Annotated in this window: 57 protein-coding genes, 1 pseudogene and 2 riboswitches (1 of these 60 cut by a window edge); of the genes and pseudogenes, 45 read left to right on the top strand and 13 right to left on the bottom strand. The window is 41.2% G+C overall.

Annotated elements, in window-relative coordinates; translation table 11 throughout:
* Positions 1-215 precede the first annotated feature (215 nt).
* Positions 216-1,766 carry a rhomboid family intramembrane serine protease gene (locus V3595_RS14795; protein WP_485907957.1) on the top strand — a complete coding sequence of 517 codons (1,551 nt, stop codon included), beginning with the start codon at positions 216-218 and terminating at the stop codon, positions 1,764-1,766.
* Here V3595_RS14795 and V3595_RS14790 read toward each other — a convergent pair.
* Positions 1,761-2,618 carry a hypothetical protein gene (locus tag V3595_RS14790; RefSeq protein WP_485907955.1) on the bottom strand — a complete coding sequence of 286 codons (858 nt, stop codon included), beginning with the start codon at positions 2,616-2,618 and terminating at the stop codon, positions 1,761-1,763. The two genes, V3595_RS14795 and V3595_RS14790, sit on opposite strands and share 6 nt — an antisense overlap.
* 214 nt (positions 2,619-2,832) lie before the next feature.
* Here V3595_RS14790 and V3595_RS14785 point away from each other — a divergent pair, with 214 nt between their 5' ends.
* The 3 genes from V3595_RS14785 to V3595_RS14775 all read left to right on the top strand — a co-directional run bounded on the left by V3595_RS14785 (position 2,833) and on the right by V3595_RS14775 (position 6,062).
* A complete protein-coding gene (locus V3595_RS14785) occupies positions 2,833-3,042 on the top strand; it encodes a YqgQ family protein (RefSeq protein ID WP_101222565.1) in 210 nt (69 codons plus the stop codon).
* A gap of 14 nt (positions 3,043-3,056) precedes the next feature.
* The gene (locus V3595_RS14780) at positions 3,057-4,028 is read left to right on the top strand and encodes an ROK family glucokinase (protein ID WP_485907974.1); all 972 of its coding nucleotides are present in this window, start codon (positions 3,057-3,059) and stop codon (positions 4,026-4,028) included.
* A 180-nt stretch (positions 4,029-4,208) separates the two neighbouring features.
* On the top strand, positions 4,209-6,062 hold the full coding sequence (locus V3595_RS14775; protein ID WP_485907954.1) for an LTA synthase family protein: 1,854 nt from the start codon (positions 4,209-4,211) through the stop codon (positions 6,060-6,062).
* A 540-nt stretch (positions 6,063-6,602) separates the two neighbouring features.
* Here the strand turns inward: V3595_RS14775 and V3595_RS14770 are convergent.
* On the bottom strand, positions 6,603-6,854 hold the full coding sequence (locus V3595_RS14770; RefSeq protein WP_485907952.1) for a hypothetical protein: 252 nt from the start codon (positions 6,852-6,854) through the stop codon (positions 6,603-6,605).
* Between the two features lie 86 nt (positions 6,855-6,940).
* On the opposite strand from V3595_RS14770, the gene V3595_RS14765 reads away from it, so the two are divergent.
* Together V3595_RS14765 and V3595_RS14760 are read left to right on the top strand one after the other, a co-directional pair.
* Positions 6,941-8,107 (top strand): M14 family metallopeptidase, encoded by a 1,167-nt coding sequence (locus V3595_RS14765; protein WP_485907950.1) that lies wholly within the window; start codon positions 6,941-6,943, stop codon positions 8,105-8,107.
* A 173-nt stretch (positions 8,108-8,280) separates the two neighbouring features.
* The gene (locus V3595_RS14760) at positions 8,281-9,453 is read left to right on the top strand and encodes a YqgU-like beta propeller domain-containing protein (RefSeq protein ID WP_485907948.1); all 1,173 of its coding nucleotides are present in this window, start codon (positions 8,281-8,283) and stop codon (positions 9,451-9,453) included.
* Between the two features lie 41 nt (positions 9,454-9,494).
* Here the strand turns inward: V3595_RS14760 and V3595_RS14755 are convergent, their stop codons facing one another.
* The gene (locus V3595_RS14755) at positions 9,495-9,668 is read right to left on the bottom strand and encodes a DUF2759 domain-containing protein (RefSeq protein WP_101222560.1); all 174 of its coding nucleotides are present in this window, start codon (positions 9,666-9,668) and stop codon (positions 9,495-9,497) included.
* 233 nt (positions 9,669-9,901) lie between these two features.
* On the opposite strand from V3595_RS14755, the gene V3595_RS14750 reads away from it, so the two are divergent.
* Together V3595_RS14750 and V3595_RS14745 are read left to right on the top strand one after the other, a co-directional pair.
* Positions 9,902-10,528 carry an MBL fold metallo-hydrolase gene (locus V3595_RS14750; RefSeq protein ID WP_214743838.1) on the top strand — a complete coding sequence of 209 codons (627 nt, stop codon included), beginning with the start codon at positions 9,902-9,904 and terminating at the stop codon, positions 10,526-10,528.
* A gap of 338 nt (positions 10,529-10,866) precedes the next feature.
* Positions 10,867-11,967 (top strand): class I SAM-dependent methyltransferase, encoded by a 1,101-nt coding sequence (locus tag V3595_RS14745; RefSeq protein ID WP_485907946.1) that lies wholly within the window; start codon positions 10,867-10,869, stop codon positions 11,965-11,967.
* 52 nt (positions 11,968-12,019) lie between these two features.
* Here the strand turns inward: V3595_RS14745 and V3595_RS14740 are convergent, their stop codons facing one another.
* Both V3595_RS14740 and V3595_RS14735 read right to left on the bottom strand, forming a co-directional pair.
* Positions 12,020-12,262: a DUF2626 domain-containing protein gene (locus tag V3595_RS14740; protein ID WP_076365317.1), complete on the bottom strand. Its 243-nt coding sequence runs from the start codon at positions 12,260-12,262 to the stop codon at positions 12,020-12,022.
* Positions 12,263-12,347: 85 nt separating this feature from the next.
* Positions 12,348-13,049 carry a helix-turn-helix transcriptional regulator gene (locus V3595_RS14735; protein WP_485907944.1) on the bottom strand — a complete coding sequence of 234 codons (702 nt, stop codon included), beginning with the start codon at positions 13,047-13,049 and terminating at the stop codon, positions 12,348-12,350.
* Positions 13,050-13,263: 214 nt separating this feature from the next.
* Here V3595_RS14735 and V3595_RS14730 point away from each other — a divergent pair, with 214 nt between their 5' ends.
* The 9 genes from V3595_RS14730 to V3595_RS14690 all read left to right on the top strand — a co-directional run bounded on the left by V3595_RS14730 (position 13,264) and on the right by V3595_RS14690 (position 18,122).
* Positions 13,264-13,644 (top strand): Spx/MgsR family RNA polymerase-binding regulatory protein, encoded by a 381-nt coding sequence (locus V3595_RS14730; protein WP_485907942.1) that lies wholly within the window; start codon positions 13,264-13,266, stop codon positions 13,642-13,644.
* 96 nt (positions 13,645-13,740) lie between these two features.
* Entirely contained in the window at positions 13,741-14,826 is a 1,086-nt protein-coding gene (comGA, locus tag V3595_RS14725; RefSeq protein ID WP_485907940.1) for a competence type IV pilus ATPase ComGA, read from the top strand.
* Entirely contained in the window at positions 14,792-15,844 is a 1,053-nt protein-coding gene (gene comGB, locus V3595_RS14720; protein ID WP_485907938.1) for a competence type IV pilus assembly protein ComGB, read from the top strand. The genes comGA and comGB overlap by 35 nt, the downstream gene beginning before the upstream one ends.
* Positions 15,845-15,922: 78 nt before the next feature.
* Positions 15,923-16,234 carry a competence type IV pilus major pilin ComGC gene (comGC, locus tag V3595_RS14715; RefSeq protein ID WP_284702791.1) on the top strand — a complete coding sequence of 104 codons (312 nt, stop codon included), beginning with the start codon at positions 15,923-15,925 and terminating at the stop codon, positions 16,232-16,234.
* A gap of 7 nt (positions 16,235-16,241) precedes the next feature.
* On the top strand, positions 16,242-16,685 hold the full coding sequence (gene comGD / locus V3595_RS14710) for a competence type IV pilus minor pilin ComGD (protein WP_402897633.1): 444 nt from the start codon (positions 16,242-16,244) through the stop codon (positions 16,683-16,685).
* Complete coding sequence (locus V3595_RS14705) at positions 16,672-17,010, top strand: hypothetical protein (protein ID WP_485907937.1); 339 nt, start codon at positions 16,672-16,674, stop codon at positions 17,008-17,010. Before comGD ends, V3595_RS14705 begins: the two co-directional genes overlap by 14 nt.
* Entirely contained in the window at positions 16,958-17,440 is a 483-nt protein-coding gene (comGF, locus tag V3595_RS14700; RefSeq protein ID WP_485907935.1) for a competence type IV pilus minor pilin ComGF, read from the top strand. Before V3595_RS14705 ends, comGF begins: the two co-directional genes overlap by 53 nt.
* On the top strand, positions 17,433-17,819 hold the full coding sequence (gene comGG / locus V3595_RS14695) for a competence type IV pilus minor pilin ComGG (RefSeq protein WP_485907933.1): 387 nt from the start codon (positions 17,433-17,435) through the stop codon (positions 17,817-17,819). Before comGF ends, comGG begins: the two co-directional genes overlap by 8 nt.
* 117 nt (positions 17,820-17,936) lie before the next feature.
* Positions 17,937-18,122, top strand: coding sequence for a YqzE family protein (locus tag V3595_RS14690; protein WP_063233067.1), 186 nt, complete (start codon positions 17,937-17,939; stop codon positions 18,120-18,122).
* Positions 18,123-18,169: 47 nt separating this feature from the next.
* On the opposite strand, the gene V3595_RS14685 is transcribed toward V3595_RS14690, so the two are convergent.
* Together V3595_RS14685 and V3595_RS14680 are read right to left on the bottom strand one after the other, a co-directional pair.
* Positions 18,170-18,967 carry a YqhG family protein gene (locus V3595_RS14685; protein ID WP_485890202.1) on the bottom strand — a complete coding sequence of 266 codons (798 nt, stop codon included), beginning with the start codon at positions 18,965-18,967 and terminating at the stop codon, positions 18,170-18,172.
* Positions 18,945-20,633 (bottom strand): DEAD/DEAH box helicase, encoded by a 1,689-nt coding sequence (locus V3595_RS14680; RefSeq protein ID WP_402897623.1) that lies wholly within the window; start codon positions 20,631-20,633, stop codon positions 18,945-18,947. The genes V3595_RS14685 and V3595_RS14680 overlap by 23 nt, the downstream gene beginning before the upstream one ends.
* A gap of 375 nt (positions 20,634-21,008) precedes the next feature.
* A riboswitch (glycine riboswitch) is annotated at positions 21,009-21,096 on the top strand.
* 3 nt (positions 21,097-21,099) lie between these two features.
* A riboswitch (glycine riboswitch) is annotated at positions 21,100-21,183 on the top strand.
* 138 nt (positions 21,184-21,321) lie between these two features.
* Here V3595_RS14680 and gcvT point away from each other — a divergent pair.
* The 3 genes from gcvT to gcvPB are packed head-to-tail and all read left to right on the top strand — an operon-like array spanning position 21,322 to position 25,242.
* On the top strand, positions 21,322-22,428 hold the full coding sequence (gene gcvT / locus V3595_RS14675; RefSeq protein WP_485907930.1) for a glycine cleavage system aminomethyltransferase GcvT: 1,107 nt from the start codon (positions 21,322-21,324) through the stop codon (positions 22,426-22,428).
* 17 nt (positions 22,429-22,445) lie between these two features.
* Entirely contained in the window at positions 22,446-23,792 is a 1,347-nt protein-coding gene (gene gcvPA / locus V3595_RS14670) for an aminomethyl-transferring glycine dehydrogenase subunit GcvPA (protein WP_485907929.1), read from the top strand.
* Entirely contained in the window at positions 23,785-25,242 is a 1,458-nt protein-coding gene (gene gcvPB / locus V3595_RS14665) for an aminomethyl-transferring glycine dehydrogenase subunit GcvPB (RefSeq protein ID WP_402897616.1), read from the top strand. The genes gcvPA and gcvPB overlap by 8 nt, the downstream gene beginning before the upstream one ends.
* Before the next feature lie 140 nt (positions 25,243-25,382).
* On the opposite strand, the gene V3595_RS14660 is transcribed toward gcvPB, so the two are convergent.
* Positions 25,383-25,766 (bottom strand): rhodanese-like domain-containing protein, encoded by a 384-nt coding sequence (locus V3595_RS14660; RefSeq protein ID WP_485907927.1) that lies wholly within the window; start codon positions 25,764-25,766, stop codon positions 25,383-25,385.
* A 203-nt stretch (positions 25,767-25,969) separates the two neighbouring features.
* Here V3595_RS14660 and V3595_RS14655 point away from each other — a divergent pair, with 203 nt between their 5' ends.
* Entirely contained in the window at positions 25,970-26,806 is an 837-nt protein-coding gene (locus V3595_RS14655) for a lipoate--protein ligase family protein (protein WP_402897614.1), read from the top strand.
* Positions 26,807-27,194: 388 nt separating this feature from the next.
* The gene (locus V3595_RS14650; protein ID WP_485907925.1) at positions 27,195-29,765 is read left to right on the top strand and encodes a vitamin B12-dependent ribonucleotide reductase; all 2,571 of its coding nucleotides are present in this window, start codon (positions 27,195-27,197) and stop codon (positions 29,763-29,765) included.
* Positions 29,766-29,908: 143 nt separating this feature from the next.
* On the opposite strand, the gene V3595_RS14645 is transcribed toward V3595_RS14650, so the two are convergent.
* Positions 29,909-30,094 (bottom strand): hypothetical protein, encoded by a 186-nt coding sequence (locus V3595_RS14645; protein ID WP_048688331.1) that lies wholly within the window; start codon positions 30,092-30,094, stop codon positions 29,909-29,911.
* Between the two features lie 138 nt (positions 30,095-30,232).
* Here V3595_RS14645 and splB point away from each other — a divergent pair, with 138 nt between their 5' ends.
* Both splB and V3595_RS14635 read left to right on the top strand, forming a co-directional pair.
* A complete protein-coding gene (gene splB, locus V3595_RS14640; RefSeq protein ID WP_485907972.1) occupies positions 30,233-31,258 on the top strand; it encodes a spore photoproduct lyase in 1,026 nt (341 codons plus the stop codon).
* 85 nt (positions 31,259-31,343) lie between these two features.
* Positions 31,344-32,225 (top strand): patatin-like phospholipase family protein, encoded by an 882-nt coding sequence (locus V3595_RS14635; RefSeq protein ID WP_485907924.1) that lies wholly within the window; start codon positions 31,344-31,346, stop codon positions 32,223-32,225.
* 24 nt (positions 32,226-32,249) lie between these two features.
* Here V3595_RS14635 and V3595_RS14630 read toward each other — a convergent pair whose 3' ends face one another.
* Both V3595_RS14630 and V3595_RS14625 read right to left on the bottom strand, forming a co-directional pair.
* On the bottom strand, positions 32,250-32,624 hold the full coding sequence (locus V3595_RS14630) for an SA1362 family protein (protein WP_048677789.1): 375 nt from the start codon (positions 32,622-32,624) through the stop codon (positions 32,250-32,252).
* A gap of 137 nt (positions 32,625-32,761) precedes the next feature.
* Positions 32,762-33,724 carry a DUF1385 domain-containing protein gene (locus V3595_RS14625; RefSeq protein ID WP_485907922.1) on the bottom strand — a complete coding sequence of 321 codons (963 nt, stop codon included), beginning with the start codon at positions 33,722-33,724 and terminating at the stop codon, positions 32,762-32,764.
* 333 nt (positions 33,725-34,057) lie between these two features.
* Between V3595_RS14625 and V3595_RS14620 the strand changes: the two genes are divergently transcribed.
* From V3595_RS14620 to efp, 4 genes are all read left to right on the top strand, one after another.
* The gene (locus V3595_RS14620; RefSeq protein WP_485907920.1) at positions 34,058-34,570 is read left to right on the top strand and encodes a YqhR family membrane protein; all 513 of its coding nucleotides are present in this window, start codon (positions 34,058-34,060) and stop codon (positions 34,568-34,570) included.
* Positions 34,571-34,664: 94 nt separating this feature from the next.
* Positions 34,665-35,111, top strand: a complete 447-nt coding sequence (gene aroQ / locus V3595_RS14615; protein WP_485907918.1) for a type II 3-dehydroquinate dehydratase — start codon at positions 34,665-34,667, stop codon at positions 35,109-35,111.
* Complete coding sequence (locus tag V3595_RS14610) at positions 35,112-36,173, top strand: M24 family metallopeptidase (RefSeq protein ID WP_485907916.1); 1,062 nt, start codon at positions 35,112-35,114, stop codon at positions 36,171-36,173. It abuts the gene before it with no gap.
* 26 nt (positions 36,174-36,199) lie between these two features.
* The gene (gene efp, locus V3595_RS14605) at positions 36,200-36,757 is read left to right on the top strand and encodes an elongation factor P (RefSeq protein WP_034308328.1); all 558 of its coding nucleotides are present in this window, start codon (positions 36,200-36,202) and stop codon (positions 36,755-36,757) included.
* 726 nt (positions 36,758-37,483) lie between these two features.
* Here the strand turns inward: efp and V3595_RS14600 are convergent.
* Positions 37,484-37,978 carry a DinB family protein gene (locus V3595_RS14600; protein ID WP_485907914.1) on the bottom strand — a complete coding sequence of 165 codons (495 nt, stop codon included), beginning with the start codon at positions 37,976-37,978 and terminating at the stop codon, positions 37,484-37,486.
* A 150-nt stretch (positions 37,979-38,128) separates the two neighbouring features.
* A pseudogene (locus V3595_RS14595) lies at positions 38,129-39,079 on the bottom strand (IS1595 family transposase).
* Between the two features lie 261 nt (positions 39,080-39,340).
* On the opposite strand from V3595_RS14595, the gene spoIIIAA reads away from it, so the two are divergent.
* The 17 genes from spoIIIAA to dxs form a co-directional block, all read left to right on the top strand.
* Complete coding sequence (gene spoIIIAA, locus V3595_RS14590; protein WP_485907913.1) at positions 39,341-40,273, top strand: stage III sporulation protein AA; 933 nt, start codon at positions 39,341-39,343, stop codon at positions 40,271-40,273.
* Positions 40,266-40,781, top strand: a complete 516-nt coding sequence (gene spoIIIAB, locus V3595_RS14585) for a stage III sporulation protein SpoIIIAB (RefSeq protein ID WP_137016202.1) — start codon at positions 40,266-40,268, stop codon at positions 40,779-40,781. Before spoIIIAA ends, spoIIIAB begins: the two co-directional genes overlap by 8 nt.
* Before the next feature lie 21 nt (positions 40,782-40,802).
* Positions 40,803-41,006: a stage III sporulation protein AC gene (gene spoIIIAC, locus V3595_RS14580; RefSeq protein WP_034308319.1), complete on the top strand. Its 204-nt coding sequence runs from the start codon at positions 40,803-40,805 to the stop codon at positions 41,004-41,006.
* Positions 41,007-41,020: 14 nt separating this feature from the next.
* The gene (gene spoIIIAD / locus V3595_RS14575; RefSeq protein WP_094246647.1) at positions 41,021-41,410 is read left to right on the top strand and encodes a stage III sporulation protein AD; all 390 of its coding nucleotides are present in this window, start codon (positions 41,021-41,023) and stop codon (positions 41,408-41,410) included.
* A 33-nt stretch (positions 41,411-41,443) separates the two neighbouring features.
* Complete coding sequence (spoIIIAE, locus tag V3595_RS14570) at positions 41,444-42,652, top strand: stage III sporulation protein AE (RefSeq protein ID WP_402897592.1); 1,209 nt, start codon at positions 41,444-41,446, stop codon at positions 42,650-42,652.
* Between the two features lie 16 nt (positions 42,653-42,668).
* On the top strand, positions 42,669-43,277 hold the full coding sequence (gene spoIIIAF, locus V3595_RS14565; protein ID WP_485907910.1) for a stage III sporulation protein AF: 609 nt from the start codon (positions 42,669-42,671) through the stop codon (positions 43,275-43,277).
* Positions 43,278-43,284: 7 nt separating this feature from the next.
* Complete coding sequence (gene spoIIIAG, locus V3595_RS14560; protein WP_260359032.1) at positions 43,285-43,956, top strand: stage III sporulation protein AG; 672 nt, start codon at positions 43,285-43,287, stop codon at positions 43,954-43,956.
* A gap of 14 nt (positions 43,957-43,970) precedes the next feature.
* Positions 43,971-44,564, top strand: coding sequence for a SpoIIIAH-like family protein (locus tag V3595_RS14555; RefSeq protein ID WP_485907908.1), 594 nt, complete (start codon positions 43,971-43,973; stop codon positions 44,562-44,564).
* Between the two features lie 615 nt (positions 44,565-45,179).
* Complete coding sequence (accB, locus tag V3595_RS14550) at positions 45,180-45,671, top strand: acetyl-CoA carboxylase biotin carboxyl carrier protein (RefSeq protein WP_137016193.1); 492 nt, start codon at positions 45,180-45,182, stop codon at positions 45,669-45,671.
* Positions 45,672-45,685: 14 nt separating this feature from the next.
* Positions 45,686-47,038, top strand: a complete 1,353-nt coding sequence (gene accC, locus V3595_RS14545; protein ID WP_402897586.1) for an acetyl-CoA carboxylase biotin carboxylase subunit — start codon at positions 45,686-45,688, stop codon at positions 47,036-47,038.
* A gap of 37 nt (positions 47,039-47,075) precedes the next feature.
* Positions 47,076-47,480 carry an Asp23/Gls24 family envelope stress response protein gene (locus V3595_RS14540; protein ID WP_222620245.1) on the top strand — a complete coding sequence of 135 codons (405 nt, stop codon included), beginning with the start codon at positions 47,076-47,078 and terminating at the stop codon, positions 47,478-47,480.
* Positions 47,481-47,930: 450 nt separating this feature from the next.
* Entirely contained in the window at positions 47,931-48,323 is a 393-nt protein-coding gene (nusB, locus tag V3595_RS14535) for a transcription antitermination factor NusB (protein WP_101222528.1), read from the top strand.
* Between the two features lie 69 nt (positions 48,324-48,392).
* Complete coding sequence (folD, locus tag V3595_RS14530; RefSeq protein WP_485907907.1) at positions 48,393-49,268, top strand: bifunctional methylenetetrahydrofolate dehydrogenase/methenyltetrahydrofolate cyclohydrolase FolD; 876 nt, start codon at positions 48,393-48,395, stop codon at positions 49,266-49,268.
* A 129-nt stretch (positions 49,269-49,397) separates the two neighbouring features.
* Positions 49,398-50,750: an exodeoxyribonuclease VII large subunit gene (gene xseA, locus V3595_RS14525; RefSeq protein WP_485907906.1), complete on the top strand. Its 1,353-nt coding sequence runs from the start codon at positions 49,398-49,400 to the stop codon at positions 50,748-50,750.
* Positions 50,747-50,980: an exodeoxyribonuclease VII small subunit gene (locus V3595_RS14520; RefSeq protein ID WP_034308286.1), complete on the top strand. Its 234-nt coding sequence runs from the start codon at positions 50,747-50,749 to the stop codon at positions 50,978-50,980. Before xseA ends, V3595_RS14520 begins: the two co-directional genes overlap by 4 nt.
* A 1-nt stretch (position 50,981) precedes the next feature.
* Positions 50,982-51,875: a polyprenyl synthetase family protein gene (locus tag V3595_RS14515; RefSeq protein ID WP_101222525.1), complete on the top strand. Its 894-nt coding sequence runs from the start codon at positions 50,982-50,984 to the stop codon at positions 51,873-51,875.
* Between the two features lie 248 nt (positions 51,876-52,123).
* Positions 52,124-53,830, top strand: partial view of a 1-deoxy-D-xylulose-5-phosphate synthase gene (dxs, locus tag V3595_RS14510; protein ID WP_485907905.1) — the 5' portion only. Its footprint extends 186 nt past the window's final position; the window shows 1,707 of its 1,893 coding nt (coding positions 1-1,707); it begins with the start codon at positions 52,124-52,126; its stop codon lies beyond the right edge, outside the window.

The following is a 53,830-nucleotide window of genomic DNA, read 5'->3' as shown; positions in this document are numbered from 1 at the left end:
AATTAAAAGGCATGAGCCCGGTAGATTACCGGGTTCATGCCCTCAAGGCTGCCTAAGTAAATAAAGTGTCTAACTTTTTGGGTTCACTTCAATCAGGGGTTCCTTTTTTATTTCTAAGGACCGGGAAAGCAGTCTCCTTTTTTACTTTTTTCATGATTTCGTCTATAGTTTTAATTAAGAAACAGGAATTTTAGAAGCTTAAGTTTCATTGGAAAGTGGGGAAGGTATTGGGATTTAAAGAGGATTATTTGTTTTGGGAAACCATAAGGGAGTTGTCTGCCCATTATGATTATCGAATGATCACTGTCACGGAAAACCATCAGGAGATTTGGCTTGAGAGCGATAAGAATAAAGAATTTCCAGTCATAAGACTCATTCGACATGATTTGGATTGGGCTAATTGGCTGAAACGCGATATCGACCGAACTTTGCAGAATGGGGAAAGGATCAGAAGGAAATTATACAAAAAGCCCATTAACATATTAAGTATCTATGTTAGTAAATTCGCCCCGGTGGATGATCATGACTTTAGCTCACGCGTGGCTTCCTTAAAAAAAACGAATGTTAACACGTTTCTTCTAACTTGTGAAAACTTTCATGATTCTTTGCAAAACCTTGAACATGTTTTGAAAAAACCACTTTCAATACAAGTTCTTGAAGATAATGAAATAGATGAGGAAAAGATTCTCGCAGTAAAGAAAGACGCCATCTCGGAGTCAGTCAAAAAGGCTAAGGCTGAGCAGAAGGTATTTCAAAATGCCAATAAGCCATTCTTTACATATATATTCATGGCATTACAAATAGCTGTGTTCATCTTGATGGAGTTTAATGGGGGCAGCACCAATTCCAAAACTTTGATTGAGTTTGGCGCTAAATTTTCCCCTTATATCATACAAGGGGAATGGTGGCGGTTCTTTACACCGATGATCGTCCATATTGGGTTCATTCATTTATTGATGAATACATTTTCATTGTATTTGATCGGAGCTGAAGTTGAAAGGATTTACGGTAATGCCAGGTTCCTTTTCATCTATATATTTGCTGGTTTCGCTGGAACTCTAGGCAGCTTCATCATGACCCCGAATCTTTCCGCAGGGGCGAGCGGAGCCATTTTTGGCTGCTTTGGGGCACTTCTGTACTTCGGCATCGTCTATCCGAAATTATTCATGCGCTCGATGGGCTCATCGGTGATTGTGTTGATCATCATTAACTTAATATATGGTTTCACCGTTTCTGGAATTGATAATGCAGGGCATATCGGAGGTTTGATCGGAGGGTTCTTGGCTGCTGGAGTGGTACATCTGCCAAAATCCAGGAATATCTTTCGGCAGCTGGCTTTTCTTATCGGGTCGGCAATACTGACCTATGCCCTGCTTAACTTTGGTTTCAATCATCAGGAAAGTGCAGCTATAGATGATAATACGATGGCCATGCTGGCCCAAAAGTATATTGATGATGATGAAGAGGATAAAGCGGAAGAGATGCTAATCAATTATGTTGATGCAAATCCTGATGCACCGCTATCGCTTTTTATGCTGGGGAATTTATCTTTTGATAATAAGGACATATATAAAGCCAGGGATTATTATGAAAAAGCGATTGAAAGCAATCCGGATTTACATGAAGCCCATTACAATCTTGCCTTAGTCTACATGAATCTCGAATCATTCGATCAAGCTAAGGAGCAAGCTGTTCAGGCTATTGAGCTTGCCCCGGATAATAAAACATATACTAAACTGCTGGCAGAAATTGAAAACCGGCTATAACTTTTGACGCAGCATGATTGGGGAACCGTCTTTCAGGGTAAACAAGACAAGTATTTCACTTTGATTGTTCGCCATAAGCAATAGGGGGATGGTGCTGCCTTGTGGACTCACAGTGGATCCATCCTCCTTTTTTATTCCCAAAACGTAATTTTTGTAAAGTCCTTCCCACAGTTTTCCCACAATTTCTTCCCGTTTGAATTGGGGGAAGTCAGCAAGCCATTGATTTTTCTTTGACGGCAGATCTGTTAAAGAGATGATTTTGTACTGATCCAGATTAACCTGAAATGCTTGACCGGCTTTTTCCAAACCATTTCGAACCGTTTGATCTGTCAAGCCGTCCAGCGTTTTTTTCCACTGAACCTGTTCTTCTGAAAGGGGACGGTGGAAATATTGAAAAACCGGTGTCGTTACTGTATAGAGTTTATCTTTACTGAGCTGCTGGGCACTGGTGAAAATTGTGTCACTCGGATGAACCTCGGCATAATGAAACGTTACCGCTTCATAACGGCCACTCTCGGTTTCTTTAGTTTTCGCTTTTTGAGAGAGTTCTTGTTTATTTTGGCGCCAATTTTTTAAGGCTCCTGCCAATTTTCCATTTTTGTATAAAAGCGATACGTCCTGACGCAAGTAAGCTTTCTGGTCCAATGAAGAATCAACCCTCCAAGTGATGGTATAGGTTGAATCCCCGGTAGCCTCCGGTGTCAGGTGGGTGGAAGCATGTTCAAAATGGAGCGAGGAATCGATGGGAAAAAAAATGATGGTTTCCTCTGCCCTTTTATGATTTGATAAATATAGGATGACAAAAATGGTGGTCAAGACCAAAAAGACGGTATACTTCAATTGTACTTTCATTTTTCCCCTCCGTTTTCGCGCGTGATGAGTGGTTAAAAACATTAATCTGTTGAATCAAATCGAAAGAGTCCCACATTCTTGATATTTCATCATATGAATACAGTTGGACATGTATGAGGGGGATGGGGGAAATTATCAAAAGGGGAATTGGTCGCTTGTTACAAAAAGGCTGATTCGATATACTTTCCTAAAGAAAAGAGTAAAGAGGTTTACTATGAAAACATATTATGATCTTCAACAATACTTGAAAAGATTCGGTACATTTATCTATATTGGTGATCGCTTAGCCGAGCTTGAAATGATGGAAGCCGAAATAAGGGAAATCCACCGTATGCAGATGATGGATACGAAAGATTATCAAATGGCGATCCTTTTAATTAGGCAGCAATTGTCTCTTGAAAGAGAAAAACAGAAAAAAAATTGATAAAAAAGGTGAGAATGATGGAAAAGTGGCTGATGGGTGTGGATTTAGGCGGTACAACTACCAAACTGGCTCTGATCAATTTATACGGAGAGATTATTCATAAATGGGAAATCAGCACGGACATCTCCGAAAAGGGAAAATTCATTACGATTAATATAGCCAAAGCAATTGATGCGAAGCTCGTGGAACTTAATGAACCGAAGAGTAAGATAGTAGGGATAGGAATGGGTGCTCCAGGCCCTGTGAAATTTGTTAACGGTTCCATATATGAAGCCGTCAATTTAGGCTGGAAGGACTATCCTTTAAAAGATTTATTGGAAGTGGAGACATCTCTTCCAGCTGTGATCGATAATGATGCCAATATGGCAGCTTTGGGAGAAATGTGGAAAGGTGCCGGTAATGGTGCCAAAGATCTCGTTTGTGTCACTCTGGGAACGGGTGTAGGCGGCGGGATCATCCATAATGGGCAAATCGTCCATGGTACCAGTGGGGCTGCTGGAGAAATAGGGCATATAACGGTCGTAGCGGACGGAGGGGCACCATGCAATTGCGGCAAGACTGGTTGTCTGGAAACGGTTGCTTCGGCAACGGGAATCGTCCGTATGGCTTTAGAAGCCTTGAATACCGCTGATGAAAAGTCATTGCTTCAGCAGAAAGTCGACGAGGGAAATACGGTTACTTCCAAACTGTTATTCCAATGCGCTGCAGCAGGTGATCCTTTGTCCAAAGCTGTGGTGGATAAGGTAGGCAATTACTTGGGGCTGGCACTATCACATGTTGGGAATGTCATGAATCCAGATAAAATCGTCATTGGCGGGGGAGTTTCACAAGCGGGGGACATTTTGCTTGATCCTGTCCGTGCTGCCTTCGGAAAGTATGCATTCAAACGGGTTTGTAAATCAACGAAAATCAGCCTGGCCACACTAGGCAATGATGCAGGGGTGATAGGTGGAGCCTGGCTCATTAAAAGCCAACTGAATACGTGATCCCTTGCTGCCCTGTGTTAACGGGGTTATAAGAAAAAAGATGGAATCTTGAAAAAAGTTCCCCGTTTTGAGGGGTGGGGGCAATCGTTCCTGCATTTAAATAGAGGGGAGAACCATGACCCATGATTGAGGCGCTCTGGACCATGGCTCCAGCGCTTCTTCGATGAGGAGGGACCAAGATTGAAAAGGGTCTTCAAAAAACAGGGATATTCATTGTTTTGGGTCGTATTCATTTCACTTTGGCTTAAAACATATATTGCTTATAAAACAAGTTTTGAGATAGATATTGATAATTGGCTCCAGGAGTTCATACTATTCATCAACCCTGTCAGTTTCCTTTTGCTTACTCTTGGAGTGCATTTATTTTTAAAAGAAAATAGAAGGACAGCATATTTATTGATCATGAGTTTTTCCATCACCTTCGTCCTCTTTGCCAACCTTGTTTTTTTTCGCTTTTTCAATGACTTTTTAACCATTCCCGTTCTTTTTCAAACGAGCAATATGAACGACCTTGGAAGCAGTGTACATGAATTGATCAATCCGAGTGATCTATTGTATTTTGTCGATATCCTTTTCTTGCTGCTGCTGCTGAAATACAAACCAAAAATATTCCATGAATGTCGATACAATCCAAAGGATCGTAAATTCTTTATGTTAATCGCTTTAGGAGTGACATTTTTTAACTTAGCTTTAGCTGAAGCGGCGCGTCCTGAACTACTGACAAGAACGTTTGACCGCGAAATCCTCGTTAAGAATATCGGTACGTACCATTATCACCTCTATGATGCAATATTACAGACGAAATCATCAGCTCAACGTGCCCTTGCGGATGGCAGTGAATTGTCGGAAATTGAAAATTATGTCCGTGCCAATCAAAAAGAGGCTAATGATGATCTTTATGGTCTGGCAAAAGGCAAAAATGTGATACTTGTATCATTGGAATCCACTCAAAGCTTTGTCATCAATAAAACTGTCAACGGTGAAGAAATCACTCCTTTTCTGAACGAATTCATTAAAGAGAGCTATTATTTCAATAACTTTTATCACCAAACTGGCCAGGGGAAAACATCCGATTCAGAATTCATTATTGAGAATTCCCTCTATCCTTTAGGCAGAGGTGCAGTATTTTTTACTCATGCCCAAAATGAATACAAAGCCACCCCCGAAATATTAACGGAAAAAGGTTACTATACGGCTTCCTTGCATGCCAATAATAAAAGCTTTTGGAATCGTGACATAATGTACGATTCTCTTGGGTACCAGCGGTTTTATGATAGTGATGAATACAAAGTCTCTGAAGGGAATTCCATCAATTGGGGTTTGAATGATAAATCGTTCTTCAAACAATCAATCTCTCACTTGAAGAGGATGCCTGAGCCTTTTTATGCCAAGTTCATAACGTTAACCAATCATTTTCCATTCACTTTGAATGAGGAAGACCGGACATTGGAGCCATACGATTCAAATTCCAAAACATTGAATCAATATTTTCCGACCGTACGTTATACGGACGAAGCCTTGAAACGATTTATCGGCGATTTGAAACGTGATGGATTATATGAGGATTCCATAATTGTGCTATATGGGGACCATTATGGAATTTCGGAAAATCACAACTCTGCCATGAGCCAGTTCCTTGGGAAGGAAATCACGCCTTTCGAATCCATCCAACTTCAGCGTGTCCCGCTCATCATACATATCCCCGGTCAGAAGGGAAAAACGATTTCCACCGTTTCCGGCCAAATTGATGTAAGGCCGACACTCCTTCATTTATTGGGGATTGAAAATGATGATTATATCGAATTCGGCAAAGATCTATTTTCTGAAGAGAAATTAGAATTCACCGTTCTTCGCGATAGCAGTTTCATCACGAAGGATTATCTCTATACGATGGATACCTGCTATGATAAAAAGACTGAAGCGGTGACTGAAAAGGGTTCATGTGAGAAGTATTTGGAAAAGGCGAAACAGGAGCTTGATTACTCCGACAAAATCATTTACGGGGATTTGCTCCGATTTTATGAGCAACGTTGAAAAAAGAAACCTGGCGCAATCCAGGTTTCAATTTGTACATAAAAAGGTTTCGAGATGGTTTCATTCCGAAACCTTTTGATTCTTTATTGGAATTTAAGCAGGTATAGAGAAACAGTTGACCTCTCGTGATTCTTCCACTTATTCTTGCCAATTATGACGTGTCGCTACTTTTGATGATCTCTTCTTCCGTACATTGTGCTAAAAAAGAACTCGTTGCACAATTATGTTTCGGTGATTGATACTCACGATAATAAGTATCACGTAATCGCTGGTGTTTTATAAGCTGCACCTGTGACAACAGCTTTCGGTTTTCTAACTCTTCCAATCAACTTTTCCGCTATAGACTTTTAGGATATTCCTATCATATCTCGTGTTACAATCGTGCCGACTACAAAATCGTTTCGATGGCATCAATTGATCTAAAGTAATCATATCAAGCCGATATCACTGAATAGAATCATGTTTTGAAAGTATCTTTTGTACATCAAGTTTTAATACTAAAACAAAAAAGACTGTAGACAATAGTGTCCTATCTAAAAGTTAAAAACAAAGTTGATTGGAACGTAAGGTGCGAGACTCCTGCGGGAAAAACGCGTCCAGGGGAGACCCCGCAGGCGCAAAGGCGCCGAGGAGGCTCCCGGACCGCCCGCGGAAAGCGAGTGCCTGAAGAGGAAATCGACGTTCAAATTGCAATAAACCCTTAAAAAACTGTAGGTGATTTTCATCGAGTTTGTCTACTGATACCTGGCGCAATCCAGGTTTTTTGGTTTCTTCAGGAAAATCAGTACCCATTACAATTATGAAACACGTGAGACTTCCTGAACATCTTTCTGTCTTTCGCTTCATAAAGATAAAACAATGAAAGGGGCGGAGGCTGAATGAAAGTCGTGAGCAGAAGCGGGGATGATTTGGCATATTACAGTCAATTGTTCCAAATTCCCCGGGTTTTGATGGAGGATGCCAATCCCGCCATTACTGGCGGGGTTTTGCCAAATGGCATGGAAGTACAGATACCTGGATACATTGTTCAGGAAGAGTCCCGGTTAGATATCGATTTTGCCGAAATTGCTTTACAATATCACCTGCCCATCGATGGGGTATCATTGTTGAATCAAGGTGGACAAAAACCTTTTTCCGTACCCGTCCGGGTCATGAAACCAATGATTGTCACCGACAAGCCCTATGATTATCAATCACTTCTTGACGATCTTGATACTTTATCTTTTCATTACCCCTTTATTAAGGTTGAATCGATCGGGAGGAGTGTGTTGGGAAAAGAACTCCTTGAGGTAAGGATCGGTCAAGGCGATAAGATCATACATTATAACGGTTCATTCCATGCTAATGAATGGATCACTTCGGCGGTTTTGATGAAATGGCTGAATGATTTGCTGCTGGCAGTAACGAATGATCGTACACTTTGCGGAATGGATTGTATGCCCTTCTATCGGGATATGACCATTTCGATAGTTCCAATGGTGAATCCGGATGGAGTCGAGCTTGTCTTAAAGGGGGAGGAGGCGGCAGAGGGGAAGGTCGATGTTTTAAAAATAAACAATGGCAATCCTGCCTTTTATGCTTGGAAAGCCAATATCCGCGGTGTAGACCTGAATAATCAATATCCTGCCAATTGGGAGATTGAAAAGCGTAGAAAGATTCCAAAAGCCCCTGCGCCAAGAGATTTTCCAGGAGAGACCGCGTTATCAGAACCAGAAGCATTGGCCATGAAGGAGCTGGCAATGAGGCGGAATTTTGAAAGAGTGCTTGCACTTCACACCCAGGGAAAAGAATTCTATTGGGGATATGAGGGACATGAACCTGAAGAGGCAGCGAATGTTGCAAGGGAGTTTGAGGAACGCAGCGGATATCGGGCCGTACAATACGTTGACAGCCATGCCGGGTATAAAGATTGGTTCATTCAGGAATTCAAACGCGGCGGTTTCACAATCGAATTGGGAAAGGGCATCAACCCGCTTCCGCTATCCCATTTGCCTGGTATATATGAAGATACCGTCAAGATATTGGTGGCAGGCCTTTATATGTGATACATTTCCGACTAAGGGTTATACTTCCAAAAAAATATAAGATCATTATTCGCCACATTTTCTCTTTTTTACTTTATAATGAAAGTCGTAAGGATTCGATTGGTTAATCCTTACTCTCTTTCTAATGTCTCGCTCACATATGCCAGGCGTTTTAGTTTTGAAGTGGGAGGTGTGTGGAGATTAAAGTATCCAAAGCAGCACTTTGTATGCGGCTTTCCATTTGTAAGATGTTGTGTTTCATCCCATTATTTATCTCCACTATCCTTCTTATCTCGGCTTGTGAGCCTTCCAAGGACCTTAGTAAACCCGTAAATAATACGGAAAAAGAACACTCCCAATCAAACCTGGAAACTTCAGTAAGCAATTTAAAGGTCCCGACTGCAGAAACGGATAAAATCGAAGCCATTGTTGGATGGCTGGATTCTAAAACCATTTTATATTCTGTGAAGCGGGATGGTAATGAATTATCCCAACTGATGGCATGGAATTTGGAAACGAATGATACTTCCGTTTTCTATCAGCCGGCTTTTGAGTTTTCTGAAGTATCGATCAGTCCGTCTGGTACGCATATTTTGTTATCGTCCTTCACCTCTTCGGGTAAAGCATCAATCACAATACTCGATAAAACGGGAAATCCACTGTATTCCGTGGCGATCCCAGCCTATGAATTAGCTTATGAGTGGAATTCATTTAAAGATGGCCGGTTGTTTTTATCGAGTTTTTATGAAGATTGGACATACAACAGTTATGTGTTGAATCCAGATGAACAAACAATGGAAACTCTGGACTTTCCACAGCCTTTTGCTCAATGGGCAAGTGAAAAAGATTTGATGTTTCTCGATTGGGACAGGGAAGAACCTGCTTTGACGGCACCCCTAGAAAGAAAAGCGCTTAATGGGGATGGAACGGACAGCCTTATGCTCGATGTCATTCACTTTAAAAAAATGAAACAAGCGCTGATGACGATTCAAGTGGAGACAGAAAAACAAGATCGGGGTACATATGCATTTTATGATCCAACAAACAAGCCGATCCACTCTTTTTCCGTACCGCTATTGAAAAGCTTTTCAGATTGGGTGATTCCATCCTATGATTTCATTGAAAAAGACAAGGAATTGATAACATTTATTCCTAATGAATCAAAAGATGCGGACCAATATGAGGGAAGGTTTACCTTAACTAAATTAAACTGGGAAAAAGGCACACAAGAAGAATTGATGAAGGACATGGAAAATGAACCATTAAGCTGTTCGCTTGATGGCAACTTCTGCTTATATGGATATCAATTTGAGAAAATCATTGATATGAAAACCCATCAAATACAAAGATTGTTCAAACAAACATGATGACCTAAAACAAAAGCTCGCCGGATGGCGAGCTTTTTTCTTCAATGGGCAACTGGAAAACCGCTGTTGATGACAGTCATGACAGTGAACCAGCCAAACACGACTGCACTGCCGGCAGCAAAAATGAATCCTAAGAAGTTTCTCTTTTTTAATGAGGTAAACACAGCTACTACTCCTAATATAGCCACAAGTCCGAAAACTACCATTAATATCATGTCAAAACCCCCTTTTTTCGTAATGAATACTTAATCCCTAATAATATACCCAGAGAATAAAGCAACTACCAAAAATATGTAGAAAAGATTGCATTTGTTAATATCTTAATATTTTTTCAATTATTTGTCGAGGTTTAATAGGTGACACTTCTATGACTTGAGTAAACTGGATTAACATTAGCAGCTTAATTAGTGTAAGATGAAGATAGAAAATCATATTGGAGTTGATGGAAATGAAATGGACACAAATACCTCTAGGCCCGCTGCAAACGAATTGTTATGTAGTTTCCGATGGACAGGATTGCATCATTTTCGATCCGGGTGAAGAGCCGCAGAAAATCATACAGTACATACAAACAAAAAATTTAAAGCCTTTGGCGATTTTATTGACACATGCACATTTTGACCATATCGGTGCTCTTGATGCTATTCGGGATCATTATGGGATACCTGCATATATTCATGAAAAAGAGGCCAAGTGGCTACTTGATCCCGCATTGAATGGTTCTCAAAACTGGTTCCCGGAAAATCCAATGCGCATGAAGCCTGCCGATCACTTCCTGGCAAATGAGCAAGAACTTACTATTGGGGGATTCACTTTCGAAGTATTCGAAACCCCCGGACACTCACCAGGGAGCGTTTCGTATTATGCCAAGGAGCAACGGCTCCTATTTTCAGGGGACGTCTTGTTCCAAGGAAGCGTAGGCAGAACCGATTTAATAGGCGGAAGCGAGGCAGTGCTGTTAAATAGCATTGAAACGAAGCTGCTGACACTTTCTGATGATACGATCGTTTTTCCTGGTCATGGGCCTGTCACGACCATTCTGGATGAAAAGAATACTAATCCCTTTTTGAGATAATGACTTTTGCAGGTGCCGTATGGCACCTGTTTTTTTAAGTTCTTAATTATGTAAAAATATTGAAATGGGTCATTTCCAGAACTATACTGAATATAAAAACCGGGGCCTTGCCTTGTATGCATGACTTTTATTCAGCTCTGAACTAAGATTTGTCGAAAACATTCATTTTGTAATGATGGCACGCTTATGACTGCGAGATGAAAAAATTGAACATTTTGTGAACTTTAAATTTTAGTTTTGAGTATAATTGTCGATAAAAAACTTATTTATGTGTTTTGTAAAGAAAAGGAACATTTAATTTTCATATGATGGAAGATCATGGAGACGGAGGCATTGTGTTGAAAAATCACTTAAAGGAATTGATTGCAGGAAGCCCCCAAAAAAGAATTTCCTATCATGACTATATGGAAGCTGTTTTATATGCGCCAAATATAGGCTACTATGTACGCGCAAAAAAGAAGATTGGCTCCAGAGGGGATTTTTATACGTCTGGCAATGTTGGGGATGCATTTGGGAGATCTCTGGCCAGATGGTTCGTTTATTTAATAAAAAGCTGCGGAGTTTCACCTAAAATCATCGAGGTCGGCGCAGGGGACGGTAAGCTCGCTTATGATATCCTCGTTTCCATGAAGGAAATGGAACCGCAGATATGGGACTCTTTGACTTATATCCTTGTGGATGAAAGTCCATTTCATAGAAGGCTTCAGCAAGAACGTATAGGGATGTTCAAACAGGCAGTTTCTGCTGCCAGTTTGGAAAAATGGACGAAGGTAAATGGTATCCTCTTCTCAAATGAACTTTTCGACGCGTTGCCTGTACATGTGATTGAAAAGTATAAGGGAGTCCTCGTAGAGGTATTCGTCACTGAAAAGGAAGGCGATTTGGTAGAGGTGAGGGAACCTTTGGACAACCCTGACATTTTATCTTACCTTACAGAACGAACTATCACCTTAAATGAAAAACAACGATACGAAGTTCCGCTAAAAATGGTCCGTGAATATGAGAAGATCGTTTCCTGTATGGAATCGGGTATACTCCTTACAATTGATTATGGGTATACCGAAAGGGAATGGAAGGAGCCAGCTCATCTTCAAGGGAGCTTGAGGGGCTATTATGAGCACCAAATGATTAAAGATCCACTTTTGTATCCTGGTGATATGGATCTGACGACACATATCCATTTTGACACATTAATCGAGATTGGAAAAAGAAAGGATCTTTCCAATCAGGGGCTTTTTCTTCAAAATGAATTCTTGCTTAAAGCAGGGATATTAGAGGAATTGAGGGACCATCAAGGAACTGATCCATTCTCGAAAACGGCGAAGCGTAATCGTGCAATTCGCGGGCTAATCGTTCCAGGGGGATTTAGTGAACATTTCAAAGTGTTGCTTCAATCGAAGAATTTAGCAGATGATGTAAGGATCTTTCCTGAATGGTGACAAGTAAAAACCCATGAATCAAAATTCATGGGTTATGTAATATTGCTTGTTCTTAATGCGCAGTACCCGGAGTCATCATAAATACGCTCCAGTAGGAAAATCCTGCAAAGAAAACGGTAAGATAGGCGCCGAAAACATAAATATACATGCGCTCAGATAATTTCAAATAACTTAAAAGTACAAAAAAGATCGTTTGTGCAAAGAAAAGCAAAGACGTTTGATGCATATGGCCAAGATAAAAGAAAATTGCCATAATTCCTGTCCAAAATCCACATACTCTGAACATGCGTTCCATCCGAATCCCTCCTTATGTCTAGTCGTGTACATTCTAAATAATTATAAATGAAATTGTAAGGTAATGTAAAGGATGCCTTTTGTTTCTATGTGAGAACCGAAGCCTGGTATGAGCATGCTGCACAATTGGACATCATATTTTCTAATTCCACAATATTGACATTATCAAACAAGGCTTCGAACATACCTTCTAAAAATGAATTGTGCATGGAGCAGATTGTCCCTGGCTCCACTTCAGTAACTTCCTTAAACGGGCAATTGAAGATACGAAAGTATATTTTATTTTCTTCTTCGCTTGCTTGTATTTCAGGAGATAACCCTGCGATGGTAGCCGCATTTTTAAGCATGCTGACTTTTTCCGCAAAAGCAATTCGATCGATTGACTTCGAGTTCAGGGCTAGTTGCTGTTCGATCAGTTCCTCCCCGAAAGCTTTTCCCGTTTCATAAAGAGCCTGTTTTCCTTGTTCCCCTAATGTCATCATCGTCTGGATTGCAATCCTTGAAAGCAGCTGATAGTTCCTATATGGAAAATGAAGCTGAATGACTTTATCAGATAATCGATAAAGCCGGCTCGGGCGACCGCCTTTACCGGTCTTTCGGGCATCCGAGGTCAACATATCGATATCTTCAAGTTTTGACAAATGTAGACGGGCAACATTTGGATGGATGTTAAAAGAATCGGCAATTTGCTGTACCGATACATCGCCATGGTTGTTCACAATATGCTGATATATATAATATCTGGTGGGATCTGCTAACACGTTTGTTATTTTTAACGTTTGTTCCATTACACCCTCCTGTATTCCATAGTTTACCTATGTTCATTATAATGCAGGCAGAAAAAAATGGAATAATAGAAAGCGCTAACTCCCTTTAGTTTAAAAAAAGTTCACAATTTAAACTGTTTTATAATGCAAAAAAATATACATCAATTGTACAAATGTTATACAATTATTATATATATTATAATTGTATACAAAATGTGAACGGGGAGTGATTAGTATGGCACAGTTAACTTTCTTTTCGTACCCAAGTTGTACATCTTGCCGTAAAACAAAAAAATGGTTAAGGGCCAATCATGTTTCCTTCGATGAACGACATTTATTCAGAGAAACTCCAACTGCAGCAGAGTTAAAAAGAATACTTGAATTGACAACGGAAGGACTTGATGAAGTCTTAGCAACAAGAAGTGAAGCTTACAAAGACTTACAAGTTAATATTGACGAAATGGTGCTTTCTGATGTCATCCAATTATTAACAAAAGAACCGAAGTTATTAAGAAAGCCCATCCTCATAGACGGGGAAAAACTGGTGATTGGTCATAATGTAGACGCTTTAAGAAATTTGGTTTCCCAAAGGCTTGAATTGAAAGTGAGCATGTAAGATGATTCTCGAAGTTCTTTTCGGGAATTTTTTTTATTCTGGAGCAGGAATTTGTCGTGGATTGTCGAATCCTTACAACAAGAAATATAGGAGGTGATGAATGAATTGATATCGATTGAAAAGACCGCAGAAAAAATATTAACCCGTGCCATACAGGAATCTGCATCGGATATCCACATTTTTTTTCGGAGGGAGGGACCTCTCATCCAATTCAGGATAGACAATAAGCTTGTACCCCAGGAAACATTATCATTCTTTGAAGCTGAAAGGCTGATCGCTCATTTGAAGTTCCTTGCTTCGATGGATATAGGGGAGAAAAGGAGACCCCAGAGTGGTGCCCTCACCATTAATTTGGCAAACCAGGTTGTCGGACTCCGCCTTTCCACTTTACCCACTGCCCATCTCGAAAGTTTGGTCATCCGCTTAATACCCCAACAGAATATCCTTCCTCTCGAACAGTTATCCTTATTTCCAAACACCGTTCAAAAATTGATTGCACTCCTGAAGCATTCCCATGGCATGCTTATTTTTACCGGCCCGACCGGCAGTGGAAAAACCACGACATTATATTCCCTGCTTCACCATGCCCACGAAATGATCAATCGAAATATCATTACACTTGAAGATCCCATTGAAAATGTATCCGAAAAGGTACTGCAAGTCCAAATCAATGAAAAGGCGGGCATTACGTATTCTGTCGGTCTAAAAGCTGTCCTGAGGCATGACCCGGACGTGATCATGGTTGGGGAAGTCAGGGATGCAGAAACTGCCAAAATTGCAGTGCGTGCCGCATTAACCGGTCATTTGATACTTACAACCATGCATACAAGGGATGCCAAGGGCGCCATCTCCAGGTTACTGGAATTTGGTGTCAGCTTGCTTGAGGTTGAACAGAGTTTAATTGGCGTGACAGCACAGCGGCTGGTTGAATTGCGATGTCTTCCATGTAAAGGGGACTGTGCTTATGCTTGCAAAATGACTGCCAGGAATAAAAGGGCCAGTGTATATGAATTGCTCTATGGAAAAAGTTTGGCTGAGGTTCTCCGGATAATGGGAGATGAAAAAGGAATGGCAACGGTCGGCTACCGCCAATTGAAGGATGAAATCGGAAAAGCGGTTGCGATGGGCTATGTGGATTCAGAGGAATATGAACGGCTGGTATACCATGAAACCAAAAAGTAAATGGAGGGTAAAAGAGCAGGCGGTCTTTATTTCGAAGCTAGGTGAATTATTGAAGCATGGTTATCCCTTGGCGGAGGCTTTACACTTTCTTGAATTTCAGGAATCAAAGAAGAAAGCGGAAGACTTCACTCAGGCTAAAGCCGATTTAAGGAACGGTTTCCCGCTGCACTTGGTGCTGACCCATCTGAATTTTCATCCGCAGCTTGTAAGTTATATATTTTATGGAGAACAATACGGCGACCTGGAACGGGCGTTGAAAGAAGGAGGGCGATATTGGAAGAAAAGAACCGAGGATATGGATAAACTAAAAAAGTTAATGGTGTATCCTGTATTCTTAGTCTTTTTTGTAGGTATCGTTTTTTATATTCTTCAGAGTGTTCTCCTTCCTAAATTCCAGACAATCTATTTCACGATGGATGTCGATCAGCATACACTCTTGAGATTAATGTCAGCTTCCACATTCATTCTTCCAGCACTCCCCTTCTTTTTACTCGGATTGCTCCTATTCTTGTATGTACTCAAACGATTTTGGTTTAACGGATTGTGCCCATTAAGGCAGCGGAGGATTTTGATGGGAATTCCGATATTCGGGACCTTCATCAAATTATACGAAACTTATTTTTTTGCAAGCCAATTAAGTGGCTTACTCTCCGGAGGGCTATCGATTAACGATAGCATTAAATTATTCTCGATAAATCAACAGCAGCCTTTTTACCAAAAACTATGCAATATCATTAAGGATGATCTGATCGAGGGCAGATCACTTGAATTGATTTTTCGGGAGCTTCCATATTTTGATGGTAATTTGCCGGTGGTCGCTGCAAATGGTCAAAAATACGGCAGACTTGATGCGGAGCTACTTCATTACAGTCGTTTTATACTGGAGAGAATTGAAGAGAGAATGAATGCAATCTTAAAAATCATTCAGCCTCTCATGTTTTCACTGATAGGTCTGTTGATCGTGTCCATTTATTTGGCGGTTTTGCTGCCGATGTTCTCACTGCTCGAAAGTATATAGGATTTTATTATTGTATTCAGGAGGTGAAAATGCTCGAAGGCCATCTGGTATTCAGGTGGTTTCAGGAGCATGATGGATATGTTGAAGAAAGTGATGAATGAACGTGGTTTTACACTAATTGAAATGCTTATTGTTTTACTGGTAATTTCCATCCTTTTGATTATAACAATCCCCAATATCACAAAGAACCAATCTACGATTCAGTCCAAAGGATGTGAAGCATTCGTGAAGATGGCCCAAGCACAGGTACAGGCTTATGAGATCGATAATGGTAAACTGCCCGGAAGTATCGGTGAATTGGAGAGTCAAGGCTATCTCAAACAGACATCCTGTCCTAATGGGGATGATATTAGTTTGGATAGTAAAGGAAAGATAACGGTCGTTGAGTAGGAGAGAAGTGAATATACGGCATTCCAATGGGGGGTATACACTATCTGAAACCCTTATTGTCCTCGTTATTTTTGTACTCCTGATTTCCATCGGTCCTAATCTATATCCTAGCTTCACTAAAGGCATGGAAAATAGGCTATTTCTTTCTCAATTCCATGAAGATCTCTTCTATGCACAGCAGTATGCCATCAGTCATGAGAGCTTGATTTACCTCCATATTGATAATGCCAAAAAGGTTTATACCGTTTCGTCTTATAAGGAGGGGATTGTTCTAGAGAGAAGCATACCAAAGGATATTCAGTTTTTAAGTGGCACTTTGGGGTTCAGCTTCCATTTTAATCAGTATGGAAATGCTTCAAAAGCCGGAACGATTATGATTGACACGTCAAAAGGAATGTACAAATTGGTACTCAATATCGGTAAAGGGAGGTTCAGGATTGAGAAATTGTAAAGGTTACGTTTACCTTGAGCTGATGGCCGCATTTTCCATTTGTATTTTCCTTATCCTTGCCATTTTACCGATTCTTGAAGAGTTAATGACGCATCGGAAAGATATTGCCGTAAGGACAGAAGCCCACCATTTATTATATGAAAGATTGACGGCGTTCATGGATGGGGAGATACAAGCAATTGGTCAGGAAATCATTTACAAAAAAAGATCATATGAATTGGTTTGGAAGGACCATGGGGATTTCCCGGGGATGATTGAAGGGTGTGTACGTTATGAAGATGAATCGGGTAATCTTGAATCCATTTGTGATGCTGCGAAAAAATGATGGCTTTACGATGATCGAAATGCTTTTTTCTTTAATAATATTAATGACGACGTCCCTTTTTGTTCTACAGCTTTTTTCAATCATTCACACCCAGATGGGGTCCGTTGATAAATTGCATCCTAAAGAGTGGGAGGTCTTTACCATGCAAATGAAGCAGGAGGTCCGGAGTTCCAAAGCTCAGGATGTAATGGGAAATAAATTATATTTGCTGCTTTCAGATGAACAATTATCATCGCTTGAACAATATGAAGATAAGGTCCGAAGACGAGTGAATGGTATGGGGCATGAGGTCATCTTACAGAACATTTCGAAATTCCGGGTTGAGAAGGATGGCAGTGTCATTGTTATAAATATAACGGATAAAGCAGGGACTACTTTCAGTCGAAGATTTCATCCTTTCTTTAGGAATGTCAGGAAAGTCGATGAATAATCAAAAAGGAGTCGTTTTCCCGATGGTCATGATTGTAGCGAGTGTTTTCATCATGTTCACGATACTAATGATCGATCAGTTTATCATTGATAAAAAGTTTTATAAAGAAGTGGAAGAATCGCTTGTGGCCGACCATCTTGTCCATTTAGCGATCAAGGATGTGACGGCAGAGTGGAGCGAAGAGATCCCAAAAATCATCCAGGGGGAAATTTCATACCCCAATGGTGTGGTGCGGTATTCCTTAATGAAAGAAGAAGGTCCTTACGTCTATATCGAGTTTTCTTCCACGACTAAAAATGACCGCGAGGGAAGGGTCATCATTCAATACGATAAAGAAGCGGGGGAAGTGAAAGAATGGTTGGAAAAGCAGGCTGTGTAATACGATAAATCAACATTCTTTTAAAATGGAAAGCGACAGGTACACGTGTTCAGGGAACAAGCGAAGGAATAAAAGAAACGTAAACGGGGCATACTTTGCATAGGGTGATGATTTTATATGTCTACAAACGCTTATATTAAATATCTGACTCAGCAGCTTGTCGAGTATTTTAATCTAACGAAAAAAGAACGAAAAGAAAAGCGCCGTCACAGAAAAGAGGATAAAAATCATGGTATGTCCCATTGGTTTGGCATTGTCCCTTTTGCTTTGTCGATGTTCGTAAGGAAAAATATCAAAAAATAAAACAGATGTCCTGAATTTAGGGCATCTGTTTTTTTATTGTTCTTTACTTATCCCAATGCCCTATCTGAAAGGTAAAATAACCCTCCGTTGATGATGGATATTCGGATGTTGGGTTCATATTGAGCTTTTAAGGCATCTTTTTCGGTAAAATAGCTCTCACTTTTTTCGTCCATATCCTTGTAAAAATGCTCCAATAAATTCAAGTCATTCTGCCAGCGAAGCATTGCTTCCTCTGCCCAGGAATGGTCATCATCCTCGAAACTGGTCCTGATGTATGTATCCAGTCTTGCCAATCCGCTCTTGGGCATGATGAGCGGTGAAAGCGTAAAGGAGTAATCCGGTATTTTTGGGGTGACCTTTATCGGTAAAACCCGATGGTGAAACCTTTCCATGATCTCACCTGAGATTAAATTCAGACCGATCGACATGAAGGTATCCTTTTTACGGTCGCATTGATAGGATATTTTCACATTCAGGGTCAGCCAAGGAAACAAAGGATTATTTCCCCCTTTTGATGGAGGGGTATCCTCAAAAAGTCTAGTATACCCTGCCAGCTTTTTGGTAGATTGAATAATCTGGTGAAGGCGAGGGGAGCCAAAATGAATCATTTCTCCCTTTAAATCGGATGGAGCTTGTTCTGGATCGGTAATGAAAGTCATCTGGGCTGGGTTCGGAACGCCACCTGTTTTTTCTAGATAATGCCAATAAAAGGGTCTGTTCATTAATTCTTTATCCATATCAATCGTCAATTGGACTGTAAGGTGGGTTGGTGCATTATCCAGTATTTCACAATCATTGGCTTTAAAGTAAGTTATTAAAAAATCATGTATTTCCCGTTGCTGCATGAACCTCACCTTCCTTCATTGATTGAGCGAATTGGATTAACGATGAAAAATTATCCATCTTGATTTTCATTTCGCCCTCTGTTTTGGATTCGCCGACCACATCAATCAAATATTCTTCAATGTTGTTAATATCCAGTTTGGTTAGGATATCATCCAATTCACCGATTACTTTCTCGAATAAATTTATTTTTTCATATAGTAACTTCAGAATATGTTCTTCTACTGTATTTTTCGTGGCAAAGTTATAAATCATCACATCTTCTTCCTGACCAAGGCGGTGTATCCGTCCAATTCTCTGTTCGAGCCTCATCGGGTTCCATGGCAGGTCAAAATTAATCAAGTGATGGCAAAACTGAAGGTTTATCCCTTCCCCGCCAGCTTCTGTTGCAATTAATACCTGTATATTCTTTTGGAATAATTCTCGCATCCAGTCTTTCTTTCCGCGCTTAAAACCGCCTCGGAAAGGAACTGAAGAAATTCCATTCTGCTGTAGGTACCATTGTAGATATAGCTGAGTCGCCCGGTATTCGGTAAAGATAATGACTTTATCATCAATTTTCTTAATCAGTTCCAAAGCTTTTTCAGCCTTGGAGTTTTGAACCGTTTCATTCACTTTAGAAAATAAATCATCAAGCTTTGCCAAAAAGTCAGGGGAAGGCTGATCATATTTATTTTTCATATTCTTTAATGTATAAAAGACCGCCTCTCTGCTGCTGCATGCTTCCCTTTGGAGAGTGAGAGCCGAAAAGGCGCTTCCTTTAGAACCATCCGAAATAGGTTTGAATTTGGAAACAGCATCGTACAATGCTTGTTCCGTTGGAGAAAATTCAATGGTGATGGTCTCCACATGCCGTTTTGTCCATTCAATGCCAGTATCGGCCCGCCGGTTTCGAATCATGACAGTGTTGACAAGTTCCTTTAGGTGTTCATCTTCAATTATGTTACGGCCTTTCCCTTTATACTTTTCCGAAAAAAGTGAGGCATTTCCCAAGTGGCCCGGTTTCAATAACGAAACGAGGTGGAAAATTTCCTCGACTTTATTTTGAATCGGAGTGGCTGTCAGGAGTAAACAAAATTTCTTTTTCAAATTTTGGACGAATTCATAGTTCTTCGTTTTATTATTTTTAAGTTTATGAGCTTCATCAATAATGATGAAGTCGTATTCCTGCTTGAAAATGATATCTCGATGTGGAGCGCGTTTCGCTGTATCAATGGATGAAATGACCACATCACAGGAGTCCCAAACATAGCTTTTTCTCTGAACGACTGCCGGTATATGAAACTTGGTATTCAATTCAAAAGCCCATTGTGTGACAAGGGAAGCCGGAACAAGGATCAATACTTTTTTTACAAGGCCCCTAATCATATATTCTTTTAGGATCAATCCAGCTTCAATTGTTTTTCCGAGCCCTACCTCATCAGCTAAAATGGCCTTTCCATTCATCTTTTCCACCACTTGCTTCGCTGCTTCCAATTGATGCGGAAGCGGGGTTAACTGCGGGAGGTGCTTGGGCGCCTGTAAACCTTCAAAATCAGGGATGATAAGATTTTCCTCCATTTGAACCGCCAGCTTATAAAGCTCCCAATTTCCCCATGGACCGTCATTTTCCATCTTTTGCAGAAACTCGTCATTCCATTCAGAATTGAAGGATATATTGATTTTCATAGAAATAACTCCTCTTAAATCATAATTTCCTTAATATAAGGTCAAAACCCGAACATTTCATATGTGAAGTAAGAAAAATATTTCTCTTCAAAAGATATTGCAGAGATAAGTTTCTTAGGGTAGGATATAAGTATATTTAGAAAATTCCAATTTCCAAACGCTACAAAGAATCTTTGTACATCGATTTTGCAGTTCGCGTTTTCTTAGTATGGGCTATAGGCTCCTAATTTATCCAAGATTACTGAAGGAGACCAATCAAACGGTTTCTGAAGTTTCAGGAGAATTGGCAGAGAATGCATTCCACGATGCTCAGGGGTTTTACCGATGCTTGGTGGCTTATTCGCTTCCTTTCATTGGTAGACCATTTATATGCGGGTGAAGATAAGGGGAGAGACTACGGATGTAGCGCCGAAGGAGCAAACTTAGCAGTGAATCTCTCAGGCAAAAGAACTCTTATTGGACGCAACTCTGGAGAGCGCCGCCCGTTTTGGGACGGCCACCAAAGGGGAAAACCTATTACATAGGTAAACTTTCAGGTTTCAGGACAGAGAAAAAGCTCAAACGGGCTTTCTCTGTCCTTTTTTGTGCTTTTTTCACATCATGAATCAGGATATATCTGATGCGTAATGACAAGAAGCTTTTGATAATGAAGCCAATTAATTTAAAAAAATCTGAAGGGGGTCATTTTTTGACCAATTTAAAAAGAACACCACTATTTGAGGTTTATCGTGAATACGGAGGTAAAACGATTGATTTTGGCGGCTGGGAACTTCCTGTCCAATTTTCGGGTATAAAGGATGAACATGAAGCCGTACGTACAAAAGCGGGGTTATTCGATGTTTCACATATGGGTGAAGTCGATGTTAAGGGTCCCGGAAGCCTTTCCTTTTTACAGAAGATGCTGACTAATGATATATCAAAGCTGAAACAGGGCGGTGCCCAATATACCGCCATGTGTTATGAAAACGGAGGCACGGTTGATGATCTCATCGTGTATAAAAGGGCTGAGGATGACTATCTGCTCGTGGTCAATGCTGCGAACACAGAAAAAGATTTCAATTGGCTGCAAGCTCATTTACCGGAAGATGTCCAAATCAAGAATGTATCTAGTGACTATACACAGCTGGCACTTCAAGGACCATCTGCAGAGAAGATTTTACAAAAACTATCGGGAAATACTGCTTTAAGTGAAATTGGATTTTTCAAGTTCAAGGAAAATGTCATGATTAACGGCATTTCTACGATGGTATCCCGTACTGGATACACTGGTGAGGATGGCTTTGAGATATATAGTGACAGTGAAAATGGTCCCGCCCTTTGGAAGGCGATTATGGATGCCGGAAACGAAGATGGAGTTCAGCCGATTGGTTTAGGTGCTCGTGATACCTTGCGTTTTGAAGCAAAACTGCCGTTGTATGGGCAGGAGCTTTCAGCGGACATCACCCCGATAGAAGCCGGGATTGGTTTTGCAGTAAAAGTCGATAAGGAAGCTGATTTTTTCGGGAAAGCCGTTCTTGCTGAGCAAAAGGAGAAAGGAGCTCCCCGCAAGCTTGTGGGAATTGAAATGATTGACCGTGGCATTCCACGTCATGGGTATAAGGTCTACAGCGGTGATAAAGTCATTGGCGAGGTCACGACCGGTACCCAATCACCAACGTTGAAGAAAAACGTGGGTTTGGTACTTATCGATAAGGAATTTTCGGTGCTGGATGCGGAAGTCGAAGTGGAAATCCGTTCCAAACGTTTGAAAGCCGTTATAATACAAACACCTTTTTATAAAAAACCACGTAAATAGAGGGGAATGGTCATTAGATGAAACATCGTTATTTACCCATGACAGAGCAAGATAAACAAGAAATGCTGAAAGCGATAGGGGTATCCACTGCTGAAGAACTTTTCAATGATATCCCTGAAAGCGTTCGTTTTCAAGGAGAATACGATATCAAGCCTGCTAAATCGGAACCTGCATTAATGAAAGAATTATCAAGGCTTGCTGCCAAGAATGCGGATCTTAAAAACTATGCTTCCTTCCTTGGTGCGGGTGTCTATGACCATTATGCACCGGTCATAGTCGATCATGTTCTATCCCGTTCTGAATTTTACACGGCTTATACACCCTATCAGCCTGAAATTTCACAGGGCGAGCTTCAGGCCATCTTTGAATATCAAACGATGATATGTGAATTGACGGGCATGGATGTGGCTAACTCCTCCATGTATGACGGCGGGACAGCGCTAGCTGAAGCAGCCATGCTAGCTTCAGGCCAGACACGACGCAAGAAGATTCTCATTTCAGGAGCCGTTCATCCTGAATCAAGAGAAGTCGTTAAGACATATGCGAAAGGGCAACGCGTGGAAGTGGTCGAAATTCCTTTTAAAGACGGTGTGACGGACTTAGCTGCGTTAAGGGAATTGGCGAATGATGACATTGCAGGAGTGATCGTGCAATATCCGAACTTTTTTGGCCGCATCGAGCCATTGAAAGAAATGGAGGAAATCATTCATGGCGTCAAGTCGATGTTTATCGTTTCCAGTAACCCGCTTGCATTGGGAGCTTTGACATCCCCTGGTGCACTCGGTGCAGATATCGTAACGGGGGATGCTCAGCCATTCGGCATTCCAGCGGCATTCGGTGGACCTCATTGTGGATATTTTGCCGTTACTAATAAACTTGTTCGGAAAGTTCCGGGCCGACTCGTCGGTCAAACAGTGGATGAAAATGGTAAAAGGGGATTCGTACTGACGCTTCAAGCTCGTGAACAGCACATTCGCCGTGACAAAGCCACATCAAACATTTGTTCCAATCAAGCTTTGAATGCGTTGGCGGCTTCTGTTGCAATGACCGCGCTTGGTAAAAAGGGTGTCAAAGAAATGGCCGTGCAAAATATTCAAAAAGCGCATTATGCGAAAACAGCAATTATGGCAAAAGGGGTGGAAGTGATATTCGACGGTCCTTCGTTCAATGAATTTATCATTAAACTGCCTGCTTCGTTTTCAGAAATCAATAAAAACCTTTTTGAAAAAGGGATGATCGGCGGCTTTGATTTAGGGACGGTTTATCCTGAGCTGAAAGACCATATGCTGGTTGCGGTAACTGAACTTAGAACAAAAGAAGAAATTGATGCACTTGCGCAGGAATTGGGGGATCAACATGAATAATCAAGATCAATCACTCATTTTTGAAATCAGTACTTCCGGTCGAATCGGGTACAGTCTGCCAGAAATGGATGTTGCAACTATTCCGCTCGAAGAAATTCTTCCTGCCGACTACATCCGTGAAGAAGAGGCAGAGCTGCCTGAGGTGTCCGAACTGGATATCATGCGTCACTATACAGCACTCTCCAAACGGAATCATGGGGTGGATTCGGGTTTTTATCCGCTGGGTTCATGCACGATGAAATATAATCCGAAAATAAATGAAAACGTGGCACGCTTCAACGGCTTTGCCCATATCCATCCATATCAAGATCCGGCTACCGTTCAGGGAGCATTGGGACTCTTATTTGATTTGCAGGAACACTTAACGGAAATCACCGGGATGGACCAAGTGACATTACAGCCTGCAGCAGGTGCACATGGTGAGTGGACAGGGTTAATGATGATTCGCGCTTTTCACGAAGCGAATGGCGATACAGAACGGACGAAAGTGATTGTACCTGATTCTGCACACGGTACGAATCCTGCCTCTGCCACTGTTGCCGGACTTGAAACGATTACAGTGAAATCCGATGAAAATGGATTAGTCGACCTTGAAGATTTAAAGCGTGTTGTCGGACCTGATACGGCGGCCTTGATGCTGACGAACCCCAATACATTGGGATTGTTTGAAGAAAACATTTTGGAAATGGCACAACTTGTCCATGATGCAGGTGGGAAGCTTTATTATGACGGAGCCAATCTGAATGCAGTCCTATCAAAAGCACGCCCGGGTGACATGGGCTTTGATGTGGTTCACTTAAATCTCCATAAAACATTCACAGGTCCGCATGGCGGCGGCGGTCCGGGTTCCGGCCCGGTAGGAGTGAAGGCTGACTTGATTCCTTACTTGCCTAAACCGCTTGTGGTCAAACAAGGGGAGCAATTCGTTCTTGATTATGATCGTCCGCAATCGATTGGCAGGGTAAAACCTTATTATGGTAATTTCGGGATAAACGTGAGGGCATATACGTACATTCGTTCAATGGGTCCTGATGGCCTTAAAGCCGTCACCGAGAATGCTGTTATCAATGCCAATTATATGATGCGTAGGTTGGAACCTTATTTTGACCTGCCATATAATCGTCATTGTAAGCACGAATTCGTATTAAGCGGACGCCGGCAAAAGAAATTGGGGGTAAGGACTCTCGATATAGCCAAAAGATTGCTGGATTTCGGGTATCATCCTCCAACCATTTACTTCCCGTTGAACGTGGAAGAAGGAATGATGATAGAACCGACTGAAACCGAGTCAAAAGAAACGCTGGATGCGTTCATTGATGCGATGATCCAGATTGCCAAGGAAGCGGAAGAAACCCCTGAAATCGTCCAGGAAGCTCCGCATACAACCGTTATAAAGCGGCTTGATGAAACTCTTGCTGCAAGAAAACCTGTTCTGCGTTATCAAGCCTAGATTGATAGCTTATACGAAAAAAAATCCCTGCCTGCCGGTGGGGATTTTTCATGTTTATGTAAGATTTCATTAAAGTCCAACAGTTAACTTTCTTTTCCTTGAGCTATTGAATTAAAAAGAGCCCATGCGGAGATGGGGTCTTATTTCTTTGCTTTGATTTTCCCGGTCCACATTTTGAAACCGCCCTTTAGGTGAAAAAGTTCCCTGTAGCCCTTTTTGTATAGCAAGGCTGCAGCTCTGCCGCTGATGATTTCGCTTTGAGCGTACAAATATACAGGCTTGTCCGGCCTAATTTCGACCAAGCGTGTTTTCATTTGAGTCATAGGGATGTTTCTTGCGCCTAAGATATGACCATTATCGAAATCATTCGGTTCCCGCACATCGATTAGCTGCACTTTTCTGTAGTTAGCGATAAATTCGTCCTGTGTTAGTGTTTTAACGATTTTACGCTGGCGGTACCAATTAAAAAGTGAATACGCAATAACCACTCCTAAGATGATGAGCAGTGTATATAATATTTCCAAACATAAAAACTCCCTTCTACCTTAACAAATACAGACAATCTTTATTATATAATTGCTTTACCCAATAATCAAAAAGAATTTTCATCAAATTCTTCATCGACTTGATAGCACTTTCTTTTTTAGAGTGTTAAAGTCTGTTAAACTACTACATGTGAGTTTTTTGTGGGGTATTGAAAAACAGTCTATCGAAACGAGGGGTAAGGATGACTAAAGATAAATGGGGTTTTATAGATTCGGGGTATTGTTCACCGGCTTTTAATATGGCGCTGGACGAAGCGCTGTTAAACTGGCAAAGCAAAGGGGAAATTCCGCCAATCATACGCTTTTACGGCTGGGATCCAGCTACATTGTCGATCGGTTATTTTCAAAAGGCAGAAGCGGAAATTGATATGGAAGAGGTCAAAAGGCAGGGCCTTGGTTTTGTTCGCAGGCCAACAGGAGGACGAGCGGTACTGCACGAGCATGAATTGACTTATAGCGTAATCGTTCCAGAATCCTATCCGGGAATGCCGACTACCGTTACTGAAGCATATCGTGTCATTTCTGAAGGAATATTAATGGGGTTCAGGAATCTGGGATTGGATGCTTATTTTGCCGTGCCTCGAACCGATCAGGAAAAAGCGGCTTTAAAATCGCCCAGATCTTCGGTCTGCTTTGATGCTCCAAGCTGGTATGAACTGGTCGTTGAGGGCAGGAAGGTCGCTGGCAGCGCTCAAACCAGGCAAAAAGGCGTCATCCTTCAGCACGGGTCCATTTTGCTTGAACTGGATGATGATAAGCTCTTTAGCGTATTTAAATTCTCAAATGACAGGGTTAAAGAGAGAATGCAAAAAAACCTAAAAAACAAAGCTGTGGCCATAAATGACATTGCCGGGAGAAAGATTACCATCCCTGAAGCGAAAGAAGCTTTTGAAAAAGGTTTTGCCGAAGGACTTTCGATCGATTTAGAGCCATACGTCCTCACCGAAAAGCAATTGCTGGAAGTGAAGGCCATTGCAGAAAGCAAATATGAAAGCGATGAATGGAATTTCATGAGATAGAGGAAGCATAATCAGAGTGGATAATAAAAAAGTTTTTTCAGATTTGTTTGACCAAATAACACATCCCTTGCAGGGATAAGCCCTAAAAGGGATGGGGAAAAAGCAAGGTCCAAATTAATTGAAATCTGATGAAAAATTATTGTAAATCGACATTTTCCTCCCTTTTGCTAACTATATTAATTGATTTATCGTTTGACAAAATAAAAAGTTATTCAAAACAAACACAATATATAGTGGTTGAAATATTTAATACTACACTATATGTTGATTTTTGAGTTTCGCTATGATAAATTTAGGGTACTTGTTAAGCGAAACGGACATGTAAGGCTACATAAGGATTTTTGCGGCAGCAAGAACGGATCTTGAAACATATAAAGGAGAGGGAATTATGTCGGTTGTAATAAAAGAAGCTTTAAAGGTTGATCTAGAAAGGTTGAATAAGGATATTTCTTTATTTCCCCAGGTTCACCCTGTAACGGCTGATATGAAAATGGCGCATAAGGGAGTGTCCCGTCTAGTCATGCTTGACCGCTATTCTTTTAAGGATACTGAAAAAATCACACTCTCGGCAGGCGATTTCGTCGTGTTGACGATTAAGGAAGATCCGAAATTCCCGGCAAGGGGTCTCGGTTACATCGTTGAAATAGATTGGGAAACCAAAAAAGCGAAGGTTTTGGTGGATGAAGAATTCCGTGGCGTTCTGGATAATCCGGAAGAAATGGAGACGGGAATTGTAAACCGTCCTTTGGATATTATCGAAAAGCCGCTTGAAATATACTATGAACAAATTGCGAAACGTAATGCAACGGGATTGGCATCAGTGGAAACCACGGAAGAGAAGAGAACGGAATGGTTCAATAAATTCTATGAAGAATTAAAGAACCTTAATTTTGTCCCGGCAGGACGAGTATTATATGGTGCAGGTTCCAATACGGATGTTACTTATTTCAACTGCTATGTAATGCCATTCGTACCGGATTCACGTGAAGGTATTTCAGAACATAGGAAACAAGTGATGGAAATCATGAGCCGCGGCGGCGGAGTGGGAACGAACGGGTCGACACTGCGTCCAAGAAACACTTTGGCAAAAGGCGTAAACGGAAAATCCTCTGGTTCAGTGTCATGGCTTGACGATATTGCGAAACTGACGCATCTTGTTGAACAGGGCGGTAGCAGACGCGGCGCGCAAATGATCATGCTTGCTGATTGGCATCCTGATATTGCAGAGTTCATCATTTCTAAAATGCAAAACCCAAGGATTCTGCGTTACCTAGTGGAAAACACTAAAGATGAAGCCATCAAGAAATATGCGACGGATAAATTGAAATTCACGCCGCACACGGAACAGGAAACGGCTATGTATCAAGGGATCATCAATTATAAGGAGATTCCTGGCCAAGGCGGATTTAGCGAGAAAATCATTAGGGATGCAGAGGAAAAGCTCCGTACAGGGGGAACGTACAGTGTCCATAATTCTGATTTTCTGACTGGAGCCAACATCTCGATTTGCCTGACTAAGGAATTCATGGAAGCGGCGGAACAAGATGCGGAATACGAATTGCGTTTTCCTGATGTTGAAAGCTATAATGCCGAAGAAATGGCCATTTACAATGAAGAGTGGCATAATGTCGGTGATGTTCGTGAATGGGAGAAAATGGGTCACAAAGTCCGTGTTTACCGTAAAATCAGAGCTAAAGAGCTTTGGAATTTAATAAACATTTGTGCAACATATTCTGCTGAACCAGGTATTTTCTTTATCGATAATGCTAATGAAATGACGAATGCCAAAGCATACGGTCAACAGGTCGTAGCGACGAACCCTTGTGGAGAACAGCCATTGGCTCCGTATTCAGTATGTAACCTTGCGGCAGTCAATCTGGCTGAGATGGCTGATAAAGAAAGCAAAACGGTTAATTTCGAGAAACTTAAGCAGACTGTCGAAGTCGGTGTGCGTATGCAGGACAATGTCATTGACGCAACTCCTTATTTCTTGGATGAAAACAAAAAACAGGCTCTAGGCGAGCGACGGGTTGGACTTGGTGTAATGGGTCTGCATGACCTTTTGATCTACTGTGAGACGGAATATGGCTCTGAAGAAGGAAATATCCTGGTTGACAAGGTGTTTGAAACGATTGCGACGACAGCTTACAGGGCTTCCGTGGAACTTGCTAAAGAAAAAGGCAGTTTCCCGTTCCTGATCGGGTCAACGGACAAAGAAACCGAGGAGCTTAGAACACGTTTCACACAAACCGGATTTATGGAAAAAATGCCTGAAGATATAAGGGAAAGTGTTGCTGCACATGGCATCCGTAACTCTCATTTATTGACAGTGGCTCCTACAGGAAGCACAGGAACGATGGTTGGGGTATCAACAGGTCTTGAACCATATTTCTCTTTCACGTATTTCCGCAGCGGCCGTCTTGGTAAATTCATTGAAGTTAAGGCTGACATTGTACAGGAATACTTGGACCGTCATCCAGAAGCCGATACAGAAGAGCTTCCAAAATGGTTCATTTCCGCTATGGAATTAGCTCCAGAGGCACATGCTGATGTTCAATGCATCATTCAACGCTGGATTGACAGCTCGATCAGTAAAACGGTAAATGCTCCAAAAGGATATACTGTCGAACAAGTTGAAAAAGTATATGAACGTCTATACAAAGGCGGAGCAAAAGGCGGTACTGTATATGTGGATGGCAGCCGTGACAGTCAGGTTCTTACGCTCAAAGCGGAAGAAAACCAAATGGACGAGCAGCTTGAAATGGATGAATTGACAGATGTGGAAGTAAAGAAAAAAGTCGTATTGGTCGATACGATAAATGAACTGCGTTCGACTAACGTTACGATTGGGTCTGAAGTGGGCAACACTTGCCCGGTGTGCCGTAAAGGCGAAGTCCAGGAAATGGGCGGATGCAATACTTGCACGAATTGCGGAGCACAATTAAAATGCGGGCTATAAGCTGATGTAAGGGAAGTCGTTAAGTATGCTGCAAAGCTATCTTAACGGCTTTTTTTAGTGTCTTAAATGTTTGTTAGTGACAGTCTGTTATACCAATAGAGAAGACCGAATCATCGTAAATTCGGTCTTCTTTTCGCGTTCAATCAACCATTTTCATTTTGCTGCCCTATTTCCTTTTCGGCTAGATATTGGTTGCCATCTTTTAATACCGAAAATTCATCGACCGAGTCTCCCGGTATATTCCTTGGATTTGGAAATTTATTATCTGTTTGGACGGTGATCGTTTGTTTTCCCATTCCATTTGTCAAGAAGTCTCGTTTATTAGCCATATCGCATCTCCTTCATTTTGAATTTCCAAGTAAAAACAATCATGAGGATAAAAGAATAAAGAAAAACTATCCTTATGAATTAGATTGTGTAGTTCGATTGAAAGTATGAACAAACTCGAAAAAAGAATGGAGATCGAAATGAACCCATTTATGCCACAGTTAGTATATATTGAGCCAAGGGCACTGGAATACCCGCTTGGCCGGGAATTGAAGAAGAAATTCGAAGATTTGAACATTGAAATCCGTGAGACCACATCGCATAACCAAATTAGGGATCTTCCTGGAGAAAATGATCTGCAAAAATATCGTGTCGCCAAATCGACGCTCGTGGTAGGAATCAGAAAAACATTGAAATTCGATTCTTCAAAGCCATCTGCTGAATATGCCATCCCTCTTGCTACCGGGTGCATGGGGCATTGTCACTATTGTTATTTACAGACGACACTCGGATCAAAGCCATATATTCGGACATATGTGAATCTTGACGAGATTTTCGAGGCAGCCGAAAAATATATAAATGAGAGAAAGCCTGAAATTACCCGTTTTGAGGCAGCCTGTACATCGGATATCGTCGGAATTGATCATTTGACACATTCGCTAAAAAGGGCCATAGAGTATTTTGGGAAAAGTGAATATGGGGTTCTAAGGTTCGTCACTAAATTCCATCATGTCGATCATCTGTTGGATGCTGAACATAATGGAAAAACGAGATTTCGGTTCAGTATAAATTCACGTTATGTGATAAAGAATTTCGAACCCGGGACTTCGAGCTTCGAAGAACGGATGGAAGCGGCACGTAAAGTGGCAGGTGCCGGATATCCCCTGGGTTTTATCGTAGCTCCAATATACCGTCATGAAGCATGGAAGGAGGGCTACCATGAATTATTCGAACGGTTGGGTGAGGCCTTAAAAGGGGTGGATATCCCTGACTTGACTTTCGAATTAATCCAGCATCGGTTCACTGGTCCAGCAAAAAAAGTGATTCAAAAAAACTATCCGAAAACAAAATTGGAACTGGACGAAACGAAGCGTAAATATAAATGGGGCCGATATGGAATTGGTAAATATGTTTATCAAAACGAAGAAGCGGCAGAACTGGAAACGACCATTCGTGGGTATATAGCGGAATACTTCCCGAAAGCGGAAATTCAGTATTTTACCTGAATCAAGGCAATTTTCTTTTTAAAACTGTCATAAATCGCTCTAATCCTGCTTAGAAATGTAAAGACCGGATTAGGGGAGGGCAGCTATGATTATTGACGGCGTTTTTTCCGGAGGCGGGATTAAAGGCTATGGTTTAGTGGGAGCCCTGCAGGAATTAGAAGAAAAGGGATTTGTATTCCATCGAACAGCAGGTACGAGTGCAGGATCCATAATTGCAGCATTCGTAGCGGCTGGGTACACGGGAAAAGAAATAGAAAAGCTTTTTCTTGATATAGATTTAAGCGGCCTGCTGGATAAAAGGCGTGGTCTTTTGCCTATCCCATTTGCCAAATGGCTCCTTTTATACTGGAAACTGGGCCTTTATAAAGGCAACGCCTTGGAAGCATGGGTCGCCGGTAAACTTGCCGAAAGGAATGTAGTCACCTTTAAGGATGTTCGACCGAAATCACTCCGTATCATAACCTCTGACATTTCAAATGGGAAATTGGTCGTACTGCCTGATGATTTGCCTAATTATGGAATTGACCCGAGCGCTTTTCCAGTGGCAAAGGCAGTAAGAATGAGTTGCAGCATTCCGTATTTCTTTGAGCCAGTCAAACTTAATGTCGGAAAAAGCAAGTTCCTTTTTGTTGATGGAGGTGTGTTAAGCAATTTTCCAATGTGGTTATTCAATTCAGATCATGTTAGAAAGGAAAGACCGGTCATTGGCTTGCGGTTAAGTGTCGATGAGATATGGAAACCGCATGAGGTGGATAATGCGGTTGAATTGTTCTCCGCACTATTCAAAACGATGAAAGATGCCCATGATGCACGGTATATTTCCAAGAAACACGTCCATAATATTGTATTTATCCCGATGAAGGGAATTTCTGCAATGGATTTCAATCTGAATGATGAAAAAAAGGGTGAATTGATCAATAGGGGCAGGCAGTGCACGAAAGAATTCCTTAAAAAATGGACATATTGATGATATAAGTAAAAAATCGGGCTCTTAAAAAGAAGCCCGATTTTTCTTTTTATTCTTTTTCCCTTCGATGACGGTTAAGTGACTATCCGTTTTCTTTCTCCATTTAATTTTCTTTGATGATTTTGCTGCAGAGAAGCTAGCCACATTATCTTTTTTCGAAGTTCGGTTTTTTAGCCTTTTTTTCGATTGGCGGGCAGCCTTTCGGAATGCTTGCTGCTCTTTTTTAACTGGTTTTCCCTTTGTTAATCCGGTATAAATCATATAAATAATCCCTGCGACAATGGCTATTATGAGAATGTTCCTAAAAAAGCCAATCGGGTCATTAAATAGTCGGCTCAATAGTCCGAGGACTCCGAGGGCGATGATTCCGTATATCATGAAAGATATGAAACGTTTCAACAAAGACACCTCCTTAAGAGCATCATAAGCATTTTTAGCTTATTTTAAACATTCTTAATGTAAAATATTTGAAAAAAATGAAGATCATTCACATAGTTAGTATATGATTTTTCATCATCAAAATGTGTATAGATGTTTTACACAATTACATCCGATTCTAAACCTTTTTCGGTCTCTTTTTCCATCCTCAACAGTTCTTGGAAGGAAGCCAATGCGACTTCGACTTGATCATCGGTAGGGGCTTTGGTTGTCAATAACTGAAGCCAAAGGCCGGGATAGCCAAGGTAACGCAGGATGGGAATATCCCGTACTTTGTTGGTCAACTGCAATACTTCGAATGCTATGCCAAGCACGACGGGGATAAGCAAAATGCGATCCACGACACGGAGCCATAATGGATCGGTCGGAACAATCATATAGACGAACATACCTACAATGACTGTAAATAAAATAAAGCTGCTGCCACAGCGATAATGAAGGCGTGAACTTTCCTGCACATTTGCAACCGTCAATTCTTTTCCGCTTTCAAAGCAATTGATCACCTTATGCTCTGCTCCGTGATACTGAAAGACCCGCTTGATCAATGGCGTCATGGATACTGCGTAAATGTATACCAGCAATAATATCAACTTGAACAAGCTTTCGATTAAAACCTGGGCCATATGGCCGCTGAAGATGGGTCTTGTCAATTCGGCAAGAAAGACTGGAATCAAAGTGAAAAGCAGCTTCCCGAATAGGAAGGAAAGTACACCGATTACGGCAACTCCAAGCCAGACACTTATTTTAGAAGATTCCTTCGTTTCTTTTTTCTTTTCTACCTTTTCTTCCTGCTTTTCCCCGTCTTCTTCTTCATACTGTTCAGTTGAAAAGTTAAGATGTTTCGAACCGGTGGCACTTGACTGAATCAGTGATACGATACCCCGTAGAAACGGTATTTTTTTTAAGCGGTTTACAACAGGTTTCGATTCACGCGGCAGATGATAATATACAATCGTCGAATCTTTGCGGCGTACCGCAGTGACTGTGTGATGTTTGCCACCGAACATGACGCCTTCCACTACAGCCTGCCCTCCATAAACAGGTTTTTGAACCTCAGACATTTCTACACCAACCTAATAGTTATTCACGTAGCTCTCTCAAGGGTGCTAACATGTGTATTGTCAAGCATCACAAGGGTTTAAGGCGGTCCTCCAAAATTGAATGGAAGCTTTACCCTTGCAATTACTTTATGAATGTTGAATCACAGGAAGGTATTATCCTGTGTACATTATAAATTTCAACAGAGGAAGGGGATTTTCCTCTGAAAAAAGCAGATTATTTATGATTTAATCATACAGAATTAATCTCAAAACCTCTAGTGATTCTCCTCCCCAACAATAAAAAAAAATAGTTCTAATTAACAAAGGGCATACTACGTAGCGGAGGTGTTTGATATGTCTTCTAATGAAAATGGACAAATTCAACAGGAATATCAAAGCATGTTTATCTACAATGTACTTGCTGTCGGTTTTGTTGGGGGGGCTTTAGCCAGTTTTATCGGAATCATAGCCCATTATATTAACTTTATGGATTTTAGCCCAAAATTCATACTTACTTCGTGGTCCAATATGACCTGGATCGATCATTGGCTCGGTACGGTAATGACCATAATTTTGTTCGGAATTCTATCTGTGGGGATCGCTTTTATATACTATAGTCTTTTTAAAAGGATGAAGAGTATTTTTCCGGGTATTATTTTGGGGGTGGTTTGCTGGGCTTTGCTGGTATTTGTCCTGAAACCGATGTTCGTCGATTTGCCAACCTTTTCTAAAATGTCAGCAAATACGGTTATAACAAGTGTATGCATTTTTATTATATACGGTCTTTTTGTAGGGTTTTCTATATCATACGATCATCAGGAATATATACGTTATAAAAACAAGGCTGAGAAGCAATCGGAAAGCTGATTGCTTCTTGGTTGTAAAAAAGTAGTAAGACAATTTGTAATTATGATAGAATGTTCATGGAAAGCATTCTTTTAACATGAGCAGGTGTTTGATGATGACAAAAATCTTACTAATCAATGGTCCGAATTTAAATCGCTTGGGGAAGCGGGAACCTGCGCATTATGGATCCTCGACGCTTGCGGATGTGGAAGCGCAATTAATGCTGCAAGCACAAGGGTTAAATGTGGAATTAACCTCTTTTCAAACTAACCATGAGGGAGCGATTATCGACAAGCTCCATTGGTCAGAGGATCATGGGATCGACGGGATTATCATTAATCCTGGAGCTTTTACTCATTATAGCTATGCGATTCGTGATGCAATAGCCGGAATTGATGTTCCAGTGGTGGAAGTGCATATTTCGAACATACATGCCCGTGAAAGCTTTCGGCATGAATCAGTGACCGCACCGGTAACAGCGGGACAGATTGTCGGCTTGGGGATACACGGATATGAATTGGCGTTGCAGGCGATCACAAAGATTGCAAAGGGGAGAAATTAAATGAATAAACTAATGCGCTTAAGAGCCTCAATGGAAAAGGCGGGCATTGATGGTTTTTTGATTACCAGTACATATAACCGTCGATTCATGACCAACTTTACGGGAAGTGCAGGCGTTGTGCTTATTTCCCAAAAAGAAGCTATATTCATCACTGATTTCAGATACGTGGAACAAGCGGGCAAGCAGGCGCCGGACTATGAGATCGTTCAACACAAAGGAACCATCATCGAAGAAGTCGGCAAGCAGGCTAAAGCGATGAATATTGGCAAGCTGGGCTTTGAGCAAGAACACCTGACTTATGCTACATATAAGGCATACGAAGCGGCCTTTGATGGTCAACTTTTGCCGGTGTCGGGGGTAATTGAGAATTTACGCTTGATAAAGACTTCATCAGAGATTAAGATATTAAAGGAAGCGGCTGCTATTGCTGATGCTGCGTTTACACATATTCTGGATTTCCTGCGTCCAGGGATCTCGGAACTGGATGTATCCAATGAACTTGAGTTCTTTATGAGGAAACAAGGGGCAACTTCTTCTTCCTTCGATATTATTGTAGCATCCGGCTTAAGGTCCGCACTTCCGCATGGAGTGGCTACGGATAAAATCATTGAAAAAGGCGATTTCGTCACATTGGATTACGGGGCATACTATAATGGGTATGTGTCTGACATCACTCGGACATTAGCGGTTGGCAAGCCAAGTGAAGAACTTATTAATATTTATGACATTGTTTTAGAAGCTCAACTGCGAGGGATGGCTGGAATCAAACCTGGTATGACTGGCAGGGAAGCGGATGCACTAACTCGAAATCTAATTGAAGAAAAGGGATATGGGCAGTATTTTGGACATTCGACCGGACATGGAATCGGTCTTGAAGTTCATGAGGGTCCAGCATTATCCGTTAGGTCTGATATCATTTTAGAACCAGGTATGGCCGTAACCGTTGAACCGGGCATTTACTTACCGGGGGTAGGCGGAGTGCGGATTGAAGATGATACAATCGTTACACTTGATGGTAACGAAGCACTTACTCATTCAACCAAAGAGTTAATCATTCTGTAAACATGTACATGTAGGAGGACAAATTTATGATTTCTGTAAACGATTTTCGCACGGGTGTTACGATTGAAGTAGATAATGGAATTTGGCAGGTTATCGAGTTCCAACACGTTAAACCTGGTAAAGGTGCAGCTTTTGTACGTTCTAAACTTCGTAACCTTCGTACGGGTTCAATCCAAGAGAAAACATTCCGTGCTGGTGAAAAAGTTGCTAAAGCACATATCGAAAATCGCAAGATGCAGTACCTTTATGCAAGTGGAGATAGCCATGTATTCATGGATAACGAAACATATGACCAAATCGAGCTGCCTGCATCAAGCATTGAACGTGAACTTAAATTCCTTAAGGAAAATATGGAAGTGCATATCATGACTTTCCAAGCGGAAACACTTGGGGTCGAGCTTCCAAACACAGTGGAACTTGAAGTGGCGGAAACGGAGCCGGGAATTAAAGGCGATACATCTTCAGGCGGCACGAAGTCAGCCGTACTTGAGACGGGCCTTTCGGTTCAAGTTCCATTCTTCATCAACCAAGGTGACAAACTATTGATCAATACAAATGAAGGATCATACGTATCACGTGCATAAATGAAAGAAGACCGAGGTGAAGATCTCGGTTTCAGTTTGTAGACAAAAAGGTTTCGGAATGGACTCATTCCGAAACCTTTTTGATTTTTTAGTGGATTTGACTTCATGATGACGCAGATGATTCCATATATTCTTGCCGAATATGGCGTGTCACCACTATCTGATGGTCTTTACTTTCTGTACACTGTAGGATTTGTACTCACGATAGCCCTTTTTATTTGTTGTTGTGTACTTTAAATCTCCATTTTACAAGCTGGCACCAGTTGGTCTAAAGTAATCATTTCAAGCTGATCTCGCTGAATAGAATCATGTTAAAAAAAGAATCCTCATCACCTCAAGTTTTAATAATTCTATTTTAAAACAATAAAGACTTTAGGCAAAAGGGTTCTATCTAAAAGTTAAAACAAAGTTGATTGGAGCGGGTGCACTACGTTCCAATCAACGTCCAAATTGTACAAGCCATAAAAAAACTGTAGACAAACTCGATTTTCATCGAGTTTGTCTACAGAAGAGAAGACTTGGTTATCCTTCATGTTTTACCTTTTTTATGGAGTGGAACCCTCACTGGATTTCTAAAATCAACTGCAACTTTTATTAAATAGGCTTTGTTAAGTAGTATTGTTGTTTTTCAGGTATAAAATATGGGAACGTCCGATTTGGACGTTCCCGTTCTTATTCCATTAAAGCCCCCTATAATGGAATAACTGTAAAGCTAATGAAGCTTTTTTAAAAGCTGCGTTTCCCTGGCCAAGCTCCTTGCATTTTACTAAGGAATACAATTTGCCCAATATGATATGCGTCGTGCATTGCTAAACTCTTCAGTTCAAGCACTAATGAATTATCTTCTCCTGGGATCTGTCTATACAAATCTTCATGTTCTGATTTTGCTAGTATTTTTCCAAGTTCACGATGAACATAAAAGTATTCTTGTTTTGTTTCCTTCCAATTTTCTAACGTCTCAGTTGGTAATCGAAATGTAGATTCATTATTTTCTGCCTGTGGTTCATTCGATGTTTCACCAAGAAACCGCATCAGAAATCTCTTTTCATAGAAAAGTAAATGACAAACTAATTCCCAAATGGAATTCATTGCCCCATCAGCTGGTTTCCAAATTGCCTGTTCAAAAGTAATATCTTTTAGCACTTTTTCAAGTGGTGGAAACCAGTCTTCTTCATCTAAGCAGCTTGCCCATTGTTGTAACAAAAGTGTCTTTACATCCATTTTCTATTCCCTCCAATTTAATCCCTTTAATAGATAATCTCTTTGGTCAAAATTCATTTGCGGCGTGTTGTAGATAGCTCACTAATTAGGGTGTCATGCCAATTCCTTGTTCAATTAAGCTGGCCCTTTAACGGAACAATTAACGTTCCGTTAATTGGAAAATTCTGATAACTTTAGTTTATCATAAGTTGTGTTAACTGAGAAAGAACAACTGTCTAAAACCGTTTTGGTTATCGTAAAGTTATCTTTTATATGTTTGATGGTGTCTAAGAATTGGAACCAGCTCAAAAAAAGGTCTAGATATTTAGTCGCTACACCATTAAAACGCTCCATCCAGCTCTTTAAACGGCTGTGATAACTATTTACATTCTGGATGTGATAAATCCCTTTAACTCGCTCCCTGCCATTTGCTTTAAAGCGATGATGCTCAATTCCTTTTTCTTTGGCATAAGTCATAAACGCCCGCCAAGCATCCGTACATAGTACATTTTGTATTGATAGCTTGGAACCTAACACTTGGTCCTTACTTATTCCTCTAAACTCCGAACTACCACCGCGTAACCTTGGTTTTCGACCTTGGATATTCTGTTTTTCCTTTCTCGGAATAAAGGAAATAGGTTTCATCCATTTCTACTATGCCTTCGAAAAGTTCAAAATCCATCTGTTTCAATGCAGTTAGAATTTTATGCCTCCAATAAAAAAGCGACACATAATGAGCACCAATGAGTTTAGCTGATTTCCGAAGGGAATACCCTTCAATCATACATTCGCTGAACTGAAGCCATTTACTAGGCATATGAGTTCTGTGAAGAGGAGTGTTCGTCATATCTGTGAATGTTTTACCGCGCTCTTTGCAGCGGTATCTTTGACGTTCAATGGTATTGATTGGAATTTTTACCTGATATTTACCGAAGCAATGACATTAGTGGGTTGACAATGGGTGCAGGTGTAGCCGTCTTTGTGTTTCTGTTCTGATACATCAGTGAATACAGACTCTGTTTCTCCCGCACTCCCTAATGAGTTTGTGAAGAACTCCTTCAATCGCTGCTGGTCTCTTTGGCTAAGATTTCTGATTTGGTTAATTATGTCAGATAACGCCAGTAAAACTCACTCGCTCTCGGTAATTTTAGTTCGTTATAGAACAAATGTTCGAGTAAATCAAATAACAACATTATTCTTTAACAAAACCATTAAATAAAAAGACTGTAGACCGAGTTTAATTTCTCGGACTTTTTTTGTCTTTTTAAGATCCGAAGTCATAAAAAAATCAATATATGGTCTGTTTCTTTAATAGCCTGTCATCATTGCAGGGTGGTCGGCATATATTTTATTGAAAGTGGTGTATACAGGAGGATTGTCAAAATGGAAACGATTCTTTCTTTTTTACCGAAAAAATTATACGAGCAACTCCGGGGTATGACACCGATGATGATCGATAAGATGGAAGAGCTGCGAATTCGGGTTGGAAGGCCGCTTGAGGTCATTGTAGGAGGGGAACCATACTTCTTTTCCTATGAAGTGACCCATTCGGATGCGGATCAATTATTGAATCAAATAGGTCAATTTTCGTTATATACACTTGAGGAAGAATTAAAGCGAGGATATATAACCATAGCAGGCGGACATCGGGTGGGGCTTGCTGGCAAGGTGATTTTGGAAAATGGGTCGGTCAAAGCGATCAGGGATATTTCCTCCTTCAATATTCGGGTTGCACGTGAAAAAATAGGTGCAGCTGAACCGCTCACTTCTTACTTATATGACGGGGAATGGCAGCATACAATGTTGATTGGTGCTCCGCAAACGGGAAAAACGACCATATTACGTGATATTGCAAGAATGATATCCAGTGGTAATGAAAAACACGGCATTGCCCCTCAAAAGGTGGGGATAGTGGACGAGCGCTCGGAAATTGCCGGATGTGTTCATGGAGTGCCGCAGCTCCAATTTGGAACAAGGGTTGATGTGCTCGATGGATGTCCTAAAGCGGAAGGGATGATGATGATGATCCGTTCGATGTCCCCGGATGTATTGATCGTGGATGAAATAGGCCGCGCAGCGGATACGCAGGCTGTGCTGGAAGCCGTGAACGCAGGTATTAAACTCATGATAACTACACATGGTCATACACTGGATGAAATTAAAAAACGACCTTTTATCGCCGAAATATTAAAGCAAAACATCTTTGAACGGTTTATAGAATTACAGAGAAGTAAATCCGGTAAGAGGAGCTACAATGTCCTTGATGCTGCGGGAGTTCCCATTTTCTTGGGGGGAAGTGTGAACACGCATGTTTAAGTTAATTGGAGCAGCAATAATTATTATTGCAACGACATGGGCAGGTTTCGAAGCTGCGAAAAAATTAAGTATGAGGCCTCGTCAACTGAGACAGCTGAAAGTCGCCATGCAATCGCTTGAAGCCGAAATAATGTTTGGTCATACACCTTTGAAAGAAGCGTCAAGGAAACTTTCTAAACAGATGGCCAAACCTTTATCCATCTTTTTCGATGCATTTGCAAACCGACTCGAGTCCGGAGAGACCACCGTCAAGGAAGCATGGGATGATAGTTTGAAGAAAATATGGCAATCACTTGCTTTAAAACAGGGGGAATTCGAGATTCTTTCACAGTTTGGGGAGACGCTTGGAAAAAGCGATAAATATCATCAGCAAAAGCAAATCATGCTAACGATGGCACACTTGGAACGGGAAGAGAGCGATGCACTCGACCGACAGGGAAAATATGAAAAAATGATGAAAAGTCTTGGTTTTTTATCAGGGTTATTATTGATCATCTTGCTGATGTAGGAATATGTGGGGGGAATGAAAATGGGCATTGATGTGGACATCATATTTAAAATAGCGGGTGTGGGGCTAGTAGTGGCATTTCTTCACACGATACTCGATCAGGTTGGGAAGAAGGAATATGCCCAGTGGGTGACACTTTTCGGATTCATCTATATTTTATTCATGGTAGCTTCTGTAGTAGAGGATTTATTTCAAAAAATTAAATCTGTATTTCTATTTCAGTAAGGGAGGGATTCGCGATTGAAATCATAAAAATCGTGGCCATTGCCCTAGTTGCCACCTTTTTGGCACTGATCGTCAAAGAGCAAAAACCAAATTTCGCCTTCCTGCTTGTCGTTTTTGTAGGATGCTCCATTTTTCTTTTTTTGGCTGACAAAATATACGAAATTATTTTAATGTTAGAAAAAATCGCGGTTAATGCGAATGTAAATACCGTGTATCTAGAGACCATCTTAAAAATAATCGGAATTGCCTATATTGCAGAATTCGCTTCTCAAATTACAAAAGATGCAGGGCAAGGTTCCCTCGCTTCCAAAATAGAATTAAGCGGAAAAATCTTGATTCTTGCCATGGCGATTCCGATTTTAACGGTCATTATCGAAACGATTTTACAGATGCTCCCAAGTTAACGGATTACTTCTACTAGTCAATGAGGTGAATGTATGAAGCAGCGGATGCCTTACTTATCCATTCTATTCGTTTTACTCTTTTTTTTGCATGCATCTATTGGACAAGCTGCCGAAAATCCTGAAAATGGTGAAATCGAACAAGAGCCGATCATGCAGTCCGAGCTGGTACAAGCCCAAATAGAAAGGCTGGGTGTCGATGAGCTCAAACAATATTGGGATGACATCGTTACGGAATATGGAGGATTTCTACCGGAAAGCCAGAAAGGGAGCTTTATGGACTTCGTAAGCGGCGATAAGAAATTTTCCTTTGACGAATGGATAAAGGGAATGACAAAATTCATTTTTCATGAACTGCTCGTGAATGGAAAGCTGCTGGGATCACTCATTTTATTAACCGTTTTCAGCATGTTCCTCCAGTCTTTGCAGAATGCGTTCGAGCAAAGCTCCGTGAGTAAGGTCGCTTATGCAATCGTTTATATGGTGCTGATCATTTTGGCACTTAACAGTTTTCATGTGGCGATTGAATATACAAAAGATACGATAGATTTGATGATTTCCTTTTTAATGGCGCTCATCCCTTTACTCTTGGCATTGATAGCTGCTTCAGGGGGACTTGTATCAGCAGCTTTCTTTCACCCGGTATTAATGTTTTTGATGAATACAAGCGGTATCTTGATCCAGTTTGTCGTCCTTCCGTTATTATTCTTTGCAGCGATTTTAAGCATCGTCAGCACGCTGACCGAACATTATAAAGTGACACAGCTGGCACAGCTTCTCCGTAATTTTGCCATCGGTATCCTTGGGGCATTCATGACCATATTTCTTGGTGTAATATCCGTTCAGGGGGCATCATCTGCTGTAGCTGACGGAGTGACGATCAGGACAGCCAAATTCGTGACAGGTAACTTTATACCGGTAATAGGGCGCATGTTTACCGATGCAACGGATACGGTCATAAGTGCCTCCGTTCTTTTGAAGAATACAGTCGGCTTGTCTGGCGTCATCATACTCTTGCTCATTACCACGTTTCCCGCCATAAAAATCCTGATGATTTCTTTTGTCTATAAATTGGCAGCGAGTCTTTTGCAGCCGCTTGGCGGAGGACCTGTAATAAAATGCCTTGACATTATTAGTAAAAGCATGATTTATATTTTCGCTGCATTGGCCATTGTCTCACTCATGTTTTTTTTAAGTATCACGGTAATTATCGCCTCTGGAAACATTACCTTGATGGTTCGTTAGAAAGGAGGAGGGCTTGGTGAGTTTTTTAGCTGGCTGGGTATCCAACATCATCATATTTGTATTGCTGGCTACTGTGATCGATATGCTTCTTCCGAATTCAGCTTTACAGAAGTATGCCAAAATGGTTATCGGGCTTTTACTGATTGCGATCATCATCACTCCTATATTGGGATTATTCAATAAGGATTTCGATGATATTCTCACTGCGGCTACTAGTGAATTTGAGGATCAGAAAAAAAAAGATTTAGGAAATTTGACAGAAATGAAGAAAAAAGAAATACAAGCTACCCAGGGTGCATATATTTTAAAACAAATGGCTGTTGACTTACAGGCAGAAGTGGAAGAGGAGCTGATGGTGGATTATAACATGAAGATTAGTTCAATTGATGTAGGGGTCAAGAATGAGGAAGAACCTGGTGTTGATGATCTGCAGAACATAACCATCTCATTGGAAAAGGCAGAAGGGAAAGAAAACTCGGAGATAGAGGCAGTAGCGAAGGTTGATATCAATGCAGATAGCCCATCCACTTCAAATGATGCCAATCTGGAGGCTGTCAAAAGGTTTCTGGCAACAAGTTGGTCTGTTGATGAAGAGATCATTGAAATCGCCGGGGAAAGGAAGTGACTGAGTATTGAACAAAGACAAAGGTCCATTATCCTGGCTGCAAAAACTATTAAATAAAGACCCTGACCAAAAAGAGCCTAAGGAAAAAAAACCTTCCCTGTATGTCTATGCTCTAATAGTTGTCCTTTTGGGATCGGGAATCATGATGGCCGGGAATTTGTTAACCACCAACCAGACGGGACAAACATCTGAAGTGACGACTGTATTCAATAATGATAAACAGCAGGATGATGAAGAGGATGTTGAAACATTCGGTCAGAAGAAATCAGAATTCAAGACTACAAAAGACTATGAAATATATCTACAGAATGAAATGAAGGAAGCGCTTGAATCCATCGCAGGCGTCCAGGATGTGAAAGTCGTAATCTACGTCGATGCATCCGAGAAGAAAGTATATGAACGAAACAAAGTCACCCAAAAACAAGTCACTGAAGAAACCGACCAGGAAGGCGGCAAAAGGACGGTCGAAGACACATCGGTTGATGAACAGCTCGTTTTGGTCAAGAGCGGTGAGAAAGAAGGACCGATCATTTCGGAAACGAAAAAACCTAGTGTACGAGGAGTCCTGGTAGTCGCAAAAGGGGCCGAAAACATTCAAATAAAGAAGTGGATCATCGAGGCTGTCACACGCTCACTTGATGTACCGAGTCACAGAGTTTCTGTCATGCCTAAAAAATAAGGGGGAAAATCTACATGTTATTAAAAAAACAAACCGTTTGGTTATTGACTATGCTAAGTTTGGTCGTTGTGCTTTCAGTCTATTATTTAACCGCTCCTGAAGAAAATGCCGCCGATATGACGTCGACAGAGCAAATGGAACAGGAAGAAAATAAAACTGAAAGTAAAACAGAGAACAAAGCGGATACAAAAGGGGAAACTAATAGTGAAAAAGAAACGTCCAAAAATACAGAAGGTTCCTCTGTAACCATTGCATCTGGAGATGAGTTCGAATCCTTAAGGATGCAGATTGAAGATGAACGGGCGAAGCTGAATGAAGAATTGACTGCAAAGATGGGCAACACAGAATTATCAGCTGAAGAACGAGACGAGGCTTATGCAAAAATCGAACAATTAAGTGAAACGAAAGTAAAAGAAAATATCATCGAAAACTTAATTGTTGCCATGGATTACAATGCCGCACTGGTCCGGGTGGACGGAACGGATGTAAAGGTGAGTGTCAAGGCCGATAAACAAACGAAAACAGAGGCTAATAACATTATCCGCCTCGTAAGGAAAGAAGTGAGCGATGCGCAAAATGTAGTGGTCGACTTCCAACCGGAAAAGTAATCACACATACAGAACGCTGATACAGAACAGTCTAACATCCTAAAAATTTGAAAGCCCTCCTTAATAAAAAAAGGGAGGCTTTTTATTATGATTTTTTTAACTATCTCAAACCGGGAAACTTTAGAGGAAAAGTTTTTTTATGTCAATTGATATCAGGAACTCAAATAGAATCGGTGATATTCATCCTCCGTAATATTCTAGAAAAGTAATTATGGTGGATATTATTGCTGATTTTCTACGAGTGAAATGCAAAATTCAAGAGAAAGCGTTAAGGTGCCCCAGTTGAAAAATATTCACAATATTATAATAAAGGTGTAATATAAAAGTATGGATAACAAGTTACAACTAATCTATCATTGAATTTGTATAAGCTAATATTGTATGATGTTAGAAGCTGGTCATAAACTTTTCAATTCTCTAAGGGAAACAATATTTTGAGAAAGTGAAATATCTGTTATAATACAGATGAGGTTTGTATTCAGTTTATTCGCATTCGCATAAAGAAAGCGGCTACTTTGTGCAGTATTGGACAAAGTAGGATAAGCTAAGGGTAAGGTTACATAAAATATTATTGCCTCACAAACTCATATTAAATTAGACAAGGGGTGCCACAAAATGAAAGTGCAAGAAATTCGTGAAATTATTAAGCTAGTCGATCAATCAAATATCAGTGAATTCGTTTTTGAAAATGAAGGAACGAAAATTAAATTGAAAAAAACTGAAACGGGTACAGTATTACACCCAGCAGCAGCTCCAGCAGTTGTTCAAACCAATGCAGCTGTAGAGGTCAAGCCCGCAGCGGCCCCTGCCCCTGAAGTGCCGAAAGCTGTTGAACCTGCAAAACCGGCTGCAGCAGACACTGAAAATTTACATAAAATCACTTCTCCGATGGTCGGGACATTCTACCAATCTCCTGCACCGGATTCACCTGCATACGTAAAAACAGGCGATAAAGTAACGGGGGATTCCATTGTCTGCATCGTGGAAGCCATGAAGCTTTTCAATGAAATCGAAGCCGAAGTAAGCGGTGAAATCGTTGAAGTCCTTGTAAAAGAAGGCCAGCTTGTAGAATATGGTCAACCATTATTTTTAGTAAAGCCGGAATGAGGAGCTGTTTCTAAATGATTAAAAAGGTATTAATTGCCAATCGCGGGGAAATTGCTGTCCGAATCATCCGGGCATGCAAGGAATTAGGAATCGAGACTGTTGCGGTCTATTCAGAAGCAGATAAAGAAGCATTACATGTTCAACTTGCGGATGAAGCATATTGCATCGGTCCTAAATTATCAAAAGACAGTTATTTAAATACAACGAACATTATCAGCACAGCCAAGAAAACGGGATCCGATGCGATTCACCCAGGATATGGATTCCTTGCTGAAAATGCTGACTTTGCTGAGCTATGCCGTGAATGCAATATCATTTTCATCGGTCCTAGCCCCGAAGCAATCAATAAAATGGGAACAAAGGACGTAGCAAGGGAAACCATGCGCAAAGCTGGTGTACCGATCGTACCAGGTTCTAAAGGCATAATTAAGGATACGGATGAGGGTGTGGCTTTAGCTAATGAAATGGGCTATCCAGTCATCATCAAAGCTACTGCCGGCGGGGGCGGTAAAGGTATCCGCGTCGCAAGGACGGAAGAAGATCTCATTAAAGGCATTAACATCACACAACAGGAAGCCGCGACGGCATTTGGGAATCCAGGCGTGTATATTGAAAAGTTCATCGAGGACTTCCGGCACGTTGAAATACAGGTCATGGCAGATAATCATGGCAATGCCATCCATTTAGGTGAGCGTGATTGTACGGTCCAGCGACGTTTGCAAAAACTTGTTGAAGAAACCCCTTCACCGGCATTGGATGGTGAAACACGTGCGGAAATGGGGCAGGCTGCAGTTACGGCAGCACTTGCCGTTAATTATTCAGGTGCCGGAACAGTAGAATTTATTTATGACTATGTGAATAGAAAATACTACTTTATGGAAATGAATACACGTATCCAGGTTGAACACCCAGTTACAGAAATGGTAACGGGCGTGGATTTGATTAAAGAACAGATCAAAGTTGCTTCAGGCAGCAAACTATCGCTTTCGCAAGAGGATGTCACTTATAACGGATGGTCTATCGAATGCCGGATCAATGCGGAAAATCCAGAAAAGAATTTCATGCCTTCCGCAGGTAAGATTCAAATGTATTTACCGCCAGGCGGCTACGGAGTTCGTGTTGATTCCGCGGCATACCCTGGGTACTCGATACCGCCGTATTACGATTCCATGATCGCTAAATTGATTGTCCATGCACCTACTAGGGAAGAGGCAATCGAGAAGATGAAACGCGCCTTAGGTGAGTTTGTCATTGAAGGGATCAGTACCACAATTCCTTTCCATATTAAGTTACTTCAGCATGAACAATTTGTTTCCGGAGAATTTAATACCAAATTCCTTGAAATATATGATGTAATGAACTCATAATGTAAAGGAAGACAGGAGGTGCTTTTGAATGAGTGAAATGGAAGGCCAATTACTCGAAATGAATGATTATAATAGTGGGCTGGGCAAAGTGGAGATCGCACCTGAGGTAATAGAGGTGATTGCGGGTATCGCTGCATCGGAAGTTGAAGGTGTTGCACATATGCGCGGTAATTTCGCCACAGGTGTTGTTGAAAAGCTTGGGAAAAAGAACCACGGTAAAGGTGTTAAAGTGGACTTAACGGGAGAATCCATCAAAGTCGAACTTTATTGTGTCATGAAGTTTGGTGTTTCAATTCCGAAAGTTGCTCAGGAAGTGCAAGATAACATTCGTGAAGCTTTGTTGAATATGACCGCTATCGACGCGGGCGAAGTGAACATTCATGTAGTGGGCATTGCGTTTGAGAACGCTAAACAAGAAGCGGATTACGAACAAGAAGTGTAAGTGGCTTAATTCGATTCGCACCTGCAAAAACCCGGCAAAAAGCCGGGTTTTTGTTTTTTTGAATGTTAACTCCAGATACCCCGTTTTTGAGGCCTGCTTATAATATTAAATTTAAATGAACATAATAAGGCGGTGTCTGGAAGTTTCCCTTTAATTCAAGGGTGATTTCTGTTAGAGTGTAATAGGTGAAATATGAGCATGAAAGCTAGGCATGAGCTTTTTGACACTTTCAAAAAGTATGGGACTGTGTTGGCCGTTTAATTCCGAATGTAATCTTGAATTGTTATCCTGAATCAAGATATTTGAGTCTTTTGGCCTTAATTTTAGTGGGATTTAGCTTGTTTTTTAAATAATATAGCGAAAATCTTAATATTTTTGAAAAAATGTTATTTAATGTTCGTTTGTTCTAGCATTTTCATATATAATAGTAGATGTTAAAGGAGTAAGATTATGAAAAGAAGAGAAGCCCGTGAAAAATCCCTTCAAGCACTATATCAAATAGATATTGCCAACTCGAATGCAGAAGAAGCAATGGAAAGCGTACTGGATGGTGCTCCTACTGATGAATACTTCAAGAAATTAGTAATGGGGATAACGGAAAATCGTGAACAAATTGATGGAATGATCAGGGACAATTTAGAGAATTGGACGTTGGAAAGACTGGCGAACATTGATCGGAATTTACTGCGGATCGCGGTTTATGAAATGATTCACAGTGAAGATGTTCCTGTAAGTGTCGCAATGAATGAAGCTATTGAAATTGCTAAGAAATTCGGTGATGATCAATCGAGCAGCTTTGTAAATGCCGTTTTATCCAAAGTGAAGGTGAAAAGCGGCAGCTAAAGCTGCAGCCTTGAACAAGGATTCTCTCAGCAATTTCTTTAGCAAAATTAACTTGGGAGGAATAAACACATGTCAGCTCAAATCATTAATGGTAAAGAAATTGCAGAGTCAGTTAGGCAGGAAATCAGTAAGGAAGTTCAACAGTTACGTGAAAAAAATATCGTTCCGGGTTTGGCTGTAATCCTGGTGGGTGACAATCAAGCATCACAAACCTATGTGCGCAATAAGCAAAAGGCCTGTGAGGACTTGGGTATGCATTCCGTATTAATTAAAAAGCCTGCGGAACTCTCTCAGGAGGAATTAATTCAGAGCATTGCTGAATTAAACCAGGATGACAGCATTCATGGTATATTGGTGCAGCTGCCATTGCCTGGACATATTCAGGAAAAAGCGATCATTGAAGCGATTTCCCCTGAAAAGGATGTAGATGGATTTCACCCGATTAATATTGGGCGGATGATGACGGGACAGGATGCATTTTTACCTTGTACTCCATACGGCGTCATGGTGATGCTTGAGTATATCGACTACGACCTTGAAGGTAAGCATGTTGTCATCGTTGGGAGAAGTAATATCGTCGGAAAACCAGCCGGACAATTGTTTTTGAATGCAAATGCAACCGTTACATACTGTCATTCACGGACAAAGGATCTTGCATATTATACCAAGCAAGCCGATGTCGTTGTGGCAGCTGTCGGAAAGAGGGACACGATCACGAGTGACCATATTAAAGAAGGCGCAGTCGTCATTGACGTCGGAATGAACAGGAATGATGAAGGGAAGCTTTGCGGTGATGTGGCATTTGATGAAGTGAAAAATAAGGCTTCATACATTACACCTGTTCCTAAAGGCGTTGGTCCCATGACGATTACGATGCTTATGAAGAATACGGTCAAATCTGCTCAAAAAGCACTTGAACTGAACAAGCAAGCATTAAAAAACTGAAAAAAACGTTAAATTATTTTAAAGAAGCGGACCTCTTGTTTTATAATAACGGGAGACCGCTTTTTTTCCATTCATGGATCCATAGGTGAGTTTTCTTTATATCCGATTTCCATCGGAAGGAGACATTATATGAGCAACCAACAATATTTGAGTGTGTCGGCTTTAACTAAGTACATCAAAAGGAAATTCGATGCCGACCCCCATTTGCAAAATGTATACATAAAAGGTGAAATTTCGAATTTTAAACAACATACAAGCGGACATATGTATTTTACTTTAAAGGATGAGAAGGCCCGACTTCTTTCCGTTATGTTTGCTGCAAATAATAAAGGGATGAAATTCCTGCCCGAAAATGGTATGAAGGTACTTGTTAAGGGCGATATATCGTTATATGAAGCTGGGGGACAGTATCAGCTTTATGTGAAAAGCATGGCCCCTGATGGTGTGGGGGATTTGTATCTTGCTTATGAACAGCTGAAGAAAAAGCTGGAGGCTGCAGGTTTGTTTTTGGCCGAACATAAGAAGCCGATCCCGCAGTACCCTAAGTCTGTAGGAGTCATAACCTCCCCGACCGGAGCTGCATTAAGAGATATCCTGATAACCATCAAGCGGAGATATCCAATCGCCAGGATCATCGTTTATCCAGCACTTGTACAAGGGAATAATGCCGCTAAATCGATTGCCAAGGCAATTTCAATGGCTAACGCAAGGGCGGAAAGCGATGTTCTCATTGTCGGAAGGGGTGGCGGGTCGATCGAGGAGCTATGGGCCTTTAATGAGGAGATAGTGGCTGAATCGATTTATGATTCCGATATACCGGTAATTTCTGCTGTCGGTCACGAAACTGATTTTACCATTGCTGATTTTGTCGCCGATATGCGTGCTCCTACACCGACTGGTGCAGCGGAGTTAGCGGTTCCTCACTTGAATGAAATACTCGAACGCCTGATGAACCGCAAAAATCGGTTGACCCGCTCCATTCAAGAAGCGGTTAATTTTGAACGAACCCGTTTGACCAGGATGGAGAGGTCTTATGCTTTCCGTTATCCGCATAAAATGTATGAACAGAAGCTGGAACAGCTAGACAAGACGATGGACAGGCTAGGGAGGACCAGCACGCGATATTTCATGAAAAAGAGAGATGAGCTGAATCAGCTGAACGAAATTCTGAAAAAGCAGCATCCTGAACAAGCGGTGAAAAATGCGAAAGATGAATTGCGGCAGCATGCAAAGGTTTTACGTAGGGCCATGGAAGCCATCTATCGGCAAAAATCACAGCAATTCGTTCATATTACAGCCACTTTGTCTGCTCTCAGTCCACTAAAAATCATGGAACGGGGCTATGGATTGGTTTTTGCTGAGGATGAGACATTAGTGAAAAGTACACAGCAAGTATCCAAAGGGGATAAGATAGCGGTTTCGATAAAAGATGGAACCCTTGAATGTGAAATTAAAGAAATAAAGGAGCGGATTGAACCATGACAAAAAAACAGGAAGCTACATTTGAAGAAGCGATGGAGAATCTCGAAAAAATTGTAGAACAGTTGGAAGAAGGCGATGTGCCCTTGGAAGAAGCCATCTCCATATATAAACAAGGAATGGATTTATCAAGGCTTTGCCATTCAAAGCTTAAGGCTGTTGAAGATCAGTTGACTCAAATTTTACGCGAAGATGGGGAACTTGAAAACTTCGCTGTACAGGAGGAAGAATGACATGGGTACGGCGTCCTTTGAAATGTTTTCTAAAGAATATAAAACGGTTATAGAACGGGAAATCGTGGAATATGTCAATAAACTTAAAGCACCGGCAGTGGTCAAAGAAGCCATGATCTATTCGCTGGAGGCAGGGGGTAAACGGATTCGCCCGTTATTGGTCTTTGCGGTGCTGGAGGCCTTTGGGAAAAGCTTGAGGATCGGGATTCCTGCGGCGGCTGCCATTGAAATGATCCATACATATTCTTTGATTCATGATGATCTTCCGGCGATGGATGATGATGATCTCCGCCGCGGAAAACCGACGAACCATAAAGTGTTCGGTGAAGCGGTGGCAATACTGGCAGGTGATGCGCTTCTTACATATAGCTTTCAATTGGTGACGGATATGATCGATCCCGAGGTGACGGCTGAAATGAAGCTGAACCTTGTAAGTGAAATTGCGAAGTCTGCCGGAGCCGAAGGAATGGTCGGAGGTCAAGTTGCCGATATGGAAGGTGAAAATAAACAGCTGACCCTTCAGGAATTGGAGTATATCCATGAACATAAAACAGGGAAGTTATTGACTGCAAGCATCCTTTCCGGTGCTATATTATCCGGAGCGAATGAAGAACAGCAACTCCATTTACGTGACTTTGCATACCACCTGGGGCTTGCTTTTCAAATTCGGGATGATATTCTGGATATTGAAGGGTCCGTCGAGTTGATCGGCAAGCCGGTTGGCAGTGATGTGGGTAATCATAAAAGCACATATCCTTCTTTACTTACGCTTCAAGGGGCAAAGGAAAAGTTGGAACATCATATAGAACTTGCCCATGCCGCTTTAGGAAAAACAACCTTACAAACGGGTTTGTTGAATGAACTAACCGATTTAATAGCGAACCGTAACCATTGATTGAGCTAAATTTGTTATCAATTGAGGTTTTATGGTATACTCATTGTGCAAAAATATGTGAAAATCAAAATGAATTTTTTAATTGAGATACGTGATAAAATAGGTATATTAAGCCGCCGAAATCACCTGGGTGTTGGCGGCTATTTTTTAACTTAAAACCAATTTTTCGGTCAAGTCCCCCATAGCCCTCTTTTATGAGGCTTTGTTTATGCTTATAACCGAAAATGACAGAAAGTGAGTGGTCCTGTTTGGATCTTCTATCTATAAAAGACCCTTCTTTTTTGAAGAAGATGAATAATGAAGAACTTGTCGAGTTAAGTATGGAAGTACGTAAATTCCTCGTGGAAAAATTATCGGTGACAGGTGGGCATATTGGTCCCAATTTAGGTGTCGTCGAGTTGACTATAGCCTTGCATAAAGAATTCGACAGTCCGAATGATAAAATTTTATGGGATGTCGGACATCAATCCTATGTTCATAAGATCCTGACTGGCAGAGCAGGAGAGTTCGACACCTTAAAGAAATACAAAGGTCTTTGCGGTTTTCCTAAAATGATCGAAAGCCCCCATGATGTTTGGGAAACCGGTCACAGTTCGACTTCCCTTTCAGCTGCAATGGGAATGGCTGCTGCCCGTGATATCAAAGGTGAAAACAGTTTTATTCTGCCAGTGATTGGGGACGGTGCCCTAACAGGCGGAATGGCGCTTGAAGCGTTGAATCATATCGGTGATGAAAAAAAGGACATGATCGTTATCCTGAATGATAATGAAATGTCCATAGCACCTAACGTAGGTGCCCTGCACACGATATTGGGAAGATTGCGTACAGCGGGTAAATATAACTGGGCAAAAGATGAATTGGAGCTGCTTTTGAAAAAAATCCCTGCAGTTGGTGGTAAACTTGCAGCTACAGCTGAACGCCTTAAGGATAGCATGAAGTACTTATTGGTTTCAGGAATCTTTTTCGAGGAGCTCGGTTTCACATACCTTGGACCAGTGGATGGTCATAATTATGAAGAATTGCTGGAGAATTTAAGATATGCCAAGAAAACGAAGGGACCTGTACTGCTGCATGTCATCACGAAAAAAGGCAAAGGCTATTCACCTGCCGAGCTGGATACAACAGGAAACTGGCATGGGACAGGCCCATACAAAATCGAGACAGGCGATTTCGTGAAATCCCCTAGTAAAGGTCCTGCTTGGAGCGCTCTTGTAAGCGATACTGTCAGCAGGCTAGCCCGTGACGATGAGCGGATTGTCGCGATTACACCTGCAATGCCCGTAGGTTCGAAATTGGTGGGCTTTTCTCAAGAGTTTCCAGAGCGTTTCTATGATGTAGGGATTGCCGAGCAGCATGCTGCAACTTTTGCAGCCGGATTGGCAACGCAAAAAATGAAACCTTTCCTGGCTATATATTCAACATTCCTGCAAAGGGCTTATGACCAGGTGGTGCATGATATCTGCCGTCAGAATTTGAACGTATTCATTGGGATCGACCGTGCCGGATTAGTTGGTTCCGATGGTGAAACGCATCAAGGCGTTTTCGACATTGCTTTCTTACGCCATGTACCGAATATGGTGTTGATGATGCCGAAAGATGAAAACGAAGGTCAGCATATGGTCAATACGGCCTTAAACTATGATGATGGTCCTATTGCTATGCGTTTCCCTCGTGGGAATGGTTGGGGAGTTGTGATGGATACTGAATTACAGCAGATTCCAATCGGTTCGTGGGAAGTTCTTAAAGAAGGAACGGATGCTGCCATCTTAACGTTCGGTACAACGATTCCCATGGCTCTTGAAGCGGCAGAACTGCTCGAGAAAGAGGATTATTCAGTTAAGGTGATCAATGCCCGGTTCATTAAGCCTTTGGATGAGAACATGCTAAGCAGTCTCCTTGGTGAAAAAATGCCTATTTTGACAATAGAAGAAGCGGTTCTTCAAGGTGGTTTTGGT

Source organism: Bacillus sp. CFBP9009 (assembly GCF_036541465.1).
Lineage (GTDB): Bacteria > Bacillota > Bacilli > Bacillales > DSM-1321 > Peribacillus.
This window is presented reverse-complemented; position numbering and strand designations above follow the sequence as displayed.

Coding starts and splice junctions, on each gene's coding strand:
- V3595_RS14690 (WP_063233067.1), top strand. CDS start 17,937: ATGTCTACAAACGCTTATATTAAATATCTGACTCAGCAGCTTGTCGAG.
- V3595_RS14625 (WP_485907922.1), bottom strand. CDS start 33,724: ATGTCTGAGGTTCAAAAACCTGTTTATGGAGGGCAGGCTGTAGTGGAA.
- spoIIIAB (WP_137016202.1), top strand. CDS start 40,266: ATGTTTAAGTTAATTGGAGCAGCAATAATTATTATTGCAACGACATGG.
- splB (WP_485907972.1), top strand. CDS start 30,233: ATGAACCCATTTATGCCACAGTTAGTATATATTGAGCCAAGGGCACTG.
- V3595_RS14515 (WP_101222525.1), top strand. CDS start 50,982: ATGGGTACGGCGTCCTTTGAAATGTTTTCTAAAGAATATAAAACGGTT.
- V3595_RS14730 (WP_485907942.1), top strand. CDS start 13,264: ATGGCACAGTTAACTTTCTTTTCGTACCCAAGTTGTACATCTTGCCGT.
- V3595_RS14620 (WP_485907920.1), top strand. CDS start 34,058: ATGTCTTCTAATGAAAATGGACAAATTCAACAGGAATATCAAAGCATG.
- V3595_RS14770 (WP_485907952.1), bottom strand. CDS start 6,854: ATGGGTACTGATTTTCCTGAAGAAACCAAAAAACCTGGATTGCGCCAG.
- V3595_RS14680 (WP_402897623.1), bottom strand. CDS start 20,633: ATGAAAATCAATATATCCTTCAATTCTGAATGGAATGACGAGTTTCTG.
- V3595_RS14790 (WP_485907955.1), bottom strand. CDS start 2,618: ATGAAAGTACAATTGAAGTATACCGTCTTTTTGGTCTTGACCACCATT.
- gcvPA (WP_485907929.1), top strand. CDS start 22,446: ATGAAACATCGTTATTTACCCATGACAGAGCAAGATAAACAAGAAATG.
- V3595_RS14780 (WP_485907974.1), top strand. CDS start 3,057: ATGATGGAAAAGTGGCTGATGGGTGTGGATTTAGGCGGTACAACTACC.
- V3595_RS14785 (WP_101222565.1), top strand. CDS start 2,833: ATGAAAACATATTATGATCTTCAACAATACTTGAAAAGATTCGGTACA.
- V3595_RS14645 (WP_048688331.1), bottom strand. CDS start 30,094: ATGGCTAATAAACGAGACTTCTTGACAAATGGAATGGGAAAACAAACG.
- gcvPB (WP_402897616.1), top strand. CDS start 23,785: ATGAATAATCAAGATCAATCACTCATTTTTGAAATCAGTACTTCCGGT.
- V3595_RS14740 (WP_076365317.1), bottom strand. CDS start 12,262: ATGGAACGCATGTTCAGAGTATGTGGATTTTGGACAGGAATTATGGCA.
- aroQ (WP_485907918.1), top strand. CDS start 34,665: ATGACAAAAATCTTACTAATCAATGGTCCGAATTTAAATCGCTTGGGG.
- spoIIIAC (WP_034308319.1), top strand. CDS start 40,803: ATGGGCATTGATGTGGACATCATATTTAAAATAGCGGGTGTGGGGCTA.
- V3595_RS14635 (WP_485907924.1), top strand. CDS start 31,344: ATGATTATTGACGGCGTTTTTTCCGGAGGCGGGATTAAAGGCTATGGT.
- V3595_RS14520 (WP_034308286.1), top strand. CDS start 50,747: ATGACAAAAAAACAGGAAGCTACATTTGAAGAAGCGATGGAGAATCTC.
- folD (WP_485907907.1), top strand. CDS start 48,393: ATGTCAGCTCAAATCATTAATGGTAAAGAAATTGCAGAGTCAGTTAGG.
- V3595_RS14750 (WP_214743838.1), top strand. CDS start 9,902: ATGAAATGGACACAAATACCTCTAGGCCCGCTGCAAACGAATTGTTAT.
- accB (WP_137016193.1), top strand. CDS start 45,180: ATGAAAGTGCAAGAAATTCGTGAAATTATTAAGCTAGTCGATCAATCA.
- comGC (WP_284702791.1), top strand. CDS start 15,923: ATGTTGAAGAAAGTGATGAATGAACGTGGTTTTACACTAATTGAAATG.
- V3595_RS14600 (WP_485907914.1), bottom strand. CDS start 37,978: ATGGATGTAAAGACACTTTTGTTACAACAATGGGCAAGCTGCTTAGAT.
- comGF (WP_485907935.1), top strand. CDS start 16,958: ATGAAGATGAATCGGGTAATCTTGAATCCATTTGTGATGCTGCGAAAA.
- V3595_RS14650 (WP_485907925.1), top strand. CDS start 27,195: ATGTCGGTTGTAATAAAAGAAGCTTTAAAGGTTGATCTAGAAAGGTTG.
- V3595_RS14555 (WP_485907908.1), top strand. CDS start 43,971: ATGTTATTAAAAAAACAAACCGTTTGGTTATTGACTATGCTAAGTTTG.
- comGG (WP_485907933.1), top strand. CDS start 17,433: ATGAATAATCAAAAAGGAGTCGTTTTCCCGATGGTCATGATTGTAGCG.
- V3595_RS14735 (WP_485907944.1), bottom strand. CDS start 13,049: ATGGAACAAACGTTAAAAATAACAAACGTGTTAGCAGATCCCACCAGA.
- V3595_RS14765 (WP_485907950.1), top strand. CDS start 6,941: ATGAAAGTCGTGAGCAGAAGCGGGGATGATTTGGCATATTACAGTCAA.
- accC (WP_402897586.1), top strand. CDS start 45,686: ATGATTAAAAAGGTATTAATTGCCAATCGCGGGGAAATTGCTGTCCGA.
- spoIIIAE (WP_402897592.1), top strand. CDS start 41,444: ATGAAGCAGCGGATGCCTTACTTATCCATTCTATTCGTTTTACTCTTT.
- V3595_RS14685 (WP_485890202.1), bottom strand. CDS start 18,967: ATGCAGCAACGGGAAATACATGATTTTTTAATAACTTACTTTAAAGCC.
- V3595_RS14655 (WP_402897614.1), top strand. CDS start 25,970: ATGACTAAAGATAAATGGGGTTTTATAGATTCGGGGTATTGTTCACCG.
- V3595_RS14610 (WP_485907916.1), top strand. CDS start 35,112: ATGAATAAACTAATGCGCTTAAGAGCCTCAATGGAAAAGGCGGGCATT.
- spoIIIAA (WP_485907913.1), top strand. CDS start 39,341: ATGGAAACGATTCTTTCTTTTTTACCGAAAAAATTATACGAGCAACTC.
- efp (WP_034308328.1), top strand. CDS start 36,200: ATGATTTCTGTAAACGATTTTCGCACGGGTGTTACGATTGAAGTAGAT.
- comGB (WP_485907938.1), top strand. CDS start 14,792: ATGAACGGCTGGTATACCATGAAACCAAAAAGTAAATGGAGGGTAAAA.
- V3595_RS14540 (WP_222620245.1), top strand. CDS start 47,076: ATGGAAGGCCAATTACTCGAAATGAATGATTATAATAGTGGGCTGGGC.
- nusB (WP_101222528.1), top strand. CDS start 47,931: ATGAAAAGAAGAGAAGCCCGTGAAAAATCCCTTCAAGCACTATATCAA.
- xseA (WP_485907906.1), top strand. CDS start 49,398: ATGAGCAACCAACAATATTTGAGTGTGTCGGCTTTAACTAAGTACATC.
- comGA (WP_485907940.1), top strand. CDS start 13,741: ATGAATGAATTGATATCGATTGAAAAGACCGCAGAAAAAATATTAACC.
- V3595_RS14755 (WP_101222560.1), bottom strand. CDS start 9,668: ATGATATTAATGGTAGTTTTCGGACTTGTGGCTATATTAGGAGTAGTA.